Below are 49780 nucleotides of genomic sequence, written 5' to 3'. Positions count from 1 at the left end.
GTTGGGGCCAGCGCCCCTGCAAGAGTAGGTCGCTGCTAGGCAATAAACGAGCAGCCAGTTGCATTGGTGCAATTGGCTGCTTTCGTTTTTTGAGGAAAAAACGATAAGGACCCGCTCAATGTCTCTCTTCCTTTCATCTACTAGTATAGAATGTTAGCAATGTGGGAAACATAGAGGATGGGAGGTGGAGAGCGTGAGGACATCAATAGCAGACCGGAATCAACGCGAACATGTATGCATCGTTTGTGAACAGGAAAAAAAGGAAGGGATTTTCCTTTTTGGCCATTTTCTTTGTTTGGACTGCAACCGGGCGATTGTGCAAACGAATACGGACGACCCGAACTACTCGTTTTATGTGCGGCAGCTGCGCAAAATGTTTACATCGAAAATTCACTCGTAATCAGGGCCTGCATTTGGGCCTGTTTTTATTTGCGATTGACGCGACTCGTGCGTTTTTTCGGGCGTTTGTGATACTATATGTTTGATGTTTCTCCTGCATATCCCATGCATTTCGGCAGTCTGCCCGGATGATGGCCGTTCTGGGACAGACAGCAAGGAAAGAGGATGATGATGGATCAAACGAAAACTCCTTTATATGACGCTCTCGTGCACCATTGGGCGCGCCGCCCGGTTTCGTTTCATGTGCCGGGACATAAATACGGCGCTTTGTTTTCGAAACGAGGGAGAGATATGTTTGCGCCGCTGTTGGCGTTGGATGCGACGGAAATTTCCGGCTTGGATGACTTGCATCATCCTGAGTCGGTGATTGCCGAGGCGCAGGCGCTGGCGGCGGAGCTGTATGGCGTTAGGGAGACGTTTTTCCTTGTGAACGGTTCGACGGCAGGGAATTTGGCAATGATCGCCGCCGTGTGTGATGGAAAGAGGAAGAAAGTGATTGTACAACGCAATTGCCATAAATCGGTGATGCATGCATTGCAACTCATGGAAGCCACTCCTGTTCTACTTGCTCCCGAGTTTGATCGTGATGTGTGTGTCGCTTCGCACATTCGTCCTAAAGCGGTCAAAGAGGCGTTGGCGCTTCATGATGATGTTGCTGCGGTTGTATTGACGAACCCAAATTATTATGGAATGGCCGCCGATTTGACAGAAATCGTCCGTCTAGTTCATGAACATGGCATTCCGGTGCTGGTTGATGAGGCGCATGGCGCCCATTTCGTTGTCGGCCCCCCTTTTCCGACATCGGCGCTTCGCTATGGCGCCGATGTTGTCGTGCAGTCGGCGCATAAAACGTTGCCGGCGATGACGATGGGAGCGTTTTTGCATGTAAACAGCGAGCGGGTTGATCTTGAGCGGTTGAAATATTTTTTGCAGTTGTTTCAGTCAAGCAGCCCGTCTTACCCGATTATGGCGTCGCTCGATTTGGCGCGGAGTTATGTCGCCCAGCTTTCAAAAAGCGATGCGGCGGCGATCGTGGCAGAAATTGAGAAGTTTAAAGCAGCCTTGGCCGATATTGACGGGGTGGCAGTCGTTTGTTCCCGCCATTTTGGCGTACAGACCGACCCGCTGAAAGTAACGGTGCAGACGCGCTGTTCCTTGACCGGGTATGAACTGCAACGTTGGCTTGAGCGCGAAGGGGTGTTTGTCGAGCTTGCTGATCGAATGAACGTGCTTTTCGTTTGCCCGCTGGCGGTAACCGGGCGGCTTCAGGAAGCAGCGGAGAAAATCAAACGAGCGTGGCGCGATTTGCCAGATGGCGAGGCGCCGGTGTGTGACGCTTCGCCTTTTCTCGGACCGCTGCTATCGGTTTTAGTCCCGTATAATGAACTGCGCCATTTGCGGACAAAAGCTGTGGCGCTCGAGGAAGCTGAAGGACATATAGCAGCGGAAACGGTCATTCCATATCCGCCTGGGGTGCCGCTCGTGTGGGTCGGAGAACGGATCGGCAGCGGCCATATTGAACAGATCCGCCAGCTTCTTTGTCAGCGGGCGCACATACAAGGCGGAAGCCGGCTGAAAGATGGTCAGTTGGTTGTATACGAATAGGAAGGATGGAAAGGATGCCGCGAGTGATGAACGGATGCTTTTTTTCGTTTGAAGGGCCGGAAGGAGCCGGCAAAACGACGATGATCAGCAAATTGGAGTCGTTGTTGCGTGAGCGGGGGATTGACGTCGTGGCGACGAGGGAGCCGGGCGGGGTGCGCATTGCCGAGGCGATTCGCTCCATCATTTTAAACTGTGATTATACGGAAATGGACGGGCGGACGGAGGCGCTTTTGTATGCGGCGGCGCGCCGACAGCATTTGCTTGAGAAAATCGTGCCGGCGCTTGAGGCTGGGTGCGTCGTCCTTTGCGACCGGTTTGTTGACAGTTCCCTCGCCTACCAGGGATTTGCCCGCGGGCTTGGCATTGAGGAAGTATGGAAAATTAATGAGTTCGCTATTGATGGGTATATGCCGTCGCTGACGATTTATTTTGATATCGATCCGCAAATTGGGCTTGAACGAATCCGACGGAACCGCGGCCGGGAAGTGAATCGGCTTGACCTTGAAACGTTGTCTTTTCATGAGAAGGTGCGAGAAGGGTATCGGGAACTCGCTAGACGGTTTGCCGACCGCATTGTCGTCATCGACGCGAACCGCCCGCTTGATGATGTATTCGCCGAAACAACAGCCGCGGTGCTTTCCCGTTTGAAAGGAAGATGACAGCGCCATTTCCATGAATCCGACCGTGATGATTCCTAGCGGACATGATAGAATAGAAATAAGAAATCAAGGAAGAGTGATGGCGATGCGATGGGAACAGCTAGCGAAACGCCAGCCGGTGGTGGCGAAAATGCTGCAAAGCGGCTTGGAAAAAGGGCGGATTTCTCATGCGTACTTGTTTGAGGGGCAGCGGGGGACGGGCAAAAAAGCGGCCAGTTTGTTGTTGGCGAAACGTTTGTTTTGTCTGTCCCCAATCGGAGTTTCCCCGTGTCTAGAGTGCCGCAACTGCCGGCGCATCGACTCCGGCAACCACCCTGACGTCCGGGTGATCGGCCCAGATGGAGGATCAATCAAAAAGGAACAAATCGAATGGCTGCAGCAAGAGTTCTCGAAAACAGCGGTCGAGTCGGATAAAAAAATGTACATCGTTGAGCACGCCGATCAAATGACGACAAGCGCTGCCAACAGCCTTCTGAAATTTTTGGAAGAGCCGCATCCGGGGACGGTGGCGGTATTGCTGACTGAGCAATACCACCGCCTGCTAGGGACGATCGTTTCCCGCTGTCAAGTGCTTTCGTTCCGGCCGTTGCCGCCGGCAGAGCTCGCTCAGGGACTTGTCGAGGAGCACGTGCCGTTGCCGTTGGCGCTGTTGGCTGCCCATTTGACAAACAGCTTCGAGGAAGCACTGGCGCTTGCCAAAGATAGTTGGTTTGCCGAGGCGCGAACATTAGTGCTACAATGGTATGAGATGCTAGGCAAGCCGGAGCTGCAGCTTTTGTTTTTCATCCACGACCGCTTGTTTCCGCATTTTTTGGAAAGCCATCAGCTTGACCTTGGACTTGATTTGCTTTTATATTTATACCGCGATTTGTTGCATATTCAAGCCGGGCAGATGGACGGCGTGTTATACCGCGATCAGCTGGACCGCCTGCAACGATGGGCGCTTGCTTGCCCGCAGCGGCGGATTTTGGCTGGCATGGAAGCGATTTTACAAGCGAAAACGCGTTTAAATACAACAAATATGAGCACGGCGTTGCTTGTTGAGCAGCTCGTTCTTCAATTAAAGCGGTAAAGGAGGGAGAGCCGTTGTATACGGTAGTCGGCGTCCGTTTTAAAAAAGCAGGGAAAATTTATTATTTTGACCCTGGCGATGCCGTTATTCCCGTCGGCGAATTCGTCATTGTCGAGACGGTCCGAGGCATTGAGTACGGAAAAGTCGTCATCGCCAATAAACAAGTCGACGAAAACGACATCGTGCTGCCGCTCAAAAAAGTGATCCGCGTGGCGAATGAGAAAGATAAATGGGTTGTGGAAGAAAACAAAAAGGCGGCGCGCGAGGCGTATGACATTTGCTTGCGCAAAGTGGAGGAGCACGGGCTGGAAATGAAGCTCGTCGATGTGGAATATACGTTTGACCGCAATAAAGTGATCTTTTATTTCACTGCCGATGGGCGCGTCGATTTCCGCGAACTTGTGAAGGACTTAGCGTCGATTTTCCGCACGCGCATTGAGCTGCGGCAAATCGGGGTGCGCGACGAGGCGAAAATGCTTGGTGGCATCGGGCCGTGCGGCCGCATGCTTTGTTGTTCGACGTTTTTAGGCGATTTTGAACCGGTGTCGATCAAAATGGCGAAAGATCAAAACTTGTCGCTCAATCCAACGAAAATTTCCGGGTTGTGCGGCCGGCTGATGTGTTGCCTGAAATATGAAAACGAAGAGTATGAGACGGCGAAAGAACAACTCCCGGATTTAGGGGAATATGTCGAAACACCGCACGGCTTCGGCAAAGTCGTCGGCTTGAACATTTTAGAGCGGGTGCTGCAAATCGAGCTTCCAGAATTCGGACGGGTCGTCGAATATACACTCGATGAGCTGATGAAAAACGGGACGTTGTCCATTCGCGTCGCAGATTAATTTGGGGTGGGGCCAGTGGAAAAAGTAGATAAAAAAGAAGTGTTTCGATCAGTGGCCAATATGGAAGAGCAACTTAGTTATTTTTACCGCGAGCTGGTACAGCTGAAACAGCGCGTAACGGAGCTGTTAGAAGAGAATCACCAGCTGCAAATCGAAAATGCTCATTTGCGCCGTCGGCTTGAACAATTGTCAGAAGCATGGGAAGAAGGCAAACGAAAAGGGGACAAACATGGCAAAAAACTCATCGACATTGGCGAAGGGTATGACAATTTAGCCCGCCTTTACCAAGAAGGGTTTCATATTTGTCACATCCATTACGGAAGCATTCGCACCGAGGGCGATTGTTTGTTTTGCTTGTCGTTTTTGAACAAAAACTAAAGGCAGCGCCACCCTTTCCGTTTCGGAAAGGTTATTTTTTTCAATGGAGGATCGTGCGTCATGGTGGAATTGTACGAGGATGAACGGCTCGATTATTTGTTTAACGAAGAGCTCCGCATCATTCAAAGTCCATCTGTATTTTCGTTTTCCCTTGATGCCGTGCTCCTTGCTCATTTTGCCTATATGCCGATTCAAAAGGGGCAGATTGTTGATTTGTGCACGGGCAACGGGGTGATTCCCCTCTTGTTGAGCCGGCGAACAAAAGGGACGATCATCGGCATCGAAATTCAAGAACGGCTTTGCGACATGGCGAGGCGAAGCGTGCAATACAACGGGCTTGAAGGACAAATCGAGATCATACACGGCGACATTAAAGAAGCGCCGCAACGGATCGGTTACAGCCGGTACGATGTCGTCACGTGCAACCCCCCGTATTTTCCGGCAGTCGGCAAAGACGAACTGAGCAAAAATGAACATATCGCCATCGCCCGCCATGAAATTTATTGCACCCTAGAGGATGTGATTCGAGTCAGCAGCCAGCTGTTGAAGCAAGGAGGGAAGGCGGCGTTCGTCCACCGGCCCGGGCGGCTGCTTGACCTTGTGACGCTCATGCGCCAATACCGTCTTGAGCCGAAACGGCTCCGCTTTGTGTACCCGAAAGAGGGCAAAGAGGCGAACATGATTTTAATTGAAGGGACAAAAGATGCAAGCCCGGACTTAAAAGTGTTGCCTCCGCTTGTCGTGTATGATGAGAATAACGAATATACCGAGGAGACGAAGCGGATCTTATATGGCATTATTTCATCTTAAAGGGGCGGAACAAGGATGCTTTGGCAGCAAAAAAGTTTTACCGAACAAACGGAGCAAGGGACGCTGTACATCGTGCCGACGCCGATCGGCAATTTGGAGGATATGACGTTTCGTGCGGTTAGGACGCTTCAGGAAGCTGATGTCATCGCCGCCGAGGATACAAGGCAGACGAAAAAGCTGCTCGCTCATTTCGGCATTCATACGCCGCTCGTCAGCTACCATGAGCATAATAAATACGCGAGCGGCCGGCAGCTTGTCGAATGGCTGAAGGAAGGAAAAACGGTGGCATTGGTGAGCGACGCCGGGATGCCCGGCATTTCCGATCCGGGCTATGAGCTTATTGCTGCGGCGCTTGCCGAGCGCTGCCGCGTCGTCCCTCTTCCTGGAGCGAACGCGGCATTGACAGCGCTTGTCGCCTCCGGGCTGCCCACGGACCGCTTTTTGTTTGTCGGCTTTTTGAAACGGGCGAAAAAAGAGAAAAAAGAGCAGCTGCTGTCATTAAAAACAGCGGCGGAGACGTTAATTTTTTATGAGGCGCCCCACCGCTTGAAAGAAACGCTCGCTCTTATGTATGATATATTCGGCAATCGGCGCATCGCTCTTGGCCGCGAGTTGACGAAACGGTTTGAGGAGTTCATCCGCGGCGATTTAAGCGATGCGGTCGCCTGGGCGGAAGAACATGACATCCGGGGCGAATTTTGCCTCATTGTCGAAGGGGCGCGAGACGGGAAGAAACAAGAGCAAGAGGGAGAGGAATGGTGGCAGCCGCTTTCGCTTGTCGAACATGTCGATTATTATATTCGCGAGCACAGCCTTTCCGTCAAGGAGGCGGTGAAACAGGCGGCCAGTGATCGAAATATGTCGAAACGCGACGTTTATCGGCAGTATCATCAACAGCAAGAAGAAGAAAAAAAAGAGTTTCTCTGAAGCCAGAGAAACTTTTTTATTCTTTTTCTTTGTCTGTTGCTGCTTCTAGATGCTGTTGGATCTCCTGCAGCAAAATTTCCGCGCCTTCGCGGCTTAAAATGATTTTGCCGCCGGCCAGTTTGAAGTTGTCGTCCGACACTTCGCCGGTGACGACACACGTCATGTTCGGCTTATACTTTTTCAAAATGATGCGGTCATCGTCAACATAAATTTCCAACGCATCTTTTTCGTTAATATCCAACGTACGTCGCAGCTCAATTGGAATGACGACGCGGCCTAACTCATCGACTTTACGCACGATCCCTGTCGATTTCATCGTCGATTCTCCTCTCCGCAAAAAAGTTTTTTGTCGTTTATTCGTCAATATTCGACAAATTTCCTACAACCTAATCATATCAGTGTTTCCATTAAGCGTCAATCCTTTAATATGTAAAATTTAAAAAAAATGTATATTGTTATTTCAAAAAAAAGTTTGTTTAGAAAGAAAGGAGAAAACGAATGAATTTGCCCATCTAAACTCTATCCTTGTATAACAAATTCGCAGCGATGGTTGAAAACGCGGCCGTATTTTTGCCGGTTTGGGTATATTTTTTCAGCCCACGAGAAATAGATGTTTTTGTAGAATGAAAAAATTATGTAAAATAGAAGTAACGCCGCTCTCGTCGCCGGACGGGGGCTTTTGTGCTCAACAGTACGAGGGAGGGCCTAACCGATGGAGAAAAAAACGTTTTATTTGACGACGCCGATTTATTACCCGAGCGACCGCCTGCATATCGGTCATGCTTACACAACGGTGGCGGGGGACGCCATGGCTCGCTATAAACGGATGCGCGGCTACGATGTCATGTATTTGACCGGCACCGATGAGCATGGGCAAAAAATTCAGCGCAAGGCGGAAGAAAAAGGAGTAACGCCGCAGCAATACGTCGATGAGATCGTCGCTGGCATTCAGGAGCTATGGAAGAAGCTCGACATTTCCTACGACGATTTTATTCGCACAACGCAGGAGCGGCATAAAAAAGTCGTCGAACAAATTTTCACCCGTCTTGTCGAACAAGGCGATATTTATTTGGGCGAATATGAAGGCTGGTATTGTACGCCGTGCGAATCGTTTTACACTGAGCGGCAGCTTGTGGACGGCAACTGTCCGGACTGCGGCCGGCCTGTTGAGAAAGTGAAAGAAGAGTCCTATTTCTTCCGGATGAGCAAATATGTCGACCGCTTGTTGCAATATTACGAAGAAAATCCCGATTTTATCCAACCGGAATCGCGGAAAAATGAGATGATCAACAACTTCATTAAGCCGGGGCTTGAGGATTTGGCTGTGTCCCGGACGACGTTCGATTGGGGCATTAAAGTGCCAGGCAATCCGAAGCATGTCATCTATGTCTGGATCGACGCGCTTGCCAACTATATCACAGCGCTCGGCTACGGCACGGACAACGATGAAAAGTTCCGCAAATATTGGCCGGCGGACGTCCATTTGGTCGGCAAAGAAATCGTCCGTTTCCATACGATTTATTGGCCGATTATATTGATGGCGCTCGGCTTGCCGTTGCCGAAAAAAGTATTCGGCCATGGCTGGTTGCTGATGAAGGATGGAAAAATGTCCAAATCGAAAGGCAATGTCGTCGACCCAGTGACGCTCATCGACCGGTATGGGCTTGATGCGCTCCGCTATTATTTGCTGCGGGAAGTGCCGTTCGGCGCTGATGGCGTGTTTACGCCGGAAGGATTTATTGAGCGCATCAACTATGACTTGGCCAACGACTTAGGCAACTTGTTGCACCGTACCGTGGCGATGATCGAGAAATATTTCGACGGCGTTATTCCGCCATACCGCGGGCCGAAAACACCGTTTGACCAAGAGTTGGTGCAAACGGCGCGCAAAGTGGTGCGTCAATATGAAGAAGCGATGGAGGGAATGGAGTTTTCCGTCGCGCTCGCCGCTGTTTGGCAGTTGATTAGCCGGACGAACAAATATATCGATGAAACGCAGCCATGGGTATTGGCGAAAGACGAACAGAAACGGGATGAGCTTGCCGCCGTCATGACCCACTTGGCTGAATCGCTTCGCCATACGGCAGTGCTGCTCCAGCCGTTTTTGACGCGCACGCCGGAGCGCATGTTCGCTCAGCTCGGCATCACGGATCATTCATTAAAAGAATGGGATAGCTTGTACGATTTCGGCCTCATTCCGGAAGGGACAAAAGTGCAAAAGGGAGAACCGCTCTTCCCGCGCCTCGACATCGAAGCGGAAGTGGAGTACATTAAGGCGCATATGCAAGGGGGCAAACCGGCCGCCGAACCGGTAAAAGAGGAAAAAAAAGCAGCGGAGGCGGCGGAAATTTCGATTGACGAGTTCGCCAAAGTCGATTTGCGCGTCGCTGAAGTCATCCATGCGGAACGTATGAAAAACGCCGATAAGCTGTTGAAGCTTCAGCTTGACCTTGGCGGCGAGAAGCGGCAAGTGATCTCCGGCATTGCTGAGTTTTACAAACCAGAAGAACTCGTCGGCAAAAAAGTCATTTGCGTCGCCAATTTAAAACCAGCCAAGCTTCGCGGCGAATGGTCGGAAGGCATGATTCTAGCCGGAGGCAGCGGCGGGGAATTTTCGCTGGCGACGGTTGATCAACACGTGCCGAATGGAACGAAAATCAAATAACGGTTTGCTTGGCAGGGGGGTGTTGCGCTTGACACCTCCTTGTCGCTATTTTGTAATGGAAATGTTAACGAAATGTGACGTATGTAACCAATTTCTATGCTACACTTAACATCAAGGTGGAAAAGAGGGCATTCGTATGCTGTTTGATACGCACGCACATTTGAATGCAGTCCAATACGAAGAAGATTTGGAACAAGTCATTGAACGCGCCCGCGATGAAGGGGTTTCACACATTGTCGTCGTCGGGTTTGACCGTCCGACGATCGATCGGGCGATCGAGCTGGCCGAGCGGTATCCGTTTATTTATGCGGCGGTTGGCTGGCATCCGGTTGATGCGATCGAGATGACGGACGATGATTTGCAGATGATTGAACAGCTCGCCGCTCACCCGAAAGTCGTGGCGCTCGGCGAGATGGGGCTTGACTACCATTGGGATAAATCGCCGAAAGACGTGCAACAAGAGGTGTTCCGGCAGCAAATCCGGCTGGCTAAAAAGGTGAAGTTGCCGATCATTATTCATAACCGTGAGGCGACGGCAGATATTTTAAAAATTTTGCAAGAGGAAAACGCCGCCGAAATCGGCGGGATTATGCATTGTTTCAGCGGCAGCGTCGAGGTGGCCAAACAGTGCATGGACATGAATTTTCTCATTTCCCTTGGCGGACCGGTCACGTTTAAAAATGCGAAAAAACCGAAGGAAGTGGCGAAGGAGATTCCACTCAGCCATTTATTGATCGAAACCGACTGTCCATATTTAACGCCTCACCCTTTCCGCGGCAAACGAAACGAGCCGAGCTATGTCAAATACGTTGCCGAAGCGATCGCACAGATCAAAAACATTTCTTTTGCCGAAGTAGCGGAAACAACGGCGGAAAATGCCAAAAAATTGTTCGCCATCGACCGCTAAAATTAGGCGTCGAACAGCGGGGAAGCTTGTCGAAGGTGCGGCGAAGACGATAAAATTCTACAAATTCAGCCGATATGAGCCAACCGCGTGTCGACAAGTCTTCCTTCCTTTTTCACTGAATTTTCTGCATAATAGAGTATGCTCGTGCGTACATGTTAAAGGGAGAGGGGAATTCCGTAGAAAAAGGAGGCGTTCATCTGATGTTGCCGAATGGGAGGAAATGGCTGGACTTATGGAGGAAAAACGTGACCGTCACAGCGGGCGGGTTTCTCGCCATCTCCGCGACGACAGGGGTTGCTGGATATGAGATGGCCAAAGACGATGTGACGCTGATCAAAAACGGAAACAAACAAGAAATTCGCACTCATGCGAAAACGGTGAAAGAGCTGCTTGCGGAGCAAAACATTCAGCCGCGCAAAGAAGATTATGTTTATCCGTCCTTGCATTCGCCGATCACCGACGATCTCCATATTGTTTGGGAAGCAAGCAAAGAAGTGACGCTGACAGTCAATGGAAAAAAGAAAAAGATATGGACGACAGCCGATACGGTCGCGGAGCTGCTCCGTTCGCAGCACGTGGCGGTCGGGGCGTATGACAAAGTGGCGCCGGCGCTTTCGGCGAAAATTCAAAAAGGCATGGACATCGGCGTTGAAAAGGCGTTTCCAGTCCACGTCAATGTCGGCGGTAAACAACAGCAGGTATGGACAACTTCGACTACGGTCGCTGACTTTTTGAAGCAGCAAGGGATTCAGCTAGGTCAACTCGATCGGATAGAGCCCTCCTTGCATGAAACGGTCAAAGAACAGATGACCATTCGCGTGATCCGAGTAAAAAAAGTCACCGATGTAGTGGAAGAACCCGTCGACTTTGCCGTGGTGACAAAACGGGATGACTCATTGCCGAAAGGAGAGCGGCGCGTCATTCAGCCTGGAGAAAAAGGGATGGTTCAAAAAACGTATGAGGTGACATTGGAAAACGGCAAAGAAACGGCGCGCAAACTAATCGCTGTGAAAACGCTAAAAGAAAGCAAGGCGCGCATTGTCGCCATCGGCACGAAAACGGTGCGCCAAGCTGCCGCGCCCGACCGCCCGTCCTCGCGCGGCTCGGACCATGCCGCGAAGGAATTTTACGTCACCGCCACCGCCTACACTGCCTATTGTGCAGGCTGTTCAGGCATAACAAGCACGGGCATCAACTTGCGCAAAAATCCTTCCGCTAAAGTGATTGCGGTCGACCCGTCCATCATCCCCCTTGGGTCGAGAGTGTATGTGGAAGGATACGGATATGCCATTGCCGCTGACACCGGCTCAGGCATCCGCGGATATAAAATTGATGTGTTTTTCCCGGAACGGTCGGATGCGTTTCGTTGGGGCAGAAAGCGCGTGAAAATACGGGTATTGCCATAGAGATGCGATGGGAGAACGAAGCGGAGGGTTTTTTCCCTCTGCTTTTTTTCGCTATAATGGCATTGTGCCGCGACAATGCGCGCCGCTTCTGCTAAATTAGACGATGCAAACGGAAAAAAAGTTTCAGCGAAATTCAAAAAATAATAAGGGAATGAAGCGGCTTTCGGCGATGATTCGCCTTACTTTTGATTTTACCGGAAAGGAGGCATTGCAGAAATAGGAAAAAGGGACGATTCCGTTGTTTCTGCAATGGGAGGATGAAGATCAAAGAAGTGATCGTTGTGGAAGGAAAAGATGATACGGCGGCGATCCGGCGCGCCGTCGATGCCGATACAATCGAGACAAACGGAGCAGCAGTGGGCGCGGATGTCATTGAGCGGATCAAGCTGGCGAAAGAGCGCCGCGGCGTGATCATTTTTACCGATCCCGATTTTCCCGGCGAAAAAATTCGCCGCACGATTGCCGAACAGGTGCCGGGGTGCAAGCATGCCTTTTTGCCGCGCGAGGCGGCCAAAGCGAAAAACGGCAAGGGCATCGGGGTTGAGCACGCGTCCCCTGACGAAATCCGTCGGGCGCTCGCCAACGTGTATGAAGAGGCGTCGGATTGGAAGGAAGAAATTACGTTTGCTGAACTGATCGAGGCTGGGTTGATCGGCGGCGCGATGGCGCGCCGGCGGCGGCAGCGTCTTGGCGAGGAGCTGAAAATCGGCTATGCGAACGGTCGGCAGTTTCATAAGCGGCTGCAAGTGTTCCGCATTTCCCGTGATGCTTTTTATGCCGCGTTAGCGCACGTGATGCAGGAGGAGGCGGACGATGTATAAAGATATTGCAACACCGGGGCGGACGAAAGAAATTTTGGAGCGATATGGCTTTTCGTTTAAAAAGAGCCTTGGGCAAAACTTTTTGATCGATGCGAACATTTTGCGGAAAATCGTGGATGTTGCCGACATCTCCCCTGATACAGGAGCGATTGAAATCGGACCAGGCATCGGAGCGTTGACGGAACAATTGGCGCGGCGGGCGAAAAAAGTCGTCGCTTTCGAAATCGACGGCCGACTGTTGCCCATTTTGGCCGACACGCTGTCTCCTTATGACAATGTGCGCATCTTTCACCAAGATGTATTAAAGGCCGACTTGCATGCCGTCATCGCCGAGGAATTGGCTGATGTAAGCGACCGGATGGTCGTCGCCAACTTACCTTATTATGTGACGACACCGATCATTATGAAGCTGCTTACCGAGCGGTTGCCGATCCGCGGCATGGTCGTCATGCTGCAAAAAGAAGTCGCCGACCGTCTTGCCGCTAAGCCAGGGACGAAAGATTACGGCTCGCTGACGATCGCTGTGCAGTATTATACCGAAGCGGAAGTCATCATGACGGTGCCGCGCACCGTCTTTATGCCGCAGCCGAACGTTGATTCTGCTGTCATCCGGCTCGTAAAGCGGCAGCATCCGCCTGTTGTTGTCGACGATGAGGGCGTGTTTTTCCAAGTGGTGCGGGCAAGCTTCGCCCAGCGCCGCAAAACGCTGTTCAACAACTTAACAAACAATTTGCCGGGAGGAAAAGAGAACAAAGAGCAAATTGAACGAGTGCTCGTTGCTTTGGGCATTGACCCGCGCCGACGCGGAGAGACGCTTGACATCGCTGAGTTTGCTTCATTAAGCAACGCGTTGGCACCGCTTTTCGGCAAATGAAGGAGTCGTAAAGAAAGCGCTCCTCTGGGGGGCAGCGGTCTTTTCGTCAACCAAAGCCGTCCAAACAGGCGTCTATCACCTATTGTCCGCACGTGCATATCGTATGGATGACAACGATTATGCAATGGAGTGAGCGGTGATGGACGTCATTAAAATCGGCGATATTGTCGCCCGCAAGTCTTACCAATGTGATTTATTGTTCCGAGTGATTGATATGAAAGAAAAAAACGGCGAGTGGGAAGCGATTTTGTATGGTGAAGATGTGCGCCTCGTCGCGGACGCTCCGTGCAGCGATTTAGTCGTCATCGATGAGCAGGAGCAACAGGAACGGAAAAAGCGGGAAATCGAGCTGATCGAACAATCGTATCGGCTTTTTCGCCAAGATTATCAGGCGATCAAGCAAAAAGTCGAATATCGGGCGACCGGCGGATACCGGGTGGAGAAAGATTTTTTTCAAATTCCGGGGCGCGTCCTCCATTTGGATGGCGACCCGTTATATTTGCGCAAATGTATGGATTTGTATGAGCGGATCGGCGTGCCGGTGCACGGCATTTACTGCGAGGAAAGCGAAATGCCGGAAAAAGTTGGCTACTGGATCGAGCAGTTTCGCCCTGATATTTTAGTCATCACCGGGCATGATTCGTATTCGAAGTCAAAAGGAAAGGTGCATGAGTTAAAAGCGTACCGCCATTCGCGCCATTTTGTGCAAACGGTGAAAGAGGCGCGCAAAAAAGTGCCCCATTTGGACCAACTGATCATTTTCGCCGGCGCCTGCCAGTCGCACTTTGAGTCGCTCATCCGCGCTGGGGCGAATTTTGCCAGTTCACCAGCGCGGGTGAACATTCATGCTCTGGACCCCGTCTATATCGTTTCGCGCCTCAGCTTCACCCCGTTCACCGAAACGGTCGACGTATGGGATGTGTTGCGCAACACGTTAACCGGGGAAAAGGGGCTTGGTGGGGTGGAAACGAAAGGCGTGCTCCGCACCGGGATGCCGTTTCGCCTCATTGAGGATCGAGAGGAAAACCGCCGCAGTTGATGGGCGGTTTTTTCTATACGTCCGTCGCATTTTTTTACAAAAAAGTTCCACATCACACATAAAAAGAAGGATATTGTAGAAAAATATACATTGACAGAAATAAAAATGCCCTGATATAATTTTTATTTTTTGACTTTAGACATCATCTTTGTTATAATTACAAATAGTGAGGTGGATGATGAATGCCAAAGACTTTATCCGATATTAAAAAAACGCTGGATTCCAATATCGGGAAACGGTTGACGCTGCGGGCCAACGGCGGACGCAGAAAAATGATTGAGCGTTGTGGTATTTTGGCGGAAACATATCCATCCGTATTTGTCATTGAGCTGGATCAAAAAGAGAATTCGTTTGAACGCGTATCGTTCAGCTACGCCGACGTATTGACAGAGACGGTAAAGTTGACGTTTTGGGATGATGAGCAAGCAGGGGGGCAGTAGACAGATTTGTTTGCTGCTTTTTTGCTTTTTGTTTTTTGTTTTGTCATAAATAGGTGACGTGAACGACTCCCACTTCGCTTTGCTTGAAGCGGGAGTTTTCTTTCGGAACTATGATAAAACCGCCCCCTTTATTTCATACTAAAACTGCCGCAGCCGCCTTTTGCCCGGCCAAATGCAAAGCCGGCTTGTTGATGCGCCGGCGGGTTGCCAAACGTTTCATGCCATAGCGCCAATGAACATGGAAAGGGGTTGCTGACATTGGGTCGACGCCGCGGGATTATGTCGCAACGCTTGAAAGAAGAGCTGGCGAAAGAGTTGGGCTTTTACGATGTCGTGCAACGTGAGGGGTGGGGCGCCATCCGCGCGAAAGACGCAGGAAACATGGTCAGATTGGCGATTGAACGGGCGGAGCGGCAGCTGGCCGGAACAACGGAATAGCGCCGGCAGCGGGGCGTGTTGCGGCGAGGGTGTCCCGCGAACGGGGCGCCCTTTTTTTGCATACATATATTGTTTGGCGTCGTCGCCAGAACATGGTAATATGATAAAATGGGTTGACGAAAGAAAGGCGGATGAGACGGGGCAAAGACGGCGGAGACGGAAAGCAGCCGATGGATGCCGATCCGCTTATTCATGATTGCGCGTGGAAGTAGGTGAGGATGAGTGAGGTTGTCGATAAAAGCGCCGGCGAAAATCAATTTGTCACTCGACGTTCTTTATAAGCGCCCGGATGGTTACCATGAAGTGAAAATGGTGATGACGACGATCGATTTGGCCGATCGCATTGAGCTTGTCGCGTTGCCGGAGGAAGATGCGATCCGCATCGTTTCGCAAAACCGCTTTGTGCCCGATGATTGCCGCAACTTGGCGTATCAGGCGGCGAAGCTTCTTAAAGAGACGTTTTCGATCCGCCAAGGGGTGGCCATTTCGATTACGAAGCATATTCCGGTGGCCGCCGGATTGGCGGGAGGAAGCAGCGATGCGGCGGCGACGCTGCGCGGGTTGAACAAGCTTTGGCAACTCGGATTGACGCTCGATGAACTGGCAGAGCTTGGGGCGAAAATCGGCTCGGATGTCGCTTTTTGCGTCTACGGCGGAACCGCCTTGGCGACGGGGCGCGGGGAAGTCATCACTCCGATCGCTTCACCGCCGCCGTGCTGGGTTGTGCTGGCCAAGCCCCCGATCGGTGTATCGACGGCGGAAGTGTACCGAAACTTGGAACTTGAGCGTGTCAGCCATCCGGACGTCGATGCGATGGTGAGAGCGATCGAGCGGCAAGATTATGCGGCGATCTGCCGGTTGGTCGGCAATGTTCTTGAGGAAGTGACGTTGAAAAAATATCCGGAAGTCGCGCATATTAAAGAACAAATGAAGCGGTTTGGCGCTGATGCGGTGCTGATGAGCGGCAGCGGGCCGACCGTGTTTGGACTGATCGAGCACGATTCCAGAATGCAGCGGGTATACAATGGGTTGCGCGGCTTTTGTGACCAAGTGTTTGCGGTGAGAATGTTAGGAGAACGACATTCTCTTGATTAAACACGTACATTTTTGTTAAAATATATTTATAATATTCGGTTTCAGGAGGTCGGCTATGAAGCTAAGGCGAAGCGGCCGTTTAGTTGATATGACGCATTATCTTCTTGAACGGCCACATCAGCTCATTCCGCTGACATTTTTTGCCGAGCGGTACGAATCGGCCAAATCGTCGATCAGCGAAGATTTGGCCATCATTAAGCAGACGTTCGAGCAGCAAGGAATCGGAACCGTTCGGACGCTGCCCGGCGCTGCCGGCGGCGTGCAATACATTCCAAAAATGGATGCTGAGGAAGCGGAAGAAGTGGTTGCGTATTTGTGTGAACAACTGTCGCGTCCGGATCGGCTTCTTCCCGGCGGATATTTGTATATGACCGACATTCTTGGCGATCCCCGCATTATGAACAAAATCGGCCGCCTTTATGCGTCGATGTTTGCCGACCGTCCGGTGGATGTCGTCATGACGATCGCCACCAATGGGATTCCGTTCGCGTATGCCATCGCCAACTTTTTGTATGTGCCCGTTGTCATCGTCCGCCATGACAATAAAGTGACAGAAGGACCGATGGTAAGCATCAATTACGTATCCGGCTCGTCCAAACGCATCCAAACGATGGTCCTATCGAAGCGCAGCTTAGCGGAAGGAGCCAATGTGCTCATCGTTGACGATTTTATGAAGGCGGGGGGTACAATCAACGGCATGATCAGTTTGCTTCAGGAGTTTAACGGCAATGTCTCCGGCATTGGCGTGCTCGTGGAGTCGGAAGAGGCAAAAGAGCGATTGGTCGATGAATACATTTCGCTCGTCAAACTGTCCGAGGTGGATGTAAAAGAAAAGAGGATCTCTGTTAAGGAAGGCAATTACAAAGCGTTTTTGTAGCAGCTTGCTGCTTGACATAAAAATCAAGAAAGGAGACTGGCTCATGAGAAAAGTAGAGACAACGAAGGCGCCGCAAGCGATCGGCCCGTATTCGCAAGGCATCATCGTCAACAACATGTTTTACAGCTCGGGGCAAATCCCGCTCACCCCAGAAGGGGAACTGGTGAAAGGCGACATTCAGGCGCAGACGCATCAAGTGTTCCAAAACTTGAAAGCCGTATTGGAAGCGGCCGGAGCTTCGCTCGATACAGTGGTGAAAACGACCGTATTTTTAAAAAATATGGATGATTTTGCGGCGATGAATGAAGTGTACAGCCAATACTTCCCGAACCATAAGCCGGCGCGCTCATGCGTGGAAGTAGCCCGGCTGCCGAAAGATGTCCTTGTCGAAATTGAAGTCGTTGCCCTCGTTCCGTAATGATTAGCCCCACTTTTTCCCTACATAAAAATTTATAAAAAATTTTTCGAAAAAAGAAGGAAATGACTCGAACACGTGGAATTCATTACATCGAGTCTCATATAGGGGAAAAGGTGGTGAGCAAAATGGAAGTGACAGACGTAAGATTACGCCGCGTCAATACCGAAGGACGGATGAAAGCGATCGCCTCCATTACGTTGGACAACGAGTTCGTCGTCCATGACATCCGCGTCATCGACGGAAACAATGGGCTGTTTGTCGCGATGCCGAGCAAGCGCACACCAGATGGGGAGTTCCGTGATATCGCTCATCCGATCAATTCCGCCACGCGCGGGAAAATCCAGGAGGCGATCCTCGCTGAATATCACCGCCTCGGGAAGTTGGAAGAAGAACTTGAAGAAGCTGGCGCTTCGTAAACATATGAAAGGGAGCTTAGGTGAAATTCACCAAGCTCTCTATTTTTTTGAAAGCCGTATTGTTTCCTTGAAAAGTGCCACTGATTCATATATATTCAATTATGGATAAAAGGGTAATTGGAGGCCTTTCACATGAAACGATATGCGGTCATTTTGGCGGCCGGACAAGGGACGAGGATGAAATCGAAGCGGTATAAAGTGCTTCATCCCATTTGCGGCAAGCCAATGGTTCAGCACGTCATCGACCAAGTGTCAAAGCTTGGGGTGGAAAAAGCGATTGCGGTAGTGGGATTTGGAGCGGAACAAGTGAAAGAACAGCTCGGCTCCCAGTGTGAATATGCCCTGCAGGAGGAGCAACTCGGGACGGCGCATGCAGTCATGCAGGCGGCTCCGCATTTGCGCGGTCTTGAAGGAGTGACGATTGTCGTCTGTGGGGATACGCCGCTCATCACCGCTGAGACGATGGAGATGCTCATCGAGCATCATATGGCCGCCAAGGCGAAGGCGACCGTGTTGACGGCCATCGCTGATGATCCGTCCGGATATGGCCGCATTGTCCGCAACGAGGCTGGCCATGTCGAGAAAATTGTCGAACATAAAGATGCGAGCGAGCAAGAGCGGAACATCCGCGAGATTAACACAGGAACGTACTGTTTTGACAATGAGACACTGTTTCAAGCGCTTACAAAGGTGACGAATCAAAACGCTCAAGGCGAATATTATTTAACGGATGTGATTGAAATTATCAAAGCGGACGGCGGCGTTGTATCCGCCTATCAGGCGCCGTCGTTTGAAGAAACGATCGGTGTAAACGACCGCATCGCTCTCGCTGAAGCGGAGCGGATCATGCGTGCTCGCATTTGCCGTCAACATATGAAAAACGGAGTCACGATCATCGATCCGGCTTCCACTTATATTTCCGCCGAGGCGGTGATCGGGCGTGACACAGTCATTTACCCCGGCACGGTGATTGAAGGCGAGACAGTGATCGGTGAGGATTGCGTCATTGGGCCCAATTCGGAAATTAAAAATTGCTATATCGGCCATCGCACATCGATTCGCCATTCGGTCGCCCATGACAGCGAGATTGGTTCGGATGTGACGATCGGCCCGTTCGCCCATATTCGTCCGCTGTCAAAAATCGACGATGAGGTGCGGATCGGCAATTTCGTCGAGGTGAAAAAATCGACGTTTGGCAAAGGAAGCAAGGCGTCGCACTTGAGTTATATCGGCGATGCTGAAGTCGGCGCCGATGTCAATCTTGGCTGCGGGTCGATTACGGTCAACTACGACGGCGTGAATAAGCATATGACCAAAATCGAAGACGGGGCGTTTATCGGTTGCAACGTCAATTTGATCGCCCCTGTTACGGTCGGTCAAGGCGCTTACGTCGCCGCGGGATCGACGATTACAGACGACGTTCCCGGCCGCGCACTTGCCATTGCCCGCGCCCGGCAAGTCAATAAAGAACATTATGTTGATCGCCTGCCAGGCAAGAAAAAATCTTAGCGGAGGTCTATCATGTCTGACTGTCAGCATCAATTAAAATTGTTCGCTCTGAACTCGAACATGAAGTTGGCGAAGGAAATTGCAGAAGTCATGGGAATCGAGCTCGGCAAATGTTCCGTTTCCCGTTTCAGCGACGGGGAAATTCAAATCAACATTGAAGAAAGCATCCGCGGCGACGATGTGTTCGTCATTCAATCGACGAGCGTGCCGGTCAATGAGCATTTGATGGAGCTGCTTATCATGATCGACGCGTTAAAGCGCGCCTCGGCCCGCACGATCAATATCGTGATGCCGTATTACGGCTATGCCCGTCAAGACCGGAAAGCGCGTTCGCGCGAACCGATTACAGCGAAGCTGGTCGCCAACTTGCTCGAGACGGCCGGGGCGTCGCGCGTCATCACGCTTGATTTGCATGCCCCTCAAATTCAAGGATTTTTCGATATTCCAATCGATCATTTGATGGGTGTGCCCATTTTGGCGGATTATTTCAAAAGCAAACAATTGGAGGATATTGTCGTCGTCTCTCCGGACCATGGCGGTGTCACAAGGGCGCGCAAGCTCGCTGACCGTTTGAAAGCACCGATCGCCATTATTGATAAGCGCCGGCCGAAGCCGAACGTGGCGGAAGTGATGAACATTGTCGGGCAAGTGGCGGGGAAAACGGCTATTTTGATTGATGACATTATCGATACGGCCGGCACGATTACCCTTGCAGCCAACGCCCTCGCCGAGAATGGGGCGAAAGAAGTGTATGCATGTTGCACCCATCCGGTGCTGTCCGGTCCGGCGATTGAGCGCATCCAAAATTCCAGAATCAAGGAGCTTGTCGTCACCAATTCAATTGCCTTGCCAGAAGAGAAAAAAATTGATAAAATTGTAGAGCTGTCGGTGGCGCCGCTCATTGCCGAGGCCATTAGCCGCGTGTATGAAATGAAGTCTGTCAGCGTCCTGTTCGACTAACGCAGGAAAACATGTTTAGCCCTTCTTGTTTTAGGATAAAGTAGACAATAGATTCTAATTCAGGAAGGTGAGGAAACATGGCGATTGTGTTGGAAGCGAAGGAACGCGCAGACAAAAAACGTTCAACATTGCACCGCATTCGTTCACAAGGCGGCATTCCAGCGATTTTGTACGGCAAAAAAGTCGAAAACAAAATGATTTTCGTCAGCACTGCAGAGCTGGAGAAAGCGCTTCGTGAGGGCGGGCGCACAAGCTTGCTGACGCTGAAAGTCGGCGGTGAGGAACATTCCGTGTTGTTGCGCGAACTGCAGCGCGACCCGTTGCGCGGTCATCTTCTTCACGCTGATTTTCAAGCGGTTGACATGTCAACGGAGGTCGATATTGATGTGGAAGTCCGCTTGGTGGGTGAAGCGCCTGGCGTGAAAGACGGCGGTGTGCTGCAGCAAAACTTGCATGAGCTGTCGATCCGCGTCTTGCCGGCGAACATCCCGCCAGTGATTGAAGTGGACATTTCCGGCCTGCAAGTGGGCGATACCGTCACCGTGGGCGATGTGAAAACGGACGGCAAATTTGAAATCAATCATGAACCTTCCGAGGTGATCGCCACGATCTTGCCGCCGCAACAAGAGGAAGAAATCGATAGCGGCGAACAGCAAGAGGTAGGACAGCCTGACGCTGCGGAAGGAAGAGAAACGACGCCAGAAGAGTGACAGACGTAACCGTTTCGGTTACGTCTTTTGTAGTATCATGCAAAGAGAGGAGCGCGAGGATTGAAGCTGTTTGTCGGGCTCGGCAATCCGGGCAAGGAGTATGAGCAAACAAGGCACAATGTCGGCTTTTTCGTCATCGACGAACTGGCGAAGCGCTGGAATGTATCGTTAAAAACCGCTAAATTTCGCGGCTTGTTTGGAACGGCGTCCGTTTCTGGCGAAAAAGTAGCATTATGCAAGCCGTTGACATATATGAATTTATCAGGAGAATGTGTTCGCCCACTTATGGATTACTACGACATTGCCATCGATGATGTCATCGTCATTTACGATGACCTCGATCTCCCGCCAGGGAAAATCCGCCTTCGCTTAAAAGGGAGTTCCGGCGGCCATAACGGCGTCAAATCGCTCATTCACCACCTTGGCACCGAGCAGTTTAAGCGCATCCGCATCGGCATCGGCCGGCCGGCCGGCGGTCAGCCGGTCACGGACTACGTGCTAGGCCGATTTACAGAAGAGGAGAAACCGGCGGTGGACAAAGCGGTGCTGCGGGCGGCCGATGCGTGTGAACAGGCGGTGAAGGCGCCATTTATTCAAGTGATGAATGATTTTAACGAGTGAATATTTTCCTCTGAACTGGTGCACAATGTGAGTACGGGAGGCGGCCGAAGCGTCGGCTTTTCCTGCCTTGTGGACGGAACAGCAGGTGCCCAGTGAGGAGGTTGGCTTGAATGGCGCTACATTACTATTGCCGCCATTGCGGTGCAAAAGTCGGAACGATTGAGCAAATGCCGATATACAGCGAGAAACTGGGATTCCACCACTTAACGGAAGAGGAACGGCTCGAGATGATTTCGTATGAACCGAACGGTGACATTCATGTGAAAACGATTTGCGAAGACTGTCAAGAGGCGTTGGCGCGAAACCCGGAATGGCATCAATACGAAAAATTCATCCATTAAGGGCGGCTTTGGGCGACCAAAGCGTTTTTGCGTTTGCGAAAGAATAGTGAGACGGAAAGAAACTGGCGTTGAGAGGAGGGAGAATAGGGGTGCTTTCGTTGCATCGCTATTTAGCTGAAAACCAAGATGTCCGTACGATCATTGAAGGGCTCCATGTCCGTTTGAAGGAACAGCTTGTCGCCGGGCTGTCCGGATCGGCCCGGTCTGTTTTTATTTCCACGCTTTACAAGGAGACAGGCCGGCCGCTGTTAGTCGTGTCTCACAATTTGTTTCAGGCGCAAAAAATGTATGACGATCTCGTTTCGTTGCTCGGGCCGGAAGACGTGTTCCTTTATTCAGTGAACGAAGTGATCGCCGCTGAGATGGCGGTCGCCAGCCCGGAGCTGAAGGCACAGCGCTTAGAGATTATGAACCATTGGGTGCAAGGCGGAAAAGGAGTCGTCGTCTGCCCGGTCGCCGGCTTGCGGCGTTTGTTGCCGCCGCCGTCGCTTTGGAAGCAGTATTTGTTCACCTTCTCCGTTGGACAAGAGTTCGATGTAGAACGTTGTAAACAGAAGTTTGTGCAAATGGGGTACAAACGGGTCGGCACCGTTTCCGCCCCCGGAGAGTTCAGCGTCCGCGGCGGCATCATCGACATTTATCCATTGACCGCTGAGCTTCCGTACCGCATCGAGCTGTTTGATACGGAAATCGAATCGATTCGGACGTTCACTCCTGACGACCAACGTTCGCAAGGGCAAATCGAGCGCATCATGATCGGGCCGGCCGATGAAATCATTCTCGATGGTGAGACGCGGCGCCGAGGAATCGAGCGGATTGAAGCGGGACTTGCGTCGAGTTTGGAGACGATGAAAGATGAGGCCGCCAAACAGCGGATGTATGAACATATTCACGCTGAGCTTGAGCAATTGCGCGAGGGGCAGGAAATCGAGCAACAATATAAATATATGTCCCTTTTTTATGAAAAGGTTGCGAGTTTGCTAGATTACCTGCCAGAAGACGGCGTGCTGCTCATGGATGAAATGAGCCGGCTGCAAGAGGCGGCGGAACGGTTGGACCGCGAAGAGGCGGAATGGTATACGAGTTTGCTTGACGGCGGGAAAATGATTCATGGCGTGCCGCTTTCGCATTCGTTTTCTGAATTATTGCAAAAACATCGATTCCAGCGGGTATACTTATCGTTGTTTTTGCGCCATGTTCCGTATGCCCACCCACAAAACGTCGTCAATATTACGTGCAAACAGATGCAAAACTTCCATGGGCAAATGGCGCTTCTTCAATCCGAAGTCGAGCGATGGACAAAGGCAAACTATGCGGTCGTGTTTTTGGCGCCAAATGCAGAGCGGGTGAAAAAGCTGCAATCATTGCTTCAAGATTATGAGATTGACGCGCTGCCGCTCGCGCGCGATGCGGCTTTGCTGCATGGCAAATGCCAGCTCCTTGAAGGAGATTTAAATACCGGGTTTGAATTGCCGTTGCAAAAAATTGCCGTCATCACAGAAGAAGAGCTGTTCAAAAAACGGGTCAAACGCCCGGTGCGCCGGCAAAAGCTGTCCAACGCCGAGCGGATCAAAAGCTACGCCGAATTGCAAGTCGGCGACTACGTCGTCCATGTCAACCATGGCATCGGGAAATATTTAGGCATCGAGACGTTAGAAATCAACGGGGTGCATAAAGACTATATTCATATCCAGTACCAAGGCGGCGATACGCTGTATGTTCCGGTCGACCAAATCGATCAAGTGCAAAAATACGTCGGCTCGGAAGGAAAAGAGCCAAAAATTTACAAACTCGGCGGTTCGGAATGGAAAAAGGTCAAAAGGAAAGTGGAATCATCCGTCCAGGATATTGCTGAAGATTTAATCAAGCTGTACGCCGAGCGTGAGGCAAGCAAAGGATATGCGTTTTCGCCGGACACCGAGATGCAGCGCGAATTTGAAGCGGCGTTTCCGTATCAAGAGACGGAAGATCAGCTTCGGTCGATTGAGGAAATTAAGCGTGATATGGAGAGCGACAAACCGATGGACCGCCTCCTTTGCGGCGATGTCGGCTACGGGAAGACGGAAGTGGCGTTGCGGGCGGCGTTTAAAGCCATTATGGACGGCAAACAAGTGGCCTTTCTTGTGCCGACGACGATCCTAGCCCAACAGCATTACGAAACGGTGCGCGAACGGTTTCAAGGGTTTCCGATCAAGGTTGGTCTGTTAAACCGATTTCGCACGAAAAAACAGCAAGCCGAGACAATCAAAGGGTTGAAGGACGGCACGATCGATATGGTCATCGGCACGCATCGGCTGCTGTCGAAAGACGTGAAGTTTAAAGATTTAGGCTTGCTCATTATCGACGAGGAGCAACGGTTTGGCGTGGCGCATAAAGAAAAAATCAAGCAGCTGAAGGCGAACATCGACGTGCTCACCTTAACGGCGACGCCGATTCCGCGTACGTTGCATATGTCGATGATCGGCGTGCGCGATTTGTCGATCATCGAGACGCCGCCTGAAAACCGATTCCCGGTGCAAACGTATGTCATGGAATATACGCCCGAACTCGTCAAAGAGGCGATTGAACGTGAGCTCGCCCGCGACGGGCAGGTGTTTTTCCTTTACAACCATATTGAAGACATCGATTTGAAAGCGGAAGAAATCGCACAGCTTGTCCCGGAAGCGCGCGTCACTTACGTGCATGGCCGCATGTCGGAAACGGAGCTCGAATCGACCATTTTGGCGTTTTTGGAAGGGCAATACGATGTGCTGGTGACGACGACGATCATTGAAACGGGCATCGATATTCCGAATGTCAACACGCTCATCGTCTATGACGCCGACCGGATGGGATTGTCGCAGCTGTACCAGCTGCGCGGGCGCGTCGGCCGCTCCAACCGCGTCGCTTATGCGTATTTCACCTATCGGAAAGATAAAGTGCTCAATGAAGCGGCAGAAAAGCGGCTGCAAGCCATTAAAGAGTTTACCGAGCTCGGCTCTGGTTTTAAAATTGCCATGCGCGATTTGTCGATCCGCGGCGCGGGCAACATTCTTGGCGCCGAACAGCATGGCTTTATCGACTCGGTCGGATTCGATTTGTATTCGCAAATGTTGAAAGAAGCGATCGAGAAACGGCGCGGCATCAAGCGAGAAGACGAGCAGCCGGATGTCGTCATCGATGTCGAAGTCGACGCCTATATTCCGAGCACATACATTGCAGACGAATTGCAAAAGATCGAGATGTACAAGCGATTTAAGGCAGTGGAGACGCTCGAAGACATTGAGGAGCTGCGTGAGGAAATGGTCGACCGCTTCGGCGATTATCCAGATGAAGTTGCGTATTTGTTCCAAATTGCGGAGTTGAAGGTGTTGGCCAAGCAGCTTGGCGTCGAATCGATGAAGCAACATAAGCAGCAAATTGACATCTTGTTTACTGAACCGGCATCGAAAACGGTGGAAATCCAGCGTCTATCTGACATTGGACGCCGGCATGGCCGCTTATTCGGGTTTGGCATGGACGGAGCGAAGTTGAAAATTGTGCTCTATATCAAGGAAATGAAGCCGCACGAGTGGCTGATGATTTTAGAAGAGACGCTGCGGCGGCTGTCTGGGGTGGAAAAAGAGAAGTCGGTGACGGCATAATCAAGAAAAAGTTTTATGATGTTTATCGTTTCCTGCATGTGGCGATAATGAAGGATGGGCAATTTTATCTAAAATGGCCAAAATCACTTTCATCACGTATAGAACGTGGATTGTGAAGGATACTAATGACAACAATGGTGAATTCCCCATTGCAAGGGTTCATCGGAGTATCCTTCAAATCCTAGATGAAAGTGAGGGTATACAAGGCATGAAAGCAACCGGTATTGTTCGTCGCATTGATGATTTAGGGAGAGTTGTTATTCCGAAGGAAATTCGCAGAACGTTGCGCATTCGCGAAGGAGATCCGCTCGAAATATTTGTTGACCGCGATGGAGAAGTCATTTTGAAAAAATATTCGCCGATCAGTGAATTAGGCGACTTTGCCAAAGAGTACGCCGAAGCGCTGTTTGACAGCCTCGGCCAGCCTGTGCTCATTTGCGACCGCGATGTATACATCGCTGTCGCCGGCGTTTCGAAAAAAGAGTATATGAACAAAAGCGTCAGCCCGTTGGTGGAAAAAGCCATGGAAGACCGCAATTCCATCCTCCATACGGAGGAAGGGGAAGTCGAGCTCGTTGACGGGATGACGGAAACGTTGAAATCGTATACGATCGGCCCGATTGTCGCCAACGGCGATCCGATCGGAGCCGTCATCATTTTATCGCGGGAGAAAACGCTTGGTGAAGTGGAGCATAAAGCAGTAGAAACAGCCGCCAGCTTTTTGGCTCGACAAATGGAACAATAGGCGAAACAACAAGGCAGCTTCACAGGCTGCCTTTTTTTCCGCCCGGCAAATGGGGGCGAGATGCCTTGAATCCCGGAATCGCTTCCACATCCTGCTTTTTTCGTCCGCCTGGCTTGCGGAACAGCGCATGAAGCCGTGCGAGTTGACCATCACCTTTGTCCAACAGGCGGAAGTTGCGCTATAATATCGAGCGTAGCCATCATGGCGCTTGGCGGCTTCTATTGCCCTCCGGCGTCTAGGTTTGAGTGGGTTGTCTATGCGAGGGGAGAAACTGGATGGGAAACGTATGGAAAGGGGCGGCGATCTTAACGGCCGCCGCTTTGGCCGCAAAACTATTAAGCGCTTTGTACCGTGTTCCGTATCAAAATATGGTCGGGGACATTGGTTTTTATATTTACCAACAAGTATACCCGATTTATGGCATCGTCGTCGCACTCTCGCTGACCGGCTACCCGGTTGCCGTCTCGAAGCTTGTCGCCGAGCGGTTGGCGGGACAGGATGAAGCGGGCGCTGCCGCTAGTGTGCGCGTCGCCTTGTTGGTGTTAAGCGTCCTTGGCGTCATCCTGTTTGCTTCGCTGTATCTAGGGGCGGGGGTGATTGCCTCGGCGATGGGCGATGGACGGCTTACGCCGCTCGTGCGCTTGCTTTCATTTTCGTTTTTGCTGTTTCCGCCCATCGCGTTGTTGCGTGGCTATTTCCAAGGGCGGCATGATATGACGCCGACGGCGGCGTCCCAAGTTGGCGAGCAATTCGTGCGGGTGGCGGCGATTTTAGGGCTGTCGTATGGAGCGGTGCAGCGCGGCGCCGACGTCTATGCTTGCGGCATGGCAGCGGTCGCAGGGACGCTAATAGGCATGGCGGCGGCGCTTTTCATTTTGCTTTTCTTCCTGTCCCGGCGTCGGCGCCTAAAAACGTCGGGCCGCACGCCGCCAGCTTGGGATCGACAGGTGGGCCGGCGTTTATTGACGGCGGGGACGGTCATTTGCTTGACGAATATGGCGTTGACGCTGATTCCACTCGTCGATTCATTTTTATTCGTTCCGCTTCTACAGGAAGCGGGGGCAAGGCTCGATGAGGTGCAGCGGCTAAAAGGAGTGTACGACCGCGGTCAGCCGCTCATTCAGCTCGGCACGGTCGTCGGCACGTCGTTTTCATTGGCGCTTGTTCCACTTCTTTCCGGAGCGCGCCGCCAAGGTGCCGTTTTCGCCTATGGAGCGCTGTCCATCCGGCTTGCCGTTGTCATTGGGCTTGGTGCTTCGTTAGGGCTCATTTGCCTCATTCGACCGATCAATGCGATGTTGTTCGAGAATGACTACGGTTCGTCGGTTCTCGCCGTCTTGTCCTCCTCTGTCTTTTTTACTACGATCGCGTTGACCGCCTCTGCATTATTGCAAGGAATGGGGAGGGAATGGACGGCCGCTGCCGGCGTGGCGTTGGCAGTGGCGGGGAAGGCCGCGCTTATGCATTGGCTTGCTCCGCGGTTTGGAGCGCTTGGCGCCGCCGCGGCGACGACGGGTGCTTATGCGCTCATGGCAGGCTTTTTATGCGCCTTTTTGCCGCGTGAATATCGGACGGCGGGCCGGAAATACATGTACCCAACCGTGAAAGCGGCCGCTATGATGGCCGTCGTCTTGCATGGGTATAGGTGGCTGATGGACAGCTCGAGCGAGGGGCGGCTATGGGCGGCTGCCGAGGCGCTTGGCGGCGTTGCCATCGGTGCTGTCGTTTACCTTGCGTGTATTGTGAAAGGACATGTTTTTTCTGAACAGGAGTTGGCAGCTTTCCCATTGGCTAATAAATTCCGTCTACGATTAGGAGGCAGGTGATCGGCGATGAATACGATTTATGTGTTCGGCCTCGGCGCCGGAGATGTAAAACAGCTGCCGATCGGTGTGTACCGAAAGCTAAAGCGGGCGCATCCGCTCTTTTTGCGGACGAAAGAACACCCGGTGGTCAAATGGCTTACGGAGGAAGGGATTGCGTTTACGTCATTTGATGAAGTGTATGAAAAACACGAGCAGTTTGCTGATGTGTACGCTGACATCGTCGATCAATTGACGGAACAGGCGAAGCGCGGCGATGTGTTTTACGCTGTTCCCGGCCATCCGCTTGTTGCCGAGCGGACGGTGCAGCTTCTTTTCGAAGCTGAGCGGCGCGGCGTCTGCCGAATCGTGATCGAAGGTGGTCAAAGCTTTTTGGATGCGCTGTTTACGGCGGTGCGCATCGATCCAATTGAAGGGTTTCAATTGCTTGATGCGACGACTTTTCGAGGAGAAGAATGGTCGCCTTCACTGCATGCTGTTTTTTGTCAAGTGTACGATTCGTTTGTGGCCTCGAACGTGAAGCTTTCTTTGATGGAGCAGCTTCCCGACGATTACCCGATCTACATTGTCACCGCGGCAGGCACGAAGGACGAGCAAGTAAAGCGCGTGCCGCTTTATGAGTTGGACCGCGAGACGGAGCTTGACAACTTGACAAGCGTCTACGTGCCGCCGGTGAAGGACGAGCCGTTGCTTTACCACCGGTTTGAGACGCTGCGCCGCGTCATCGCCACGCTGAGAGGGCCGAACGGCTGTCCATGGGATCGGAAGCAGACGCATGCGTCGCTGAAGCGCTATTTGCTTGAGGAGGCGTATGAGCTGCTCGAGGCGATTGACGAGGGTGACGATGATCATATGGTCGAGGAGCTCGGCGACGTATTGCTGCAAGTGATGCTCCATGCGCAAATCGGCGCCGACCGAGGGTTGTTTTCGATCGACGACGTCATCCGCACGCTGACGGCGAAAATGATCCGACGCCACCCGCATGTGTTTGGCGATGTCACGGCCGAGACGGCCGAACAAGTCGTTGCCAACTGGGAGAAGATCAAGGAGAAAGAAAAAGGAGGCGGGCTTTCGGAATCGATTCTTGCCGACATTCCGAAAAGTCTGCCGGGGACGATGCGGGCGTACGAGCTGCAGAAACGAGCGGCGAAAGTCGGGTTTGACTGGGATGATGCCGCGCCGATATGGCAAAAAGTCGAAGAAGAAATGGCCGAGTTTCGAGCCGAAACGTCCGGCGGCCGTCGCGATCGGCTTGTCGGCGAGTTTGGCGATCTATTGTTCGCGCTCATCAACCTTGCCCGTTATTACGGGATTCAACCAGAAGAAGCGTTGCAAATGGCCAACGACAAATTTGCCCGCCGTTTCGCTTATATCGAGGAACAAGTGCGAAAAAGCGGCCGATCGATCACCTCGTTTTCGCTTGCCGAACTCGATCGTTTTTGGGAAGAAGCCAAAGAAAACGAACGGTAAGGGGGATCATGCAATGCGCCTTGATAAATTTTTAAAAGTGTCCCGCCTCATCAAACGCCGCACGTTGGCGAAGGAAATCGCCGATCAAGGGAGAGTGTGGATCAACGGCCATGTCGCCAAAGCGAGCTCTGATGTGAAAGTCGGCGATGAATTGACGATTCAATTTGGGCAAAAGCGGGTAACGGTAAAAGTGACGGATCTAAAAGAAACAACGAAAAAAGAGGAGGCAACCGGGCTGTACGAATTGATCCGCGAAGAACGGACCACCCCGGCGCCGGAACAAGACGACGTCTAATTTGTCCTGCAGGCTTGTTCTAAACCATCCCCCGCTGACATACATATGGTACAAACAACGGATGAGAAAAGGCGGTTGGCCTTGCCGGCTTTCTATACTAAATGGAAATGCGGGGGATGAACATGAGTCGACACGATGAATTTGGCGGAAGCACGAACAAAGGTCCGGTCCAGGAACATGATGTGATCATGCGCGGCCGGCGCCTTCTTGACATCACCGGGGTGAAACAAGTCGAGAGCTTTGACAACGAGGAGTTTTTGCTTGAGACGGTCATGGGCTTTTTGGCCATCCGCGGGCAAAACTTGCAGATGAAAAACTTAGATGTCGACAAAGGCGTTGTTTCGATTAAAGGGCGCATTTTCGACCTCGTTTATTTAGATGACCATCAGGAGAAGGCTAAAGGATTCTTTAGCAAGTTGTTCAAATGAATGTCAGCATACAGCTGTACACCATGCTGGCGATGATTGGCATGGGCGGCTGGCTTGGCCTGGCGTGGGATACGTACAGCCGGATGTTGAAACGGCATGAGCGGGCGCACTGGCTCGTCTTTGTGAATGACGTGCTGTTTTGGGCGGTGCAGGCGCTCATCGTGTTTTATGTGCTTCTTTTCGTCAATGAAGGCGAGCTTCGCTTTTATTTGTTTCTCGCGCTTTTATGCGGATATGCCGCTTATCAAAGCTTGCTCCGCTCCTTTTATGTTCGGGTGCTCGAGTGGTTCATTGGGCTTGCGGTAAGACTCGGACAGACGCTCGTTCAGCTGTTCCGCCTCATGGTCATGCGCCCGCTCATCCTCCTTGGGCAAATGGCGCTGGCACTTCTATTGTTCGCTTGGCGGCTTTTGTTGTGGATCGTTCGGTTTGTGCTGCTGGCTGTTTGGAAGATGATCCGCCTTTTGCTTGCTCCGCTGCGTTGGACGGGCATCATGATTTGGCGGCGGGTGCCGCCGCAAAGACGAGCCGGGGTGGAAAAATTTTTTCGACGTTTAAAAGGATTTGCTGGACAAATCAAGAATACAAAAGAGAAAATAAGCATGTGGTTTGCGAAATGGCGCGAGTAAAAGAGGTGTAAACGCGATGAACGTGCCCCGGAGAACGAATGTGACGAAGCTGTCGTCGACGTACATAGCTGAGCATGAGGAGAAAAAGCAGAAGGCGGCGAGAAGACGGCGGGCTGTCGCTGTCCGTTTGGTTGTCTGGTCGTTGTTGTTTGCGATGTTCGCCTCCGCTCTTGTCTACACCTTGCACTCGCAAGCGAAGGCGATCGATGCAAAAACGGCGGAACAGCAAAAGCTGAAAGAGCAGCTTGCGGAGCTTAAACGGAAGGAAAAGCAACTGAAAGAGGAAATGAAAAAGTTGCATGATGATGACTATATCGCCGAGCTGGCGCGGAAAAAATATTACTTATCGAAAGATGGAGAAATTATTTTCGTCTTGCCGGAAAAATAATTTTGCCTGCGAATGCCCGTTTTCTATGGGCATTCGTCATATTGACACGCATTTTTTTCATTCGCTATAATAAAAAAAACACCATCTTTAAAGCGTTTTAAGGAGGAGCACTTTTTTTATGTCGATTGAAGTAGGCAGCAAGTTACAAGGCAAGGTCACGGGCATTACGAAATTTGGGGCGTTTGTGGAGCTGCCGGAGGGGGTCACAGGACTCGTTCACATTAGCGAGGTAGCCGATAACTATGTCAAAGACATCAACGATCATCTGAAAGTCGGCGATATGGTGTATGTCAAAGTCATCAACGTCGGTCAAGATGGAAAAATTGGCCTGTCCATTCGCAAAGCAAAAGACACGCCTTCTTCGCAGCGGCCGCGCCATCGGACAAACGACCGCTCCGCGGCGGACAGCTTAGAACAAAAAATCAGCCGATTCTTAAAAGAGAGTGAAGACCGATTGGCATCGTTGCGCCGTCATACGGAGTCGAAGCGGGGAGGTCGTGGAGCGAGACGAGGGTAACTTGCTGCTGAAAGATTGTTTGAAGGATGACAAATTAGGAAACAAGCATCCGTCGCTATGGATGCTTTTTTGTTTCTGTATGGAATAAGAGGATATATTTCCCCTCTGCATTTTCCGCCTATATGTATTGACAATCGTCATCTCCTCCGTTATGATATAAACTGTTGTCACACGGCGGTGTAGCTCAGCTGGCTAGAGCGTACGGTTCATACCCGTGAGGTCGGGGGTTCGATCCCCTCCACCGCCACCAACAATCAAACATGGCCCGTTGGTCAAGTGGTTAAGACACCGCCCTTTCACGGCGGTAACACGGGTTCGAATCCCGTACGGGTCATCGCAAACGAGCATGCGCCATCAAGCGACATGCTCGTTTTTCTTTTTTGTCTCTTTCTGTCGGAACAAGCCTGTTGACCGCGTTTTGCCGTGGAAAACGTCGAACGATTTTTTATTTTTCTCTGTGGTTTTGACAAATTTCTGACAATTCAAGCTATATAATAGGGGGTAATAGAAAGGTAAAGGAGAGGATCGGGAATGGAAAGAGTAGAAAGAGGGACGGTGCGCCGCAGCATTTCGGAAGTGCCGATTCATGACACGCAAGCAACGGTGTCGCGCTGGATGCGCCATGTGAAGCTGCGCCTTGGTCATCTGTTCATCCATCAAGGCTTTTTGCTTCTTCTTGTCGGCTTTTTGCTTGGACGAGCGTTGATTTTATCGAAGCTGACCCCGTTCGCTTTGCCATTTTTCGTTTCGGTCTATATGCTGCGCCGCGACAAGGCCGCTTTTGCGTTGATCTCGCTGTTGGCCGGTGCTTTGACGCTGTCGCTTGATGTGGCGCTGTTTGTCGGCATTTCCATTTTTGGTTTTCTCTTTATTTACGGATGGGTGCGGAGGGTGATCAGTGAGTCACTGAAAATCGTTCCATTTGTTGTGTTTGTGCTGTCTCTTTCCGCCAAATGGCTGATCTCCTATTATTGGCTCGGAGAGCGATCGGTCTACGGCGCCGCCATGGCGGTCGTCGAAGCCGGGCTGTCGCTTGTATTGACCTTGATTTTTATGCAAAGCATCCCGTTGTTGACAGTGCAGAAGCATAAACATGCGTTGCGAGCGGAAGAGATCATTTCGTTGATCATTTTGCTCGCCTCGATGTTGACCGGGATGATCGGTTGGGCTGTGTACGGTTTGTCGCTTGAGCATGTGATGTCGCGCTACCTCGTTTTGTTGTTCGCGTTTGTCGCCGGGGCGGCGACCGGCTCCACCGTCGGCGTTGTCACCGGGCTTGTACTGAGCTTGGCAAATGTCGGCAACTTGTCGGAAATGAGTTTGCTTGCTTTCGCCGGGCTGCTTGGCGGGTTGCTGAGGGAAGGGAAAAAACTTGGGGTGGCGTTCGGCCTCCTCGTCGCGACGTTGTTGCTTGGTTTATACGGCGAAGGGAAGAGTGAGCTTGTGCCGACGTTGCTTGAATCCGGCATCGCAATTATGCTGTTTTTTGGTACATCCCGTTCACTGACGGAGAAAATCGCCAAATACATTCCCGGCACGGCAGAATATATCAATGAGCAACAACAATACGTCCGGAAAATCCGCGATATGACGGTGCAACGCGTCTCGCAGTTTTCCAACGTCTTTCAGGCGCTGGCGGAAAGCTTTTCGCCCGAACCGCTTCCGGATGCCAATGAATACAGCGACCGTGAAGTCGACTATTTTTTGAGCGACATCACGGAAAAAACGTGCCAAACGTGCTTTAAGAAGACGCAATGCTGGGCGGACAACTTTCGTACAACCTATGCGTACATGAAGCAAATGATGGGCGAGGCGGACGAAAAAACATTGTCGCAAAACCATCAGTTGCTGCGCGAGTGGGAGCGGTATTGCGTCAAGGCCGGCAAAGTCGTCGACGCGATTGAAAAAGAGATGGTTGCTTATCAAGCAAACCGCAAGCTCAAACGGCAAATCCACGAAAGCCGGAAGCTTGTCGCTGAACAGCTGTTGGGCGTTTCGCAAGTGATGGACGATTTCGCCAAAGAAATGCAGAAAGAACAGGAAAACCATTATTTGCAGGAAGAACAAATTTACCATGCGCTGCAAGAGTTTGGCATCGAAGTGGGCCATGTCGACATTTACAGTTTGGAAAAAGGAAATATCGATATTGAAATGAGCATTCCTTACTGCGAAGGGCGGGGTGAGTGCGAAAAACTGATCGCGCCGATGCTGTCAGATATTTTAGGAGAGACGATCGTCGTCAAGCGCGAAGAGTGCGCCGCCTACCCGAACGGCTACTGCCGCGTCGCCTTCGGCTCGACGAAAGCGTTCGTCGTCGAAACGGGCGTCGCGTTTGCCGCCAAAGGAGGGGGGTTCATTTCTGGCGACAGTTATGCAACGATTGAACTTGCTACCGGCAAGTACGCCGTTGCCATCAGCGATGGCATGGGCAATGGGGAGCGGGCGCATGACGAAAGCCGCGAGACGCTGCGCCTGTTGCAAAAGATTTTGCAGACGGGAATGGACGAGTCGATTGCCATCAAATCGATCAATTCGATTTTGGCATTGCGGACGACAGAAGACATGTATGCGACGCTCGATTTGGCCATCATCGACTTGCAAAACGCGGCGACGAAGTTTTTGAAAATCGGATCGACGCCAAGCTTTATTAAGCGCGGTGACAAGGTGATGAAAGTGGAAGCGAGCAACTTGCCGATGGGCATCATTAAAGAAGTGGAATTTGACGTTGTCACCGAGCAGCTGAAATCGGGCGACTTGCTCATTATGATGAGCGATGGTGTGTTTGAAGGGCCGATGAACGTCGAAAACCATGATGTTTGGATGAAGCGGAAAATTCAAGAATTAAAGACGAACGACCCGCAGGAAGTCGCCGATTTGATCATGGAAGAAGTGATTCGCCAATGCGGCGGCGAGATTGAAGACGATATGACCGTCGTTGTCGCCAAAGTTCGGCACAATACGCCGAAATGGGCGACGATTCCGGCATACATGTATATGAAAAAGGCGCAATAGCTAGCGTATAAAAACGTTCCCCTGCGGCGATGATGGTAATACATTCGCCAAGGAGGGGAACGAACGTGCGAAAGGGAACGTTGCGGCAAATTTTGCTCATTACCGATGGCTGCTCCAACCATGGTGAGGACCCAGCCGCCATGGCGGCGCTAGCCCGTGAGCAAGGCATTACGGTGAACGTGATCGGCATCTTGGATCAAGGTGCGATGGATGAAAACGGACGGCGGGAAATTGAAGCGATCGCCGCGGCTGGCGGCGGGATGAGCCAAGTCGTGTACGCGAAACAGCTGTCGCAAACCGTGCAAATGGTGACGCGCCAAGCGATGACTCAGACGTTGCAAGGGCTCGTCAATCGCGAGTTGAAACAAATCTTTGGTTCTGACGTTTCGCTTGAGGACTTGCCGCCGGACAAGCGCGGCCAAGTGATGGAAGTCGTCGATGAACTCGGGGAAACGGTTGCCCTTGATGTGCTCATTTTGATCGATACGAGCGGGAGCATGAAAACAAAACTGCCGACCGTCAAAGAGGCGCTCATCGATTTATCGCTCAGCTTAAATGCGCGCATGGGCGAAAACCGCTTTTCGGTGTTCATCTTCCCGGGAAAACGGGCGCACGCCGAAAAAATGATCGACTGGACGCCAAGGATTGAAGAGTTGTCCACCATCTTTCCGAAATTGGCGTCGGGCGGGCTGACGCCGACCGGACCGGCGCTGCGTGAGGCAATCGCCTATTTTGAGCGTAAACGGTCGTTAAGGAGCTGGATCGGCGATGGCGATGAGCCATACATCGAAGAATCGTCTTTGTAATTTGCCGCCTGGTACGGTCATCACTGGGAAATGGCATGGCCGTTCCTACCGGCTGCTGCGGCGGCTTGGCAGCGGGGCGAACGGCGTCGTCTATTTGGCGGAGAACGGCCGGACTCGCGTCGCCGTCAAGTTGAGCGATGACTATGCGTCATTGGCATCGGAAATGAATATATTGCGCCGTTTTGCTAAGGTCCAGGGAGCCGCCCTCGGGCCTTCTTTGCTGGAAGCCGATGACTGGCAAAGCCCGTTTGCGCGGGAGACGATCCCGTTTTATGTGATGGAGTATATTGAAGGGGAGAATTTCGCTGCTTTCATCCGCCGCCGTGGAAAAGAATGGGCGCCCGTGCTCATGATGCAGCTGTTGTCGGTGCTTGATCGGCTTCATCAAGAAGGATGGGTATTTGGGGATTTAAAGCCGGATAATTTGATCGTTACCGGGTCGCCGCCGTCGGTTCGGTTGCTTGATGTGGGCGGGACGACGCTGCAAGGAAGGGCGGTAAAAGAGTTTACTGAGCTGTATGACCGCGGCTATTGGGGGCTTGGATCGCGCAAAGCGGAGCCATCTTACGACTTGTTTGCGGCGGCGATGGTGATGATTTCTTCTTGCTGCCCGGGGCCGATTGAGAAAAAGGGTGACGGTCGGGCGCAGCTGTTGTCCATCATCGAAACGGACCGCTTTTTAACCCGATACAAGGAGGTGCTGCAAAAGGCGCTTGACGGCCGATATCGAAAGGCGGCCGATATGCGTCGCGACTTATTGGCCGCCTCTTCCCGCCATACATCGGCGGAAAACGAAAGAAAGGCAGTGCCAAGCCGTCGGTCGGGGCGGCAGGTGAAACGGCGCCGCCAAGCGAGAGGGATTGTCGAAACGGTGGTCATCGCCGCCGCATTGCTGGGCGCCTATGCCTTTTATATATATTGGCAGCTGGCGATGTAATTGTTTTGAGAAAACAGGGCGGACGTGTTACGATGAAGCTGAACGAAACGCAAAGAGGTTGGCTCGGATGATCGACAAAGTGCGCGCCTTTATCCACAGGCATCAACTGCTTTCAGAAGGAGCGGCCGTCATCGTTGGCGTCTCCGGAGGCCCGGATTCGCTTGCGTTGCTGCACGTTTTTTTGTCGCTGCGCGACGAATGGAAGCTTCAGGTCATAGCGGCCCATGTTGACCATATGTTTCGTGGGCGGGAGTCAGAAGAAGAGATGGAGTTTGTGAAACGTTTTTGCGTGGAGCGCCGTATTTTATGTGAGACTGCGCAAATCGACGTCCCGGCCTTTCAGCGCAGCGCAGGTCTCGGCGCCCAAGAGGCGGCGCGGATCTGCCGCTACCGCTTTTTTGCCGAACTAATGGAAAAGCATCAAGCGGGGTACGTCGCCGTAGGCCATCATGGCGACGATCAAGTCGAGACGATTTTAATGCGGCTTGTGCGCGGCAGCACAAGCAAAGGATACGCTGGTATCCCCGTCAAACGGCCGTTTCACGGCGGCTATCTCATCCGTCCGTTTTTGGCTGTCAGCCGGGCGGAGATTGAAGCGTATTGCCGGCAGATGGAGCTGTCTCCACGCCGCGATCCGAGCAATGAAAAAGACGATTATACGCGCAACCGGTTCCGCCATCATATTGTCCCGTTGCTGCGGCAGGAAAATCCGCGCCTGCACGAGCGGTTTCAGCAATACAGCGAAATGATGGCGGAAGATGAGCAATTTTTGGAGGAATTAGCCGCGGACGCGCTGAATAAAGTAATGGAAAAACAACATCGCGATGCGGCGCTTTCCATCGGACCATTTTTGGCGCTGCCGCGACCGCTGCAGCGCCGGGTGCTGCAGCTGTTGCTTCTCCGTCTTTATGACGGCGTTCCGCCGACATTGACTTCCGTACATATCGGCCATATACTGATGCTTTGTGAGCGCGGCCGCCCTTCCGGAATGATCGATTTGCCAAAAGGGCTCAAAGTGATTCGCTCGTACGACCGCTGTTTGTTTACGTTTGACGCAGAAAGCGGCGAGAAAGGCTATTGGTTTGAACTGCCGGTTCCGGCGCTATTGCCCCTCCCAAACGGCTATGCAATCATCAGTGAATTTGGGGAACACTATCCAAGAAAGCAGGCCGGGAATGATTGGTTCGTCGTGGATCCTGCTTCCGTCTCCTTGCCGCTTCGCGTGCGGACGCGTCGGCGCGGCGACCGGATGGTGCTCAAGGGGACGGGAGGCACAAAAAAATTGAAAGAAATTTTCATTGAAGCAAAAATTCCGCGGATGGAAAGGGATCGCTGGCCGATTGTCGAAGATGCCGACGGTCGCATCCTTTGGGTGCCTGGCTTGAAAAAATCGGCTTTCGAAGCGCAAAACCTTGGGCAAGCTCGCTATATTTTGCTGCAATATCAGGCGATGAACAGCTAGGAGGAAAAAAGATGGGGATGAAAGACGATATTCAAAAAGTGTTGATCACGGAAGAGGAAATTCAGGCAAAAGTCAAAGAACTCGGCGGTTTGTTAACGAAAGAATATGAAGGCCGTTTTCCGCTCGCTGTCGGCGTTCTCAAAGGGGCGATGCCGTTTATGGCCGACTTGCTCAAACATATTGATACATATTTAGAAATGGATTTTATGGACGTATCAAGCTATGGCAATGCGACCGTTTCATCCGGCGAAGTGAAAATCGTCAAAGACTTGAACACATCCGTCGAAGGACGGGATATTTTGATCATTGAGGATATTATTGACAGCGGGCTGACGCTCAGCTATTTGGTCGACTTGTTTCGCTACCGGAAGGCGAATTCGATCAAAATCGTCACGCTTCTTGACAAGCCGTCTGGACGGAAGGCGGACATTCAAGCCGATTACACCGGATTTACCGTCCCCGATGAATTCGTCGTCGGCTATGGGCTCGATTACGCGGAAAAATACCGCAACCTCCCGTTTATCGGCGTCTTAAAGCCGGAAGTGTACCAAAAGTAGAACGGTTGCTGGGCGACGGCCGAATTGTTTGTATTGAAACAAATTTCTATGATAGTATTGAGTATAGTGTGTTTCATATGGGAGGAGGCAAGAAATGAACCGGATTTTCCGCAATACCATCTTTTATTTGCTGATTTTCCTCGTCGTGATCGGCGTCGTCAGCTTTTTTAACGGCACGAACCAGCGAACGGAGCCGATGACGTACGATGCGTTCATCACTCATCTGGAAAACGGGGATGTCAAGTCGTTTTCCATTAAGCCGGAGCGCGGCGTATATGAAATCAAAGGCCAGTTGAAAACATATAGCGAAGGGCAGTACTTTTCCACCTACGTCATGAACAGTGACAAAGTGCTTGACCGCATCGATGCGGCGGCGGCGCGGACGCGGGTGGAAGTCGTGCCAGCGGACGAAACGAGCGGATGGGTGACGTTTTTCACTTCCATCATCCCATTTGTGATTATTTTTATTTTGTTCTTCTTCATTTTGAACCAGGCACAGGGCGGCGGCAGCCGGGTGATGAATTTCGGCAAAAGCCGGGCGCGGCTGTATACGGATGACAAGCGGAAAGTCCGCTTCCGCGATGTGGCTGGGGCAGATGAGGAAAAGGAAGAGTTGGTGGAAATCGTCGAGTTTTTAAAAGATCCGCGCAAGTTTGCGGAACTTGGCGCCCGCATTCCGAAAGGGGTATTGCTCGTTGGGCCGCCCGGAACCGGGAAAACGCTGTTGGCGCGCGCGGTTGCCGGAGAAGCGGGCGTGCCGTTTTTCTCGATCAGCGGGTCGGATTTCGTGGAAATGTTCGTCGGGGTCGGGGCATCGCGGGTGCGCGACTTGTTTGAAACGGCGAAAAAAAATGCCCCGTGCATCATCTTCATTGATGAGATCGACGCCGTCGGCCGCCAGCGCGGCGCCGGCCTTGGCGGCGGCCATGACGAGCGTGAGCAGACGCTCAACCAACTGCTTGTCGAAATGGACGGCTTTAACGGCAACGAAGGGATCATTATTATCGCGGCCACCAACCGGCCGGACATTTTAGACCCGGCGCTGTTGCGCCCGGGGCGCTTCGACCGGCAGATTACCGTCGACCGCCCGGACGTCAAAGGGCGCGAAGCGGTGCTGCGCGTGCATGCCCGCAACAAGCCGCTCGATGAATCGGTTGACTTGAAGACGATCGCGATGCGGACGCCTGGATTTTCCGGCGCCGACTTGGAAAACTTGCTGAATGAGGCGGCGCTCGTTGCAGCGCGCCGCAACAAAAAGAAAATTGATATGAGCGACATCGACGAGGCGACGGACCGGGTGATTGCCGGACCGGCGAAAAAAAGCCGCGTCATTTCGGAAAAAGAACGGCGCATCGTCGCGTTTCACGAAGCTGGGCATACGGTCATCGGCATGGTGCTCGCCGATGCGGAAATGGTGCATAAAGTGACGATTGTGCCGCGCGGCCAAGCCGGAGGCTATGCGGTCATGCTGCCGAAAGAAGACCGCTACTTTATGACGAAAGCCGAACTGATGGATAAAATCACCGGACTGCTCGGCGGGCGCGTTGCCGAGGAAATCGTGTTCAATGAAGTGAGTACAGGGGCCCATAACGATTTTCAGCGGGCGACAAACATCGCGCGCCGGATGGTGACGGAGTTTGGCATGAGCGAAAAGCTTGGTCCGCTTCAATTCGGCCAACCGAGCGGGCAAGTGTTTTTAGGACGTGACTTACACAACGAGCAAAACTACAGCGACAAAATCGCCTATGAAATTGACTTAGAGATTCAGCGCATCATTAAAGAGTGCTATGAAAAAGCGAAACAAATTTTGACCCAACATCGGGACAAATTGGATTTGATCGCCAACACGCTGTTAGAAGTCGAGACGCTCGATGCGGAGCAAATTAAACATTTGTTCGAACATGGCACGCTGCCCAAAGACCGGAACGGGCGCGAGGAGTCCGGCAAAAGCGACGGCGATGTGAAAATCAACATCCAAAAGAAAGAGGAGTAATCGATGTCTCTGTTCGGAGGCATCTTTTTTTTGCCGGCGGCCCAGGGAAAGAAGGACAGTTTTTTTCCCGTAAGTATGATATGATAAAGAATGGGAATTTATCGAGGAAAAGCGAGGAATGAAGCGATGATTTTTGTATTGGACGTCGGCAATACAAACACGGTGTTAGGGGTGTATGACGGGGACGAACTGAAACATCATTGGCGCATTGAAACAAGCCGCTCGAAAACGGAAGACGAATACGGCATGATGATCAAAGCGCTCTTGAACCATGTCGGCTTGCAGTTTTCCGACATTCGAGGCATCATCATTTCCTCGGTCGTGCCGCCGATTATGTTTGCTCTTGAACGCATGTGTCTAAAATATTTCCATATCAAACCGCTCATCGTCGGTCCGGGCATTAAAACCGGGCTCGACATCAAATATGACAATCCGCGTGAGGTGGGCGCCGACCGGATTGTCAACGCGGTCGCCGGCATCCATTTGTACGGCAGTCCGCTGATTATCGTCGATTTTGGCACGGCGACGACGTATTGTTATATTAATGAACATAAACAATATATGGGAGGGGCCATTGCCCCGGGAATTATGATCTCGACAGAGGCTCTGTTTGCGCGGGCGGCGAAATTGCCGCGCATTGAAATCGCCCGCCCGGATGATATCATCGGCAAAAATACGGTCAGCGCCATGCAAGCCGGTATTTTATACGGTTATGTCGGACAAGTGGAAGGCATCGTGTCGCGAATGAAGGCGAAAAGCAAAATCCCGCCGAAGGTGATTGCTACTGGCGGTTTGGCTCCGCTCATTGCCAGCGAATCGGACATCATCGATGTCGTTGATCCGTTTTTGACGCTGACTGGCTTAAAATTGTTGTACGAGAAAAACACCGAGAAAAAAGGATGAAAGGCTTGATGAAGATGGGAGACTACTTAGTCAAAGCACTCGCTTACAATGGACAAGTGAGAGCGTATGCCGCAAGAACGACGGAAACGGTCGCCGAGGCGCAACGCCGCCACCAAACATGGCCGACCGCCTCAGCGGCCCTTGGTCGAGCGTTGACCGCTGGTGTTATGATGGGAGCGATGCTGAAAGGCGAGGAAACGTTGACGATTAAAATTGACGGCGGCGGCCCGATCGGCGTCATTTTGGTCGACAGCAACGCCAGAGGGGAAGTGCGTGGCTATGTAACGAATCCGCATGTGCATTTTGAGCTGAACGAGCACGGGAAACTTGATGTGGCACGGGCGGTCGGAAAAAATGGGATGTTGACGGTTGTGAAGGATCTTGGGCTGCGCGACTTTTTCACCGGACAAGTGCCGCTTATCTCCGGGGAGCTTGGCGATGATTTTACGTATTATTTTGCTTCGTCCGAACAAATTCCGTCATCGGTTGGCGTCGGGGTGCTCGTCAATCCCGACCATACCATCCGAGCCGCCGGAGGATTTATGATCCAGTTGATGCCCGGGACGGAGGAGAACACGATCACTCGCATTGAAGAGCGGCTGAAACAAATTCCGCCCGTGTCGCGCATGATCGAAAGAGGGCTCAGCCCGGAACAGCTGCTCGAACAACTGTTGGGAGATGGAGGCGTCCGTGTGCTCGAGACGATGCCGGTGTCATTCGTCTGCCGCTGTTCGCGCGAGCGGATCGCTGATGCCCTTATCAGCCTAGGGCCCGAGGAAATCCAAGACATCATCGACAAAGAAGGGCAGGCGGAAGCTTCGTGCCATTTTTGCAATGAAACGTACCATTTCGACAAAGCGGAGCTGGAACAGTTGAAACAACTCGCAAAAAAAGAATGAAAACAGTAAAATGATTGACAATTACGCCAATAGTTGATACATTGGAGACAAAGTCGATAAAATTAATGGGGATTAGAGGTGGAACAATGGCACGCACAGTCAACTCGATAACCGAATTGATCGGCGATACGCCGGCCGTGAAACTGAACCGCATCGTTGATGAAGACAGCGCGGATGTGTATTTGAAACTGGAATTTATGAACCCGGGCAGCAGCGTCAAAGACCGGATTGCGTTGGCGATGATTGAAGCGGCGGAAAAAGCGGGCAAGCTGAAGCCGGGCGACACGATCGTTGAGCCGACAAGCGGCAACACTGGGATCGGATTGGCGATGGTCGCGGCGGCGAAAGGATATAAGGCTGTATTGGTCATGCCGGATACGATGAGCTTGGAGCGCCGCAACCTGCTGCGGGCGTATGGAGCCGAGCTTGTGCTCACACCGGGTGCACAAGGGATGCGCGGAGCAATCGCAAAGGCGGAAGAGCTCGTCCGCGAGCACGGCTACTTTATGCCGCAGCAATTTAAAAACGAGGCGAACCCGGAAATCCATCGCTTGACGACCGGGAAAGAGATCGTGGAGCAAATGGGCGACCAGCTTGATGCGTTTGTTGCCGGCGTTGGCACGGGCGGAACGATCACCGGAGCAGGCAAAGTGTTGCGCGAAGCTTACCCAAACATTAAAATTTACGCCGTTGAACCGGCCGATTCCCCAGTCTTGTCGGGAGGAAAACCGGGCCCGCACAAAATCCAAGGGATCGGCGCTGGCTTTGTTCCAGATATTTTGGATACGAGCATTTACGATGGGGTTATTACGGTAACGACGGAAGAAGCGTTTGCGGCGGCCCGCCGCGCGGCTCGCGAGGAAGGCATTCTCGGCGGCATTTCGTCCGGCGCTGCGATTCATGCGGCATTGAAAGTGGCGAAAGAGCTCGGCAAAGGGAAAAAAGTGCTCGCCATCATCCCGAGCAACGGCGAACGTTATTTGAGCACGCCTCTTTACCAATTTGAAGACTAAGCAGACTTTTTCGGCAGGGGCAACCCTGTCGAATTTTTTTTACGAGGATGGTGACCCAGACGGACAATCATTGTACAATAAAAGTAACTATGGACATCGTAAGGAGCTGACGAGGATGGAACAGCGGCGCAGGCGACTGAAACGAACTATCGATTATCGCGGACGGGATTGGTTCCGCCAGTACGAACAGCTGGCCTATAGCCGGCCTCATCATGTGTTGCTTGAGAGCGGCCAAGGGGGAAGGTACAGCATGATCGGCCTTGACCCGATCGGAGTGATCCGCGCTGACGAGCGGCGGCTCATCATCAAGCAGCGCGGGGTTGAAACGGTGCTGGATGGCTCGCCGCTCGAAGGGCTCCGGCAATGGCTTCGGTGTTTCGCCGTGCCGGATGAGGGGGAGTCGTTGCCTTGCCAAGGCGGGCTGATCGGTTTCATTAGCTATGATGCGGTTCGCTATCTGGAACGGCTCCCGGTGCTCGCGCAAGATGATTTGCGGCTGCCGCTCATGTATTTTTTCCTCTTTGACGACGTAGCGATTTATGATCACCAAACTGAACAGCTTCATTTGCTTGCCTACGCGAATGAAGGGGAGGAAAGCGAAGCAAACCGGCGGCTTGCGCGGCAAGCACGGATGTGGCTCGAGGATCGGAATGAAGCGCTGGTCTGGCCGCTTGCTGCCTCGACAGCTGCGCCGTCTGTTTCCATGACAAAAGAGAGGTTTATGGATGCGGTTCGCCGCGTGCAACGCTATATTGCGGCGGGCGATGTGTTTCAAGTCAACTTATCGGTGCGTCAGTCGCAGCCGCTGGTGACGCATCCATTTGCCGTCTACAAGCAGTTGCGGATGCTGAACCCGTCCCCTTACATGGCGTATTTGCATACCCCGGAATTTCAAGTCGTCAGCGGCTCGCCGGAGTTGCTCGTCCGCAAGCGGGGATGGCGTCTTGAGACGCGGCCGATTGCCGGCACACGTTCGCGCGGTCGGACGGCGGCAGAGGATGAACAAATTGCTCGCAAGTTGCTTGCGAGTGAAAAGGAGCGGGCCGAGCACGCCATGCTCGTTGATCTTGAACGGAATGACCTTGGGCGCGTCTGTGCATACGGGACGGTTCGAGTTGACGAATGGATGACCGTCGAAAAGTATTCTCATGTGATGCATATCGTTTCTCACGTATCCGGCACCATGACGACGGAGCACGATGCGTTTTCCGTCATTCGCGCCATGTTTCCCGGCGGGACGATCACCGGCGCTCCGAAAGTGCGAACAATGGAGATTATTGAAGAGTTGGAACCGGTCCGCCGCGGCTTGTACACGGGCTCGATCGGTTGGATCGATTTTCAAGGAAACATGGAGCTAAACATCGCCATTCGAACGATGGTCGTCAAAGACGGATTGGCGCATGTACAGGCAGGAGCGGGCATCGTCATCGATTCCAACCCAGAGCATGAGTACAAGGAATGTGTAAAGAAAGCGGCTGCCCTTTGGAAAGCGAAAGAGCTGAGCGAAGCAGAGGCATTATTTCCGAGCATGAGGTGAGAATGATGATCGTCATGATTGATAACTACGATTCATTTACGTACAATTTGGTGCAATATTTGGGCGTGTTGGGAGAAGAGCTGATTGTCAAACGGAATGATGAAATTACGGTGGCTGAAATCGAACGACTCCGCCCTGATTTTATTATGATTTCCCCCGGTCCATGCACACCGAATGAGGCAGGGGTCAGCCTGGAAGTCATCGATCGCTTTGCCGGCCAAATTCCGATTTTCGGCGTCTGCCTCGGACATCAAGCCATCGCCCAGGCGTTCGGCGGCCGCGTTGTCCGCGCTCCAAGGCTGATGCACGGGAAAACATCGTCCGTCTACCATGATGGGGAGACGATTTTCCGCGGCGTGCCGAACCCGTTTACGGCAACGCGCTACCATTCCCTTATCGTCGAGAAAGAGACGCTTCCGGACTGTTTCGTCGTGTCGGCTTGGACGGAAGAGGGTGAAGTGATGGCGATTCGCCATAAAACGCTGCCGGTGGAAGGCGTGCAGTTTCACCCGGAATCGATTATGACAAGCCATGGGATGCAGCTGTTGAAAAACTTTATCAACACGTATAAAAAGGCGTGACAGTCATGTACGTGTATATCAACGGCGCGGTCGTTCCGCGCGAAGAAGCGCAGTTATCAGCGTTTGATCACGGCTTTTTATATGGGCTCGGCTTATTTGAAACATTCCGCACGTATAGCGGCCACCCTTTTTTGCTTGACGATCATTTGGCCCGATTGAACAAAGGGCTGTCTGAGCTTCACATCGAAAGGCAGTTCGGCCGCGCCGAAGTGGTGGCGATCATCGAGCAGTTGCTCGAGGCCAATGGCTTGCGCGACGCTTATGTGCGCTTCAATGTATCGGCCGGGGTCGGCGATCTCGGCTTGCCGATCGAACGTTACCGAAACCCGACCGTCATCGTCTATATGAAGCCGCTTCCGCCGTCCGTCCCTCCGGAAGGAAAAGAAGGGGTGGTGCTCGCGGCAAGGCGAAACAGCCCGGAAGGCAATGAGCGACTAAAGTCGCACCATTATTTAAACAATATGATTGGGAAATGGGAGCTCGGACATCGACCTCATGCGGAAGGAATTTTTTTGAATTCAGATGGTGCGGTAGCGGAGGGGATCGTTTCCAATATTTTTTGGGTGAAAGACGGCATCGTCTACACGCCAGCGCCGGCTGTCGGCATATTAAACGGCATCACAAGACAATTCATCATTGCTTTGCTCAAGCAGTTGCGCATCCCAGTTGAAGAAGGGGTATATCCGCTGTCCCATTTGTTGCAGGCTGATGAAGCATTTATCACCAACTCTGTGCAGGAAATTGTACCCCTTTGCCGCATTGGCCATTGCGTTTACCAAGGAAAAAATGGTCCGGTGGTCCGGGCCTTGCAGCACCATTACCGACGCTTGACCCATCGGCTATGGACGAGGAACGAATTGGCAGAAAGGATGAACGACTGATGACAACATCGATGCGCCCTCTTCGGCTTCAATGCCGCGGGCATGAGCTTGACTTAAACAAAAAAACGTTGATCATGGGCATTGTCAACGTCACGCCCGATTCGTTTTCCGACGGCGGCCGGTTTTACGACGTGGAAAACGCGGTCAAGCACGCGAAGCGGCTCGTGGCGGAAGGAGCAGACATCATTGACATCGGCGGTGAATCAACTCGTCCGGGGGCGGATCCAGTGCCGCTTGATGAAGAATTGCGCCGCGTCATTCCGGCGGTAAAAGCGATTGCTAAGGCGGTGAGTGTGCCGATCTCAATTGACACGTACAAAGCGGAAGTGGCGCGGCAAGCCATGGAGGCTGGGGCGCACATCATCAACGACGTTTGGGGAGCCAAGGCGGACCCTGATATGGCCGGTGTTGCCGCCACGTACGGCGCGCCGATCATTTTAATGCACAACCGCCGCGATATGGCCTATCGCGATTTGATTTCCGACATGATCGCCGATTTGAAAGAAAGCATTCGCATTGTCAAAGAGGCGGGTGTGAAAGATGAGAACATTATTTTAGATCCAGGGATCGGCTTCGCCAAGACGGTCGAGCATAACTTGGAGGTGATGCGGCGCCTTGATGAATTTGCCGCTCTCGGCTATCCGCTTTTGCTTGGCACGTCGCGCAAACGATTTATCGGCCATGTGCTCGGCGTGCCTGTCGAGGAGCGGGTCGAAGGAACAGGAGCGACCGTTTGTCTCGGCATCATGAAAGGGGTGCACATCGTCCGAGTCCATGATGTATTGCCGATTGCCCGCATGGCCAAAATGATGGATGCTATGCTTGGGAAGGGAGAGAGCGGTCATCGATAAAATTTATGTGCAAGGCATGGAGTTTTACGGCTACCACGGGGTGTTTCGCGAAGAAAACATCCTTGGCCAGCGATTTTTGGTCGATGTGACGTTGGAGCTCGACTTGCAGCCCGCCGGGCGGAGCGATTGTCTTGAGTATACCGTCAACTACGCCGATGTGTACGAGCGCTGCCGGGCGATCGTTGAGGAGCGGACGTTCGCCTTGATCGAGGCGGTCGCTGAAGCGATCGCCGCCGACTTGCTCGCTGCCTTTCCTGTTGTCGAGCGCTGCATTGTCAAAGTGACGAAGCCGAATCCGCCGATTCGCGGCCATTATCAACATGTCGCAGTCGAAATTGATAGGGGTCGTTAAATGGAAAACATCGCATATCTCGCTTTAGGCTCCAACCTCGGAGATCGTGTTTCCTATTTGCGTTCTGCCATTGAAGCGCTCCATCATCATCAGGAAATTTTGATCACATCGAGCTCATCGATTTATGAAACCGATCCGGTCGGCTATGTCAACCAAGGCAAGTTTTTAAACATGGTGATCGAGGTGGCGACGACGTTGTCGCCGTTTGCCTTGCTTGACGTGACCCAGCAAATCGAACGACGTCTTGGAAGAAAAAGGGAAATTCGCTGGGGACCACGGACGTTAGACCTTGACATTTTGCTGTATAATCATGAAAATATTGAAACAGAGCAGCTGACGATCCCGCATCCGCGCATGGCGGAGCGGGCGTTCGTGCTCATCCCGTTGTTTGAAGTCAACTCCCACGTGGCAATACCGAACCTTTCCGAGCCGTTAATCGACATCATTGGCCGACTACCTGACAAAAAAGGAGTTCATGTATGGAAGCGGAAAGATGGGGAAGACGTATTCGCGCTTTTCGAAAGTTGAAAGGATATACGCAAGAAAGACTGGCGAAAGAACTAGGCATTTCCGTATCGATCCTTGGTGAAATTGAACGGGGGAACCGGATGCCGTCCGATTCGCTCGTTGGACAAATCGCCGAACGGCTGAATATATCGGTGGAAGAACTGGCGCCGCCGAAACTCGAATCGAACAAGTAGAAAGGAGGCATCTGCGATGTTTCGCATTGGCGATGTCGAAATTAAAAACCGCGTCGTGCTCGCTCCGATGGCAGGCGTATGCAACTCCGCGTTCCGCCTGACCGTCAAAGAATTCGGCGCCGGGCTTGTATGCGCCGAGATGGTAAGCGACAAAGGAATCGTATACAACAACGAAAAGACGTTAAACATGTTATATATTGATGAACGGGAAAAGCCGATCAGCTTGCAAATTTTCGGCGGCGAGAAAGAAACGCTCGTCAAAGCGGCGAAATTTGTCGATAAAAATACGAATGCAGATATCATCGACATCAACATGGGTTGCCCAGTGCCGAAAATTACGAATTGCGACGCTGGAGCGAAATGGCTGCTTGACCCGAATAAAATTTATGATGTCGTTGCCGCGATCGTCGATGCCGTTGAAAAACCGGTCACGGTGAAAATGCGGATCGGTTGGGATGAAAAGCACATTTACGCCGTCGAAAACGCTCAAGCCGTTGAGCGCGCCGGCGGGAAGGCCGTCGCCGTCCACGGACGGACAAGGGTGCAAATGTATGAAGGAAAAGCGGACTGGAACATCATCAAGCAAGTGAAAGAAGCCGTCAACATCCCGGTTATCGGCAACGGAGATGTCAAAACGCCTCAAGATGCAAAGCGGATGCTTGAAGAAACAGGGGTCGACGGCGTCATGATCGGACGGGCGGCGCTTGGAAACCCTTGGATGATCTATCGCACTGTCCGTTATTTAGAAACTGGAGAGCTCATCCCGGAACCGACGCCGAGGGAAAAAATCGATGTCTGCCTGCTGCATTTAGACCGATTAATTGCCTTAAAAGGCGAGTATATCGCCGTCAAAGAAATGCGTAAACACGCTGCTTGGTATTTAAAAGGCATTCGCGGCGCAGCGAAAATCCGGAACGCCATCAATGAATGTGAAACGCGGGACGAACTGGCCGCACTGTTGCTTCGCGTGGCGGAGGAAGCGGAAGTCCAAGCAGCGGCGAACGCCGAAGCCGTTTAACGGATTTCCGAAAGAAGTCTCCCACCTCAAGGAACGCGAAGGGTGTAACCCAGTGAGTAGGTGGGAGATGAATGTCGGTTGGCGTTAGCCAACGAATAGGATAGAATATGGCTAGAACGGACACCTTCGG

Annotated in this window: 52 protein-coding genes and 2 tRNA genes; 53 read left to right on the top strand and 1 reads right to left on the bottom strand. The window is 52.1% G+C overall.

The features are described from left to right. Nucleotides 1–193: 193 nt before the first annotated feature. The 8 genes from ETR37_RS05285 to rsmI all read left to right on the top strand — a co-directional run bounded on the left by ETR37_RS05285 (nt 194) and on the right by rsmI (nt 6692). On the top strand, nt 194–400 hold the full coding sequence (locus ETR37_RS05285; RefSeq protein WP_011229538.1) for a sigma factor G inhibitor Gin: 207 nt from the start codon (nt 194–196) through the stop codon (nt 398–400). A gap of 170 nt (nt 401–570) precedes the next feature. Then, the gene (locus ETR37_RS05280) at nt 571–2004 is read left to right on the top strand and encodes an aminotransferase class I/II-fold pyridoxal phosphate-dependent enzyme (protein WP_033006942.1); all 1434 of its coding nucleotides are present in this window, start codon (nt 571–573) and stop codon (nt 2002–2004) included. A 26-nt stretch (nt 2005–2030) separates the two neighbouring features. Further along, nucleotides 2031–2663, top strand: a complete 633-nt coding sequence (tmk, locus tag ETR37_RS05275; protein ID WP_033006941.1) for a dTMP kinase — start codon at nt 2031–2033, stop codon at nt 2661–2663. Nucleotides 2664–2742: 79 nt separating this feature from the next. Further along, on the top strand, nt 2743–3735 hold the full coding sequence (gene holB / locus ETR37_RS05270) for a DNA polymerase III subunit delta' (protein ID WP_012820431.1): 993 nt from the start codon (nt 2743–2745) through the stop codon (nt 3733–3735). Between the two features lie 14 nt (nt 3736–3749). Continuing rightward, nucleotides 3750–4577 (top strand): PSP1 domain-containing protein, encoded by an 828-nt coding sequence (locus ETR37_RS05265; protein WP_011229542.1) that lies wholly within the window; start codon nt 3750–3752, stop codon nt 4575–4577. 15 nt (nt 4578–4592) lie between these two features. Continuing rightward, nucleotides 4593–4955, top strand: a complete 363-nt coding sequence (gene yabA / locus ETR37_RS05260) for a DNA replication initiation control protein YabA (RefSeq protein ID WP_011229543.1) — start codon at nt 4593–4595, stop codon at nt 4953–4955. 60 nt (nt 4956–5015) lie between these two features. Next, the gene (locus ETR37_RS05255) at nt 5016–5765 is read left to right on the top strand and encodes a tRNA1(Val) (adenine(37)-N6)-methyltransferase (protein ID WP_012820433.1); all 750 of its coding nucleotides are present in this window, start codon (nt 5016–5018) and stop codon (nt 5763–5765) included. A 15-nt stretch (nt 5766–5780) separates the two neighbouring features. Beyond that, entirely contained in the window at nt 5781–6692 is a 912-nt protein-coding gene (gene rsmI / locus ETR37_RS05250) for a 16S rRNA (cytidine(1402)-2'-O)-methyltransferase (RefSeq protein ID WP_011229545.1), read from the top strand. A 16-nt stretch (nt 6693–6708) separates the two neighbouring features. Here rsmI and ETR37_RS05245 read toward each other — a convergent pair whose 3' ends face one another. Further along, entirely contained in the window at nt 6709–7008 is a 300-nt protein-coding gene (locus ETR37_RS05245) for a transition state genes transcriptional regulator AbrB (protein ID WP_011229546.1), read from the bottom strand. Between the two features lie 396 nt (nt 7009–7404). On the opposite strand from ETR37_RS05245, the gene metG reads away from it, so the two are divergent. The 45 genes from metG to dusB all read left to right on the top strand — a co-directional run bounded on the left by metG (nt 7405) and on the right by dusB (nt 49650). Beyond that, on the top strand, nt 7405–9357 hold the full coding sequence (metG, locus tag ETR37_RS05240; RefSeq protein WP_129447005.1) for a methionine--tRNA ligase: 1953 nt from the start codon (nt 7405–7407) through the stop codon (nt 9355–9357). Between the two features lie 136 nt (nt 9358–9493). Continuing rightward, entirely contained in the window at nt 9494–10264 is a 771-nt protein-coding gene (locus tag ETR37_RS05235; protein ID WP_011229548.1) for a TatD family hydrolase, read from the top strand. A 200-nt stretch (nt 10265–10464) separates the two neighbouring features. After that, the gene (locus ETR37_RS05230) at nt 10465–11670 is read left to right on the top strand and encodes a G5 and 3D domain-containing protein (RefSeq protein ID WP_015373700.1); all 1206 of its coding nucleotides are present in this window, start codon (nt 10465–10467) and stop codon (nt 11668–11670) included. A 257-nt stretch (nt 11671–11927) separates the two neighbouring features. Then, nucleotides 11928–12491 (top strand): ribonuclease M5, encoded by a 564-nt coding sequence (rnmV, locus tag ETR37_RS05225; RefSeq protein ID WP_014194568.1) that lies wholly within the window; start codon nt 11928–11930, stop codon nt 12489–12491. Next, entirely contained in the window at nt 12484–13365 is an 882-nt protein-coding gene (gene rsmA / locus ETR37_RS05220; RefSeq protein WP_011229551.1) for a 16S rRNA (adenine(1518)-N(6)/adenine(1519)-N(6))-dimethyltransferase RsmA, read from the top strand. The genes rnmV and rsmA overlap by 8 nt, the downstream gene beginning before the upstream one ends. A 139-nt stretch (nt 13366–13504) precedes the next feature. Beyond that, a complete protein-coding gene (gene yabG / locus ETR37_RS05215; protein WP_011229552.1) occupies nt 13505–14404 on the top strand; it encodes a sporulation peptidase YabG in 900 nt (299 codons plus the stop codon). Between the two features lie 182 nt (nt 14405–14586). Continuing rightward, entirely contained in the window at nt 14587–14844 is a 258-nt protein-coding gene (gene veg / locus ETR37_RS05210) for a biofilm formation stimulator Veg (RefSeq protein ID WP_011229553.1), read from the top strand. A gap of 258 nt (nt 14845–15102) precedes the next feature. Continuing rightward, nucleotides 15103–15282: a small, acid-soluble spore protein, alpha/beta type gene (locus ETR37_RS05205; RefSeq protein WP_013143961.1), complete on the top strand. Its 180-nt coding sequence runs from the start codon at nt 15103–15105 to the stop codon at nt 15280–15282. A 222-nt stretch (nt 15283–15504) separates the two neighbouring features. Next, entirely contained in the window at nt 15505–16377 is an 873-nt protein-coding gene (gene ispE / locus ETR37_RS05195; protein ID WP_015373701.1) for a 4-(cytidine 5'-diphospho)-2-C-methyl-D-erythritol kinase, read from the top strand. A gap of 55 nt (nt 16378–16432) precedes the next feature. Then, complete coding sequence (gene purR / locus ETR37_RS05190; protein ID WP_015373702.1) at nt 16433–17254, top strand: pur operon repressor; 822 nt, start codon at nt 16433–16435, stop codon at nt 17252–17254. A gap of 43 nt (nt 17255–17297) precedes the next feature. Continuing rightward, nucleotides 17298–17672, top strand: coding sequence for a RidA family protein (locus tag ETR37_RS05185; protein ID WP_011229557.1), 375 nt, complete (start codon nt 17298–17300; stop codon nt 17670–17672). A gap of 125 nt (nt 17673–17797) precedes the next feature. Then, the gene (gene spoVG, locus ETR37_RS05180; RefSeq protein ID WP_003247437.1) at nt 17798–18088 is read left to right on the top strand and encodes a septation regulator SpoVG; all 291 of its coding nucleotides are present in this window, start codon (nt 17798–17800) and stop codon (nt 18086–18088) included. A gap of 132 nt (nt 18089–18220) precedes the next feature. Further along, entirely contained in the window at nt 18221–19597 is a 1377-nt protein-coding gene (glmU, locus tag ETR37_RS05175; RefSeq protein WP_011229558.1) for a bifunctional UDP-N-acetylglucosamine diphosphorylase/glucosamine-1-phosphate N-acetyltransferase GlmU, read from the top strand. A 12-nt stretch (nt 19598–19609) separates the two neighbouring features. Continuing rightward, nucleotides 19610–20557, top strand: coding sequence for a ribose-phosphate diphosphokinase (locus ETR37_RS05170; RefSeq protein WP_011229559.1), 948 nt, complete (start codon nt 19610–19612; stop codon nt 20555–20557). 77 nt (nt 20558–20634) lie between these two features. After that, on the top strand, nt 20635–21267 hold the full coding sequence (locus tag ETR37_RS05165; RefSeq protein WP_020754006.1) for a 50S ribosomal protein L25/general stress protein Ctc: 633 nt from the start codon (nt 20635–20637) through the stop codon (nt 21265–21267). 60 nt (nt 21268–21327) lie between these two features. Further along, nucleotides 21328–21888, top strand: a complete 561-nt coding sequence (pth, locus tag ETR37_RS05160; RefSeq protein ID WP_011229561.1) for an aminoacyl-tRNA hydrolase — start codon at nt 21328–21330, stop codon at nt 21886–21888. A gap of 110 nt (nt 21889–21998) precedes the next feature. After that, nucleotides 21999–22229 carry an anti-sigma-F factor Fin gene (gene fin, locus ETR37_RS05155; RefSeq protein WP_011229562.1) on the top strand — a complete coding sequence of 77 codons (231 nt, stop codon included), beginning with the start codon at nt 21999–22001 and terminating at the stop codon, nt 22227–22229. Nucleotides 22230–22318: 89 nt separating this feature from the next. Beyond that, nucleotides 22319–25852: a transcription-repair coupling factor gene (gene mfd / locus ETR37_RS05150; RefSeq protein ID WP_060788331.1), complete on the top strand. Its 3534-nt coding sequence runs from the start codon at nt 22319–22321 to the stop codon at nt 25850–25852. A gap of 208 nt (nt 25853–26060) precedes the next feature. After that, nucleotides 26061–26597: a stage V sporulation protein T gene (gene spoVT, locus ETR37_RS05145; RefSeq protein ID WP_011229564.1), complete on the top strand. Its 537-nt coding sequence runs from the start codon at nt 26061–26063 to the stop codon at nt 26595–26597. Nucleotides 26598–26872: 275 nt separating this feature from the next. Beyond that, nucleotides 26873–28423: a putative polysaccharide biosynthesis protein gene (locus tag ETR37_RS05140; protein WP_015373705.1), complete on the top strand. Its 1551-nt coding sequence runs from the start codon at nt 26873–26875 to the stop codon at nt 28421–28423. 6 nt (nt 28424–28429) lie between these two features. Further along, on the top strand, nt 28430–29890 hold the full coding sequence (yabN, locus tag ETR37_RS05135) for a bifunctional methyltransferase/pyrophosphohydrolase YabN (protein ID WP_011229566.1): 1461 nt from the start codon (nt 28430–28432) through the stop codon (nt 29888–29890). 13 nt (nt 29891–29903) lie between these two features. After that, nucleotides 29904–30185 (top strand): RNA-binding S4 domain-containing protein, encoded by a 282-nt coding sequence (locus tag ETR37_RS05130; protein ID WP_012820451.1) that lies wholly within the window; start codon nt 29904–29906, stop codon nt 30183–30185. 122 nt (nt 30186–30307) lie between these two features. Beyond that, nucleotides 30308–30613 carry a sporulation protein YabP gene (gene yabP, locus ETR37_RS05125; protein ID WP_012820452.1) on the top strand — a complete coding sequence of 102 codons (306 nt, stop codon included), beginning with the start codon at nt 30308–30310 and terminating at the stop codon, nt 30611–30613. Continuing rightward, the gene (yabQ, locus tag ETR37_RS05120; protein ID WP_012820453.1) at nt 30610–31242 is read left to right on the top strand and encodes a spore cortex biosynthesis protein YabQ; all 633 of its coding nucleotides are present in this window, start codon (nt 30610–30612) and stop codon (nt 31240–31242) included. Before yabP ends, yabQ begins: the two co-directional genes overlap by 4 nt. Before the next feature lie 16 nt (nt 31243–31258). Continuing rightward, entirely contained in the window at nt 31259–31630 is a 372-nt protein-coding gene (locus tag ETR37_RS05115) for an FtsB family cell division protein (RefSeq protein WP_012820454.1), read from the top strand. Between the two features lie 118 nt (nt 31631–31748). Further along, nucleotides 31749–32147 carry a S1 domain-containing RNA-binding protein gene (locus tag ETR37_RS05110; RefSeq protein WP_011229571.1) on the top strand — a complete coding sequence of 133 codons (399 nt, stop codon included), beginning with the start codon at nt 31749–31751 and terminating at the stop codon, nt 32145–32147. A gap of 173 nt (nt 32148–32320) precedes the next feature. After that, nucleotides 32321–32397, top strand: a tRNA-Met gene (locus tag ETR37_RS05105). Nucleotides 32398–32409: 12 nt separating this feature from the next. Next, a tRNA-Glu gene (locus ETR37_RS05100) sits at nt 32410–32481 on the top strand. 197 nt (nt 32482–32678) lie between these two features. Beyond that, nucleotides 32679–35159 (top strand): stage II sporulation protein E, encoded by a 2481-nt coding sequence (gene spoIIE, locus ETR37_RS05095; RefSeq protein ID WP_012820456.1) that lies wholly within the window; start codon nt 32679–32681, stop codon nt 35157–35159. A gap of 29 nt (nt 35160–35188) precedes the next feature. After that, the gene (locus ETR37_RS05090) at nt 35189–35965 is read left to right on the top strand and encodes a vWA domain-containing protein (RefSeq protein ID WP_020754013.1); all 777 of its coding nucleotides are present in this window, start codon (nt 35189–35191) and stop codon (nt 35963–35965) included. Continuing rightward, a complete protein-coding gene (locus tag ETR37_RS05085) occupies nt 35928–36902 on the top strand; it encodes a serine/threonine protein kinase (protein WP_015373707.1) in 975 nt (324 codons plus the stop codon). Before ETR37_RS05090 ends, ETR37_RS05085 begins: the two co-directional genes overlap by 38 nt. 67 nt (nt 36903–36969) lie before the next feature. Then, the gene (gene tilS, locus ETR37_RS05080; protein WP_015373708.1) at nt 36970–38364 is read left to right on the top strand and encodes a tRNA lysidine(34) synthetase TilS; all 1395 of its coding nucleotides are present in this window, start codon (nt 36970–36972) and stop codon (nt 38362–38364) included. A gap of 11 nt (nt 38365–38375) precedes the next feature. After that, nucleotides 38376–38921: a hypoxanthine phosphoribosyltransferase gene (gene hpt, locus ETR37_RS05075; RefSeq protein ID WP_012820458.1), complete on the top strand. Its 546-nt coding sequence runs from the start codon at nt 38376–38378 to the stop codon at nt 38919–38921. Between the two features lie 94 nt (nt 38922–39015). Further along, nucleotides 39016–40914, top strand: coding sequence for an ATP-dependent zinc metalloprotease FtsH (gene ftsH / locus ETR37_RS05070; RefSeq protein WP_015373709.1), 1899 nt, complete (start codon nt 39016–39018; stop codon nt 40912–40914). Nucleotides 40915–41040: 126 nt separating this feature from the next. Beyond that, nucleotides 41041–41817, top strand: a complete 777-nt coding sequence (locus tag ETR37_RS05065; RefSeq protein ID WP_011229578.1) for a type III pantothenate kinase — start codon at nt 41041–41043, stop codon at nt 41815–41817. An 8-nt stretch (nt 41818–41825) separates the two neighbouring features. Beyond that, entirely contained in the window at nt 41826–42716 is an 891-nt protein-coding gene (gene hslO, locus ETR37_RS05060) for an Hsp33 family molecular chaperone HslO (protein WP_015373710.1), read from the top strand. An 86-nt stretch (nt 42717–42802) separates the two neighbouring features. Further along, the gene (gene cysK / locus ETR37_RS05055) at nt 42803–43729 is read left to right on the top strand and encodes a cysteine synthase A (protein WP_011229580.1); all 927 of its coding nucleotides are present in this window, start codon (nt 42803–42805) and stop codon (nt 43727–43729) included. Between the two features lie 115 nt (nt 43730–43844). Continuing rightward, nucleotides 43845–45266, top strand: coding sequence for an aminodeoxychorismate synthase component I (gene pabB, locus ETR37_RS05050; RefSeq protein ID WP_129447004.1), 1422 nt, complete (start codon nt 43845–43847; stop codon nt 45264–45266). 5 nt (nt 45267–45271) lie between these two features. Continuing rightward, nucleotides 45272–45847, top strand: a complete 576-nt coding sequence (gene pabA / locus ETR37_RS05045; protein ID WP_015373712.1) for an aminodeoxychorismate/anthranilate synthase component II — start codon at nt 45272–45274, stop codon at nt 45845–45847. A 5-nt stretch (nt 45848–45852) separates the two neighbouring features. Further along, nucleotides 45853–46728, top strand: coding sequence for an aminodeoxychorismate lyase (gene pabC / locus ETR37_RS05040; RefSeq protein ID WP_015373713.1), 876 nt, complete (start codon nt 45853–45855; stop codon nt 46726–46728). Then, entirely contained in the window at nt 46728–47579 is an 852-nt protein-coding gene (folP, locus tag ETR37_RS05035) for a dihydropteroate synthase (protein ID WP_015373714.1), read from the top strand. The genes pabC and folP overlap by 1 nt, the downstream gene beginning before the upstream one ends. Next, nucleotides 47551–47931: a dihydroneopterin aldolase gene (folB, locus tag ETR37_RS05030; protein ID WP_013143971.1), complete on the top strand. Its 381-nt coding sequence runs from the start codon at nt 47551–47553 to the stop codon at nt 47929–47931. The genes folP and folB overlap by 29 nt, the downstream gene beginning before the upstream one ends. Then, complete coding sequence (folK, locus tag ETR37_RS05025) at nt 47932–48459, top strand: 2-amino-4-hydroxy-6-hydroxymethyldihydropteridine diphosphokinase (protein ID WP_015373716.1); 528 nt, start codon at nt 47932–47934, stop codon at nt 48457–48459. Beyond that, the gene (locus ETR37_RS05020) at nt 48411–48632 is read left to right on the top strand and encodes a helix-turn-helix domain-containing protein (protein ID WP_011229587.1); all 222 of its coding nucleotides are present in this window, start codon (nt 48411–48413) and stop codon (nt 48630–48632) included. The genes folK and ETR37_RS05020 overlap by 49 nt, the downstream gene beginning before the upstream one ends. 16 nt (nt 48633–48648) lie before the next feature. After that, on the top strand, nt 48649–49650 hold the full coding sequence (gene dusB, locus ETR37_RS05015; protein WP_011229588.1) for a tRNA dihydrouridine synthase DusB: 1002 nt from the start codon (nt 48649–48651) through the stop codon (nt 49648–49650). The last annotated feature ends 130 nt before the right edge of the window (nt 49651–49780 follow it).

Source organism: Geobacillus sp. PK12 (genome assembly GCF_004123125.1).
Classification (GTDB): Bacteria; Bacillota; Bacilli; order Bacillales; family Anoxybacillaceae; genus Geobacillus; species Geobacillus zalihae.
The sequence above is the reverse complement of the archived record's forward strand: the minus strand, read 5'-3'. Positions and strand labels throughout refer to the sequence as shown.

What these genes read in the sequence shown, in the direction of transcription:
- ETR37_RS05280 (WP_033006942.1), top strand. Translation starts at nt 571, where the DNA reads ATGGATCAAACGAAAACTCCTTTATATGACGCTCTCGTGCACCATTGG.
- tmk (WP_033006941.1), top strand. Translation starts at nt 2,031, where the DNA reads ATGAACGGATGCTTTTTTTCGTTTGAAGGGCCGGAAGGAGCCGGCAAA.
- holB (WP_012820431.1), top strand. Translation starts at nt 2,743, where the DNA reads ATGGCGATGCGATGGGAACAGCTAGCGAAACGCCAGCCGGTGGTGGCG.
- ETR37_RS05255 (WP_012820433.1), top strand. Translation starts at nt 5,016, where the DNA reads ATGGTGGAATTGTACGAGGATGAACGGCTCGATTATTTGTTTAACGAA.
- rsmI (WP_011229545.1), top strand. Translation starts at nt 5,781, where the DNA reads ATGCTTTGGCAGCAAAAAAGTTTTACCGAACAAACGGAGCAAGGGACG.
- ETR37_RS05245 (WP_011229546.1), bottom strand. Translation starts at nt 7,008, where the DNA reads ATGAAATCGACAGGGATCGTGCGTAAAGTCGATGAGTTAGGCCGCGTC.
- metG (WP_129447005.1), top strand. Translation starts at nt 7,405, where the DNA reads ATGGAGAAAAAAACGTTTTATTTGACGACGCCGATTTATTACCCGAGC.
- ETR37_RS05235 (WP_011229548.1), top strand. Translation starts at nt 9,494, where the DNA reads ATGCTGTTTGATACGCACGCACATTTGAATGCAGTCCAATACGAAGAA.
- ETR37_RS05230 (WP_015373700.1), top strand. Translation starts at nt 10,465, where the DNA reads ATGTTGCCGAATGGGAGGAAATGGCTGGACTTATGGAGGAAAAACGTG.
- rnmV (WP_014194568.1), top strand. Translation starts at nt 11,928, where the DNA reads ATGAAGATCAAAGAAGTGATCGTTGTGGAAGGAAAAGATGATACGGCG.
- rsmA (WP_011229551.1), top strand. Translation starts at nt 12,484, where the DNA reads ATGTATAAAGATATTGCAACACCGGGGCGGACGAAAGAAATTTTGGAG.
- yabG (WP_011229552.1), top strand. Translation starts at nt 13,505, where the DNA reads ATGGACGTCATTAAAATCGGCGATATTGTCGCCCGCAAGTCTTACCAA.
- veg (WP_011229553.1), top strand. Translation starts at nt 14,587, where the DNA reads ATGCCAAAGACTTTATCCGATATTAAAAAAACGCTGGATTCCAATATC.
- purR (WP_015373702.1), top strand. Translation starts at nt 16,433, where the DNA reads ATGAAGCTAAGGCGAAGCGGCCGTTTAGTTGATATGACGCATTATCTT.
- ETR37_RS05185 (WP_011229557.1), top strand. Translation starts at nt 17,298, where the DNA reads ATGAGAAAAGTAGAGACAACGAAGGCGCCGCAAGCGATCGGCCCGTAT.
- spoVG (WP_003247437.1), top strand. Translation starts at nt 17,798, where the DNA reads ATGGAAGTGACAGACGTAAGATTACGCCGCGTCAATACCGAAGGACGG.
- glmU (WP_011229558.1), top strand. Translation starts at nt 18,221, where the DNA reads ATGAAACGATATGCGGTCATTTTGGCGGCCGGACAAGGGACGAGGATG.
- ETR37_RS05170 (WP_011229559.1), top strand. Translation starts at nt 19,610, where the DNA reads ATGTCTGACTGTCAGCATCAATTAAAATTGTTCGCTCTGAACTCGAAC.
- ETR37_RS05165 (WP_020754006.1), top strand. Translation starts at nt 20,635, where the DNA reads ATGGCGATTGTGTTGGAAGCGAAGGAACGCGCAGACAAAAAACGTTCA.
- fin (WP_011229562.1), top strand. Translation starts at nt 21,999, where the DNA reads ATGGCGCTACATTACTATTGCCGCCATTGCGGTGCAAAAGTCGGAACG.
- spoVT (WP_011229564.1), top strand. Translation starts at nt 26,061, where the DNA reads ATGAAAGCAACCGGTATTGTTCGTCGCATTGATGATTTAGGGAGAGTT.
- ETR37_RS05140 (WP_015373705.1), top strand. Translation starts at nt 26,873, where the DNA reads ATGGGAAACGTATGGAAAGGGGCGGCGATCTTAACGGCCGCCGCTTTG.
- yabN (WP_011229566.1), top strand. Translation starts at nt 28,430, where the DNA reads ATGAATACGATTTATGTGTTCGGCCTCGGCGCCGGAGATGTAAAACAG.
- ETR37_RS05130 (WP_012820451.1), top strand. Translation starts at nt 29,904, where the DNA reads ATGCGCCTTGATAAATTTTTAAAAGTGTCCCGCCTCATCAAACGCCGC.
- yabP (WP_012820452.1), top strand. Translation starts at nt 30,308, where the DNA reads ATGAGTCGACACGATGAATTTGGCGGAAGCACGAACAAAGGTCCGGTC.
- yabQ (WP_012820453.1), top strand. Translation starts at nt 30,610, where the DNA reads ATGAATGTCAGCATACAGCTGTACACCATGCTGGCGATGATTGGCATG.
- ETR37_RS05115 (WP_012820454.1), top strand. Translation starts at nt 31,259, where the DNA reads ATGAACGTGCCCCGGAGAACGAATGTGACGAAGCTGTCGTCGACGTAC.
- ETR37_RS05110 (WP_011229571.1), top strand. Translation starts at nt 31,749, where the DNA reads ATGTCGATTGAAGTAGGCAGCAAGTTACAAGGCAAGGTCACGGGCATT.
- spoIIE (WP_012820456.1), top strand. Translation starts at nt 32,679, where the DNA reads ATGGAAAGAGTAGAAAGAGGGACGGTGCGCCGCAGCATTTCGGAAGTG.
- ETR37_RS05090 (WP_020754013.1), top strand. Translation starts at nt 35,189, where the DNA reads ATGATGGTAATACATTCGCCAAGGAGGGGAACGAACGTGCGAAAGGGA.
- ETR37_RS05085 (WP_015373707.1), top strand. Translation starts at nt 35,928, where the DNA reads ATGGCGATGAGCCATACATCGAAGAATCGTCTTTGTAATTTGCCGCCT.
- tilS (WP_015373708.1), top strand. Translation starts at nt 36,970, where the DNA reads ATGATCGACAAAGTGCGCGCCTTTATCCACAGGCATCAACTGCTTTCA.
- hpt (WP_012820458.1), top strand. Translation starts at nt 38,376, where the DNA reads ATGGGGATGAAAGACGATATTCAAAAAGTGTTGATCACGGAAGAGGAA.
- ftsH (WP_015373709.1), top strand. Translation starts at nt 39,016, where the DNA reads ATGAACCGGATTTTCCGCAATACCATCTTTTATTTGCTGATTTTCCTC.
- ETR37_RS05065 (WP_011229578.1), top strand. Translation starts at nt 41,041, where the DNA reads ATGATTTTTGTATTGGACGTCGGCAATACAAACACGGTGTTAGGGGTG.
- hslO (WP_015373710.1), top strand. Translation starts at nt 41,826, where the DNA reads ATGAAGATGGGAGACTACTTAGTCAAAGCACTCGCTTACAATGGACAA.
- cysK (WP_011229580.1), top strand. Translation starts at nt 42,803, where the DNA reads ATGGCACGCACAGTCAACTCGATAACCGAATTGATCGGCGATACGCCG.
- pabB (WP_129447004.1), top strand. Translation starts at nt 43,845, where the DNA reads ATGGAACAGCGGCGCAGGCGACTGAAACGAACTATCGATTATCGCGGA.
- pabA (WP_015373712.1), top strand. Translation starts at nt 45,272, where the DNA reads ATGATCGTCATGATTGATAACTACGATTCATTTACGTACAATTTGGTG.
- pabC (WP_015373713.1), top strand. Translation starts at nt 45,853, where the DNA reads ATGTACGTGTATATCAACGGCGCGGTCGTTCCGCGCGAAGAAGCGCAG.
- folP (WP_015373714.1), top strand. Translation starts at nt 46,728, where the DNA reads ATGACAACATCGATGCGCCCTCTTCGGCTTCAATGCCGCGGGCATGAG.
- folK (WP_015373716.1), top strand. Translation starts at nt 47,932, where the DNA reads ATGGAAAACATCGCATATCTCGCTTTAGGCTCCAACCTCGGAGATCGT.
- ETR37_RS05020 (WP_011229587.1), top strand. Translation starts at nt 48,411, where the DNA reads ATGGAAGCGGAAAGATGGGGAAGACGTATTCGCGCTTTTCGAAAGTTG.
- dusB (WP_011229588.1), top strand. Translation starts at nt 48,649, where the DNA reads ATGTTTCGCATTGGCGATGTCGAAATTAAAAACCGCGTCGTGCTCGCT.